The 54,727-nt window shown below is 66.1% G+C and carries 51 protein-coding genes and 1 tRNA gene; 23 read left to right on the forward strand and 29 right to left on the reverse strand.

Features of this window, described 5'->3' with window-relative positions; genetic code table 11:
* Positions 1 to 395 precede the first annotated feature (395 nt).
* Positions 396 to 800: a hypothetical protein gene (locus ACFE7D_RS02735; protein WP_375393895.1), complete on the reverse strand. Its 405-nt coding sequence runs from the start codon at positions 798 to 800 to the stop codon at positions 396 to 398.
* A 198-nt stretch (positions 801 to 998) separates the two neighbouring features.
* Here ACFE7D_RS02735 and ACFE7D_RS02740 point away from each other — a divergent pair, with 198 nt between their 5' ends.
* Positions 999 to 1,181 (forward strand): hypothetical protein, encoded by a 183-nt coding sequence (locus ACFE7D_RS02740; RefSeq protein WP_375393896.1) that lies wholly within the window; start codon positions 999 to 1,001, stop codon positions 1,179 to 1,181.
* Between the two features lie 46 nt (positions 1,182 to 1,227).
* On the opposite strand, the gene ACFE7D_RS02745 is transcribed toward ACFE7D_RS02740, so the two are convergent.
* The gene (locus tag ACFE7D_RS02745) at positions 1,228 to 1,962 is read right to left on the reverse strand and encodes a Crp/Fnr family transcriptional regulator (protein WP_375393897.1); all 735 of its coding nucleotides are present in this window, start codon (positions 1,960 to 1,962) and stop codon (positions 1,228 to 1,230) included.
* Between the two features lie 184 nt (positions 1,963 to 2,146).
* Between ACFE7D_RS02745 and ACFE7D_RS02750 the strand changes: the two genes are divergently transcribed.
* Positions 2,147 to 2,428, forward strand: a complete 282-nt coding sequence (locus ACFE7D_RS02750; RefSeq protein WP_375393898.1) for a hypothetical protein — start codon at positions 2,147 to 2,149, stop codon at positions 2,426 to 2,428.
* Between the two features lie 182 nt (positions 2,429 to 2,610).
* Here the strand turns inward: ACFE7D_RS02750 and ACFE7D_RS02755 are convergent.
* Positions 2,611 to 2,684, reverse strand: a tRNA-Gly gene (locus ACFE7D_RS02755).
* 443 nt (positions 2,685 to 3,127) lie between these two features.
* On the opposite strand from ACFE7D_RS02755, the gene ACFE7D_RS02760 reads away from it, so the two are divergent.
* Both ACFE7D_RS02760 and ACFE7D_RS02765 read left to right on the forward strand, forming a co-directional pair.
* Positions 3,128 to 4,246: a hypothetical protein gene (locus tag ACFE7D_RS02760; protein ID WP_375393899.1), complete on the forward strand. Its 1,119-nt coding sequence runs from the start codon at positions 3,128 to 3,130 to the stop codon at positions 4,244 to 4,246.
* 410 nt (positions 4,247 to 4,656) lie between these two features.
* Positions 4,657 to 5,946 (forward strand): methyltransferase family protein, encoded by a 1,290-nt coding sequence (locus tag ACFE7D_RS02765; RefSeq protein ID WP_375393900.1) that lies wholly within the window; start codon positions 4,657 to 4,659, stop codon positions 5,944 to 5,946.
* On the opposite strand, the gene ACFE7D_RS02770 is transcribed toward ACFE7D_RS02765, so the two are convergent.
* The 3 genes from ACFE7D_RS02770 to ACFE7D_RS02780 form a co-directional block, all read right to left on the reverse strand.
* Complete coding sequence (locus ACFE7D_RS02770; protein ID WP_375393901.1) at positions 5,943 to 7,304, reverse strand: glutamate--cysteine ligase; 1,362 nt, start codon at positions 7,302 to 7,304, stop codon at positions 5,943 to 5,945. The genes ACFE7D_RS02765 and ACFE7D_RS02770 overlap by 4 nt on opposite strands.
* 900 nt (positions 7,305 to 8,204) lie before the next feature.
* The gene (locus ACFE7D_RS02775) at positions 8,205 to 8,945 is read right to left on the reverse strand and encodes a 16S rRNA (uracil(1498)-N(3))-methyltransferase (protein ID WP_375393902.1); all 741 of its coding nucleotides are present in this window, start codon (positions 8,943 to 8,945) and stop codon (positions 8,205 to 8,207) included.
* A 254-nt stretch (positions 8,946 to 9,199) separates the two neighbouring features.
* On the reverse strand, positions 9,200 to 9,355 hold the full coding sequence (locus ACFE7D_RS02780) for a hypothetical protein (RefSeq protein ID WP_375393903.1): 156 nt from the start codon (positions 9,353 to 9,355) through the stop codon (positions 9,200 to 9,202).
* A 78-nt stretch (positions 9,356 to 9,433) separates the two neighbouring features.
* Between ACFE7D_RS02780 and ubiA the strand changes: the two genes are divergently transcribed.
* The 3 genes from ubiA (at position 9,434) to ACFE7D_RS02795 (ending at position 12,594) form a co-directional block, all read left to right on the forward strand.
* A complete protein-coding gene (gene ubiA / locus ACFE7D_RS02785) occupies positions 9,434 to 10,339 on the forward strand; it encodes a 4-hydroxybenzoate octaprenyltransferase (RefSeq protein WP_375393904.1) in 906 nt (301 codons plus the stop codon).
* 133 nt (positions 10,340 to 10,472) lie between these two features.
* Positions 10,473 to 11,819 carry a TldD/PmbA family protein gene (locus tag ACFE7D_RS02790; protein ID WP_375393905.1) on the forward strand — a complete coding sequence of 449 codons (1,347 nt, stop codon included), beginning with the start codon at positions 10,473 to 10,475 and terminating at the stop codon, positions 11,817 to 11,819.
* Complete coding sequence (locus ACFE7D_RS02795) at positions 11,812 to 12,594, forward strand: 3'(2'),5'-bisphosphate nucleotidase CysQ (RefSeq protein WP_375393906.1); 783 nt, start codon at positions 11,812 to 11,814, stop codon at positions 12,592 to 12,594. The genes ACFE7D_RS02790 and ACFE7D_RS02795 overlap by 8 nt, the downstream gene beginning before the upstream one ends.
* Positions 12,595 to 12,613: 19 nt before the next feature.
* Here the strand turns inward: ACFE7D_RS02795 and ACFE7D_RS02800 are convergent, their stop codons facing one another.
* From ACFE7D_RS02800 to ACFE7D_RS02815, 4 genes are read right to left on the reverse strand one after another with little or no spacing between them, the layout of a single operon-like run.
* A complete protein-coding gene (locus ACFE7D_RS02800; RefSeq protein ID WP_375393907.1) occupies positions 12,614 to 13,138 on the reverse strand; it encodes a hypothetical protein in 525 nt (174 codons plus the stop codon).
* 18 nt (positions 13,139 to 13,156) lie between these two features.
* On the reverse strand, positions 13,157 to 13,615 hold the full coding sequence (locus tag ACFE7D_RS02805; RefSeq protein WP_375393908.1) for a hypothetical protein: 459 nt from the start codon (positions 13,613 to 13,615) through the stop codon (positions 13,157 to 13,159).
* Entirely contained in the window at positions 13,612 to 14,334 is a 723-nt protein-coding gene (locus ACFE7D_RS02810) for a hypothetical protein (RefSeq protein WP_375393909.1), read from the reverse strand. Before ACFE7D_RS02810 ends, ACFE7D_RS02805 begins: the two co-directional genes overlap by 4 nt.
* Positions 14,335 to 14,338: 4 nt before the next feature.
* The gene (locus ACFE7D_RS02815) at positions 14,339 to 15,547 is read right to left on the reverse strand and encodes a toxic anion resistance protein (protein WP_375393910.1); all 1,209 of its coding nucleotides are present in this window, start codon (positions 15,545 to 15,547) and stop codon (positions 14,339 to 14,341) included.
* Between the two features lie 240 nt (positions 15,548 to 15,787).
* On the opposite strand from ACFE7D_RS02815, the gene ACFE7D_RS02820 reads away from it, so the two are divergent.
* The 8 genes from ACFE7D_RS02820 to ACFE7D_RS02855 all read left to right on the forward strand — a co-directional run bounded on the left by ACFE7D_RS02820 (position 15,788) and on the right by ACFE7D_RS02855 (position 21,662).
* A complete protein-coding gene (locus tag ACFE7D_RS02820) occupies positions 15,788 to 16,363 on the forward strand; it encodes a hypothetical protein (protein ID WP_375393911.1) in 576 nt (191 codons plus the stop codon).
* 23 nt (positions 16,364 to 16,386) lie between these two features.
* Complete coding sequence (locus ACFE7D_RS02825; RefSeq protein WP_375393912.1) at positions 16,387 to 16,893, forward strand: hypothetical protein; 507 nt, start codon at positions 16,387 to 16,389, stop codon at positions 16,891 to 16,893.
* An 83-nt stretch (positions 16,894 to 16,976) separates the two neighbouring features.
* Positions 16,977 to 18,821, forward strand: coding sequence for a translational GTPase TypA (gene typA / locus ACFE7D_RS02830; RefSeq protein WP_375393913.1), 1,845 nt, complete (start codon positions 16,977 to 16,979; stop codon positions 18,819 to 18,821).
* A gap of 144 nt (positions 18,822 to 18,965) precedes the next feature.
* A complete protein-coding gene (locus tag ACFE7D_RS02835) occupies positions 18,966 to 19,205 on the forward strand; it encodes a type II toxin-antitoxin system Phd/YefM family antitoxin (RefSeq protein WP_375393914.1) in 240 nt (79 codons plus the stop codon).
* Positions 19,202 to 19,588: a type II toxin-antitoxin system VapC family toxin gene (locus tag ACFE7D_RS02840; RefSeq protein ID WP_375393915.1), complete on the forward strand. Its 387-nt coding sequence runs from the start codon at positions 19,202 to 19,204 to the stop codon at positions 19,586 to 19,588. The genes ACFE7D_RS02835 and ACFE7D_RS02840 overlap by 4 nt, the downstream gene beginning before the upstream one ends.
* A gap of 490 nt (positions 19,589 to 20,078) precedes the next feature.
* On the forward strand, positions 20,079 to 20,459 hold the full coding sequence (locus tag ACFE7D_RS02845; RefSeq protein WP_375393916.1) for a hypothetical protein: 381 nt from the start codon (positions 20,079 to 20,081) through the stop codon (positions 20,457 to 20,459).
* 93 nt (positions 20,460 to 20,552) lie between these two features.
* Positions 20,553 to 20,843 carry a DUF3297 family protein gene (locus ACFE7D_RS02850; RefSeq protein ID WP_375393917.1) on the forward strand — a complete coding sequence of 97 codons (291 nt, stop codon included), beginning with the start codon at positions 20,553 to 20,555 and terminating at the stop codon, positions 20,841 to 20,843.
* A 198-nt stretch (positions 20,844 to 21,041) separates the two neighbouring features.
* Complete coding sequence (locus ACFE7D_RS02855) at positions 21,042 to 21,662, forward strand: GIY-YIG nuclease family protein (RefSeq protein WP_375393918.1); 621 nt, start codon at positions 21,042 to 21,044, stop codon at positions 21,660 to 21,662.
* A 10-nt stretch (positions 21,663 to 21,672) separates the two neighbouring features.
* Here ACFE7D_RS02855 and ACFE7D_RS02860 read toward each other — a convergent pair whose 3' ends face one another.
* Positions 21,673 to 23,544 (reverse strand): ABC-F family ATP-binding cassette domain-containing protein, encoded by a 1,872-nt coding sequence (locus ACFE7D_RS02860; RefSeq protein ID WP_375393945.1) that lies wholly within the window; start codon positions 23,542 to 23,544, stop codon positions 21,673 to 21,675.
* 89 nt (positions 23,545 to 23,633) lie between these two features.
* Between ACFE7D_RS02860 and ACFE7D_RS02865 the strand changes: the two genes are divergently transcribed.
* A complete protein-coding gene (locus tag ACFE7D_RS02865) occupies positions 23,634 to 24,002 on the forward strand; it encodes a TonB-dependent receptor domain-containing protein (RefSeq protein ID WP_375393919.1) in 369 nt (122 codons plus the stop codon).
* A gap of 222 nt (positions 24,003 to 24,224) precedes the next feature.
* On the opposite strand, the gene ACFE7D_RS02870 is transcribed toward ACFE7D_RS02865, so the two are convergent.
* From ACFE7D_RS02870 to ACFE7D_RS02925, 12 genes are all read right to left on the reverse strand, one after another.
* Positions 24,225 to 25,040: a LytR/AlgR family response regulator transcription factor gene (locus ACFE7D_RS02870; protein ID WP_375393920.1), complete on the reverse strand. Its 816-nt coding sequence runs from the start codon at positions 25,038 to 25,040 to the stop codon at positions 24,225 to 24,227.
* The gene (locus ACFE7D_RS02875; protein ID WP_375393921.1) at positions 25,037 to 26,155 is read right to left on the reverse strand and encodes a sensor histidine kinase; all 1,119 of its coding nucleotides are present in this window, start codon (positions 26,153 to 26,155) and stop codon (positions 25,037 to 25,039) included. The genes ACFE7D_RS02870 and ACFE7D_RS02875 overlap by 4 nt, the downstream gene beginning before the upstream one ends.
* A 122-nt stretch (positions 26,156 to 26,277) precedes the next feature.
* The gene (locus ACFE7D_RS02880; protein ID WP_375393922.1) at positions 26,278 to 29,724 is read right to left on the reverse strand and encodes a carboxypeptidase regulatory-like domain-containing protein; all 3,447 of its coding nucleotides are present in this window, start codon (positions 29,722 to 29,724) and stop codon (positions 26,278 to 26,280) included.
* A 22-nt stretch (positions 29,725 to 29,746) separates the two neighbouring features.
* Positions 29,747 to 31,873 carry an NAD-dependent DNA ligase LigA gene (gene ligA, locus ACFE7D_RS02885; RefSeq protein WP_375393923.1) on the reverse strand — a complete coding sequence of 709 codons (2,127 nt, stop codon included), beginning with the start codon at positions 31,871 to 31,873 and terminating at the stop codon, positions 29,747 to 29,749.
* 149 nt (positions 31,874 to 32,022) lie between these two features.
* On the reverse strand, positions 32,023 to 33,696 hold the full coding sequence (locus tag ACFE7D_RS02890) for a thiamine pyrophosphate-binding protein (RefSeq protein ID WP_375393924.1): 1,674 nt from the start codon (positions 33,694 to 33,696) through the stop codon (positions 32,023 to 32,025).
* Between the two features lie 88 nt (positions 33,697 to 33,784).
* Positions 33,785 to 35,332, reverse strand: coding sequence for a hypothetical protein (locus ACFE7D_RS02895; RefSeq protein ID WP_375393925.1), 1,548 nt, complete (start codon positions 35,330 to 35,332; stop codon positions 33,785 to 33,787).
* A gap of 22 nt (positions 35,333 to 35,354) precedes the next feature.
* A complete protein-coding gene (locus ACFE7D_RS02900) occupies positions 35,355 to 37,805 on the reverse strand; it encodes a TonB-dependent receptor domain-containing protein (protein WP_375393926.1) in 2,451 nt (816 codons plus the stop codon).
* On the reverse strand, positions 37,762 to 38,706 hold the full coding sequence (locus ACFE7D_RS02905; protein WP_375393927.1) for a FecR domain-containing protein: 945 nt from the start codon (positions 38,704 to 38,706) through the stop codon (positions 37,762 to 37,764). Before ACFE7D_RS02905 ends, ACFE7D_RS02900 begins: the two co-directional genes overlap by 44 nt.
* Positions 38,707 to 38,729: 23 nt before the next feature.
* Positions 38,730 to 39,284: an RNA polymerase sigma factor gene (locus tag ACFE7D_RS02910; protein WP_375393928.1), complete on the reverse strand. Its 555-nt coding sequence runs from the start codon at positions 39,282 to 39,284 to the stop codon at positions 38,730 to 38,732.
* Positions 39,285 to 39,306: 22 nt separating this feature from the next.
* A complete protein-coding gene (locus tag ACFE7D_RS02915) occupies positions 39,307 to 40,110 on the reverse strand; it encodes a ChbG/HpnK family deacetylase (RefSeq protein ID WP_375393929.1) in 804 nt (267 codons plus the stop codon).
* Complete coding sequence (locus ACFE7D_RS02920) at positions 40,082 to 41,002, reverse strand: glycosyltransferase family 2 protein (RefSeq protein WP_375393930.1); 921 nt, start codon at positions 41,000 to 41,002, stop codon at positions 40,082 to 40,084. Before ACFE7D_RS02920 ends, ACFE7D_RS02915 begins: the two co-directional genes overlap by 29 nt.
* A gap of 183 nt (positions 41,003 to 41,185) precedes the next feature.
* Positions 41,186 to 42,121, reverse strand: coding sequence for a hypothetical protein (locus ACFE7D_RS02925; protein ID WP_375393931.1), 936 nt, complete (start codon positions 42,119 to 42,121; stop codon positions 41,186 to 41,188).
* Between the two features lie 157 nt (positions 42,122 to 42,278).
* On the opposite strand from ACFE7D_RS02925, the gene ACFE7D_RS02930 reads away from it, so the two are divergent.
* From ACFE7D_RS02930 to ACFE7D_RS02940, 3 genes are all read left to right on the forward strand, one after another.
* The gene (locus tag ACFE7D_RS02930) at positions 42,279 to 43,736 is read left to right on the forward strand and encodes an ArnT family glycosyltransferase (protein WP_375393932.1); all 1,458 of its coding nucleotides are present in this window, start codon (positions 42,279 to 42,281) and stop codon (positions 43,734 to 43,736) included.
* 57 nt (positions 43,737 to 43,793) lie between these two features.
* A complete protein-coding gene (locus tag ACFE7D_RS02935; RefSeq protein WP_375393933.1) occupies positions 43,794 to 44,432 on the forward strand; it encodes a TetR/AcrR family transcriptional regulator in 639 nt (212 codons plus the stop codon).
* A gap of 197 nt (positions 44,433 to 44,629) precedes the next feature.
* Positions 44,630 to 45,019, forward strand: a complete 390-nt coding sequence (locus ACFE7D_RS02940; protein ID WP_375393934.1) for a hypothetical protein — start codon at positions 44,630 to 44,632, stop codon at positions 45,017 to 45,019.
* A 34-nt stretch (positions 45,020 to 45,053) separates the two neighbouring features.
* Here the strand turns inward: ACFE7D_RS02940 and ACFE7D_RS02945 are convergent, their stop codons facing one another.
* Positions 45,054 to 46,250, reverse strand: a complete 1,197-nt coding sequence (locus ACFE7D_RS02945) for an acetyl-CoA C-acyltransferase (protein WP_375393935.1) — start codon at positions 46,248 to 46,250, stop codon at positions 45,054 to 45,056.
* 296 nt (positions 46,251 to 46,546) lie between these two features.
* Here ACFE7D_RS02945 and ACFE7D_RS02950 point away from each other — a divergent pair, with 296 nt between their 5' ends.
* Positions 46,547 to 47,320 (forward strand): enoyl-CoA hydratase/isomerase family protein, encoded by a 774-nt coding sequence (locus ACFE7D_RS02950; RefSeq protein WP_375393936.1) that lies wholly within the window; start codon positions 46,547 to 46,549, stop codon positions 47,318 to 47,320.
* Positions 47,321 to 47,397: 77 nt separating this feature from the next.
* On the opposite strand, the gene ACFE7D_RS02955 is transcribed toward ACFE7D_RS02950, so the two are convergent.
* The 5 genes from ACFE7D_RS02955 to pgi all read right to left on the reverse strand — a co-directional run bounded on the left by ACFE7D_RS02955 (position 47,398) and on the right by pgi (position 52,060).
* Positions 47,398 to 48,399, reverse strand: a complete 1,002-nt coding sequence (locus ACFE7D_RS02955; protein ID WP_375393937.1) for a DUF4274 domain-containing protein — start codon at positions 48,397 to 48,399, stop codon at positions 47,398 to 47,400.
* A gap of 146 nt (positions 48,400 to 48,545) precedes the next feature.
* Positions 48,546 to 49,895 carry a glutathione-disulfide reductase gene (gorA, locus tag ACFE7D_RS02960; protein ID WP_375393938.1) on the reverse strand — a complete coding sequence of 450 codons (1,350 nt, stop codon included), beginning with the start codon at positions 49,893 to 49,895 and terminating at the stop codon, positions 48,546 to 48,548.
* A complete protein-coding gene (locus ACFE7D_RS02965) occupies positions 49,896 to 50,096 on the reverse strand; it encodes a type II toxin-antitoxin system VapB family antitoxin (RefSeq protein WP_375393939.1) in 201 nt (66 codons plus the stop codon). It lies immediately after the preceding gene.
* 44 nt (positions 50,097 to 50,140) lie between these two features.
* Entirely contained in the window at positions 50,141 to 50,521 is a 381-nt protein-coding gene (locus ACFE7D_RS02970; protein WP_375393940.1) for a DUF4174 domain-containing protein, read from the reverse strand.
* Positions 50,522 to 50,566: 45 nt separating this feature from the next.
* Positions 50,567 to 52,060, reverse strand: a complete 1,494-nt coding sequence (gene pgi / locus ACFE7D_RS02975; protein ID WP_375393941.1) for a glucose-6-phosphate isomerase — start codon at positions 52,058 to 52,060, stop codon at positions 50,567 to 50,569.
* 114 nt (positions 52,061 to 52,174) lie between these two features.
* On the opposite strand from pgi, the gene lepB reads away from it, so the two are divergent.
* The 3 genes from lepB to era are packed head-to-tail and all read left to right on the forward strand — an operon-like array spanning position 52,175 to position 54,536.
* Entirely contained in the window at positions 52,175 to 52,966 is a 792-nt protein-coding gene (lepB, locus tag ACFE7D_RS02980) for a signal peptidase I (RefSeq protein ID WP_375393942.1), read from the forward strand.
* Positions 52,963 to 53,646, forward strand: a complete 684-nt coding sequence (gene rnc, locus ACFE7D_RS02985) for a ribonuclease III (protein ID WP_375393943.1) — start codon at positions 52,963 to 52,965, stop codon at positions 53,644 to 53,646. The genes lepB and rnc overlap by 4 nt, the downstream gene beginning before the upstream one ends.
* Positions 53,643 to 54,536 (forward strand): GTPase Era, encoded by an 894-nt coding sequence (gene era / locus ACFE7D_RS02990; protein ID WP_375393944.1) that lies wholly within the window; start codon positions 53,643 to 53,645, stop codon positions 54,534 to 54,536. Before rnc ends, era begins: the two co-directional genes overlap by 4 nt.
* The last annotated feature ends 191 nt before the right edge of the window (positions 54,537 to 54,727 follow it).

Genomic DNA, 54,727 nt, shown 5'->3' on the forward strand with positions numbered 1-54,727 from the left:
GGAGATCGCCGTGATCACACCGGCGAAGCTACACCACGCCGTGGGGCACGATCGGACATTCGGCAAAACCATGTGAAACGAAGGGCTTATAGTATTGGTTCGATACAGCCCTGCAAACCTCCGGATATCGCAGCGCGCTCGCTTGCTGAAAGGTGAATACGCGCATGGAGGCAGATGCCACCGGCGCCATCCCGTCTGTGCGGGCACCCCGGCCGCTTTGCGGCCTGGGGCGCACGGGGCATCCTCTGGGTGCCGATATGACATCGTGCCAGGTCGGCCGATGATCAAATGTTAACGGGGCCGGGCATCGCACACACCTCGGCTTTCGCCACGTGCGAACGCGTCATCTGTTAAGACGATCATTGGCGGGCGATCGAGCGACCGCCCGCCCAGCATCAATAGCATAGCGGCAGATAGCGGCGGTAGCGCGGGTTCCATACCAGGCCGCAGCCATCTTCGGCGTAATAGCCGTTGTACCCATAGCCGCCATACCCGATCCCGTACGGGTAGCCATAATGGCCGCCATAGCCACCGCGGTAATGGGATCCGCCACGGTAGCCGCCACGAGAGCCTTGCGCGAACGCGCCACCGCCGCGGAACCCGCCGTTGAAATTGCCGCCGCCGCCACGCGCGAAACCGCCGCCGCCGCCATGGAAGCCGCCGCCACCGCCGTGAAAACCACCACCGCCGCCGTGACCGCCGCCGCCATGGCCACCGCCGCCACGCTGCGCCATGGCCGGTGTCGCGGCCAACAGCGCGATGCCGAAAGCCGAGACCAGAATGCCGTTGTGCTTTTTCATGATACGTCCTTGGGCCAGAGCCCCCGCATCGTTAATATAGTGTCGCTGTGCAGCGATTATGAGGGGTAGGCCGGCGACCGGATCGACAGTCATCCGGCTGCACCGAAAAGACTCGAGCGTCAGTCGCCGTCGATAGACAATGATCAACAAGCCCTGGTGCGCATGCCGTATCCACGACTCGTCGGCTGGAGATTGATCATGCGGAACAACGATGACACCGAATTTTATCGCGATCGGCAGCGCGCGGCGATCGCGATGTCGGAGGCGGCAGCAGAACCGGCCATTCGCGGAATCCACCTTGCGATGGCGCGACGCTATGCCGATCTGGCGGGCGAACTGCGTCTGCGCGCAAATGTCGCTGGCGCCGCGCGCGAGGCGTAAGCCAATGCGTGTTGGCCCGCAGCCGGATAGTCTTTCCTCGACCCGCCTATCCGTTTGCGGCGATACGCGGCCGCAACCGGCGATGCAGGTAATTGTCGTCGAACCCCGCGATCTGCGCGAGCAGCATGATGTCGGCGACGATGAGCGTCCCGACACCGAGATCGAGCGCGCCGAGCGACCGGAGCTTGCGGACCACCCGGTTCACGTGGACGGGCGTCAGCCCCACGGCGTCTGCAAGCACGATCTGGGTGAAGGGCATCACGAAGCTCTTGTCCGTCGCGATGCCGATGTTGCGCATGCGGAAACACAGTTCGCACAGCAAGTGGGCGACCCGTTCGAGACTGGTCCGTCGACCCATGCTGACGATCGTCGCGCGCAGCACGCCTTCATCGACCAGTTGCGTCCACCAGAATGCCCGGACGAGATCGGGGCGTTCGTCGGGCAGCGCCTCCATCTTGCTGCCCGCGATCGTTACCACCTGCGCGCCGGTCAGCGTCGCGATGCTATGATCCATCTCGGCCAGGACCGCCACGTGCATGTCGCAGAAATCGCCCGGCATCAGGAACGAGATGATCTGGCGGCTGCCACCGGGCAGGATCTTGTAGCGGCATGCCCATCCGGACAGGACGACGAACACCGGACCCGGCAAGTCCCCTTCGAGAATCAGGTCGTAATGCGCGGGGAATTTGCGTGGCCTGCGGCACAGATCCTCGAGATACGCCTCGTCCATGCCGGAAATGGGCGCGTAGCCCCGAAGCTTCTCGACGAAGGCGTTTGCCATGCGCGGCCTTTCCGATGCTGAGGCGGCACCTATCCTGACTGATCCATGTTCAGGCCGACATAGACCGTTGTTGTGGTCGCTTGTCGGGATAAGGTCCAGTGCAGCCCGGTCGTCGGTGCCGATTTCGCGCGCTTTCGGCCGATAAATGCAATCCTTCCACCAAACTCGAGGCAGGCGGATCATCATGCCACATCGCGCCAACGACAATTTTGCGATCGACCCGCCCGCGCGGGCGGGGGAGCCCGACGCACATGGCCAGGCTGCGCTGATCCTGGCGGAAAGCATCCTGCACGCCCTCGTCGAGGCCGGGGAATTGACGACGCAGCAGGCGCTGGACGTCGTCCACTCCGCCGAGGAGATCAAGACCGAGGTCGCCGCGCTGTCTGGTGAGTCGAAGACGCGGATGCACGAATCGCTCGAGCTGCTGAAGCGGATCGGGATCAGCATAGAGAAGGACGCCGATTAGCCCTCAAAAAGGCGTCCCGTTCCGGGGAAGGGGGATGAACGGGACGCCAGTTCAAAGTGCTCGGGGGGAACGTATGCATCAAGGATAGCAAGTTCGTCGCGACGCCCATTTACTAAATGATAAGACGGCGTCGGGACCGGATCGGTCGCCTTCGCCGCGTGCCGGGACTGGGCCGATGCCGGTGGAGCGGGTAGCGGGAATCGAACCCGCGTATTCAGCTTGGAAGGCTGCTGTACTACCATTGTACTATACCCGCTAGCCGTTGTCATCGCACGGTTCTAGCGTTGGCTGCCGGATTGTCTCGCGGCGATGCGTCCGCTCAGTGGCACGACGACACGCATATGGTCAACATAGACCTGCTGGATATGCACCACGGTCGTGCGAGCAGCCCTTGCACACCATCGGCGAGCACCGTCACGATGCCTGGAGGCCGCTCTTCGAAGCGCGAACTGCTTTAGCGTGGCGACGACTTCGCATTGACTGCCATTGCCGTTGTGACCTGAGCTATCGGGCGTAGGGAAGAATAGGAACGCTAACGGGATCCATTACCATGTCGGACGGTGCTTCTCGACCAATCGCGTTCCTGCAGGCGAGCACCGGGCAAGCTTCGTGCTTTGTCTGTCAGTGCTCGTCGCGAGCTGCGGCGGCGACGGAACGTCGGGATCCCCGACATCGACGACCTTTGCAGTGGGCGGGACCGTGTCCGGTCTGTCGGGTACCGGCCTTACGCTGAGGAACGGTGCCGACACCCTGTCGGTCGCGGCCAACGGGAGCTTCGTTCTGCCCGCGCAGCTCGCAAGCGGGGCAAGCTACAGCATCACCATTGGAACGCAGCCCAGCGCTCCAAGCCAGACATGTGGCGTCCAGAATGGTGCAGGAGTCGTCGGGAACGCGGACGTACTCACAATCATCGTAGTCTGCACGACATCGGCCTCGACGTTCGCCTATGCCGCAGTTCCTCACACGGCCGCCGATGCTGGCGTCGGCCGGCTGGAATATTTCGCGTTCGATGCCGCCACCGGCCGCCAGTCGCTGCAAGGCGGGCTTTCCGCGGCCGCGGACACGTACGTCTTCTATGTCAAGGCGAGGCCGTCGGGACACCAGTTGCTTGTGTCGATGTCCACCCTGCTCGATCAGGTCCAGAATATCTCTCGTGCCGACCTGACGCTCTACGACCTGTCGACCACCACAGGTGCGCCGACGCCCTCAAGGCTGATAGCGTCTCCCGGAGGTGGCGACCTGATTTTTCATCCGAACGGGTCCGACCTTTACGCACCCGGTTCGACGGTCAGCCATTTCAGCCTTGCACCGGGCGCGGCGCAGGGCCAGTCGCTCGGCATCAACGTGCAGGCCGGCTTCACCTCCGCGATCACGCCCGATGGCAAGTTCCCGTTCGTGCCGAACACGGGCCAGGGCAGCGACGCTGTTCCTTCCATCGCGGTCATTTCCTTGGCAGATCCGCAACGTCCGCAGCTTTCGTCGAAGGTAGCGACACCGATACGGCCGTTGAGCACGACCCTCAGCCTCGATGGAAAGCTACTCTACGTTGCGCCAGTTGACGCCAAGGACCTTGGCTGCGTCTACCGCGTCGCCGCATTGGGGGGCCTGACGCCAGCAGGCACCTTTGCGACGCCCGGCTATGCCCGGTCTGGTGTGATCACGCCTTCAGGCAACTTCCTCTATCTCGCGAGCAGCGATGACAACAAGGTCCAGGGCTATCGACTGGACGGCACGGGCGGCATCACGGCGTCAGGCAGCGGCACCGCTGTTCCTTCCGCGTTCCGCCTCGCGCTCAGTCCCGGCGGCCAATATCTTTAGCCATCTCCAACCCCGTCGATGGCAAACCGGGTGCGATCTATGGCTTCGCTATCGCGATGGATGGTGCCCTTACCGCCGTTCCGGGCCCGCCCTTCACAACCGGCGAGCGCGAGTACGATCTGACCTTCGCACCCGCCAACCATAGTGATCGTTAGAAAGCGGCTTGCCATGGTCGCGAGAGACCGGGGTAGGTGTTCTGCAAGCAAAAGCCAGGTCATTACTTGGCTGGCGACAAAGCGTCGGCGCTTGGCGCAGGGAGCCTCGCATTTGTCGCATTCGCGATAACCTAGAGGGCGGCTGCACTACCATTGCGCCATACCCGTATCCGTCGTGGCAGCGCGGAGGGGGGGCGGATCGCAAGCCGGGATGGTTCACGGCTTCCTTACCAATTTCGCGCTAGACCCTGGCTTATGTATCACGATCTCGCTTTGGCATCGCAATCGAAGACCGACCCGCGGCCCGCGTCCGCGGTCACTACCGGTGCCGGGCTGGCGGGGCTGACCGGCTTGCTGGGCTGGCTCGGCATCGCCTGCTGGTACGGGCTGGATGGTCCCTATTCGGCGCTGGTCGATCTGGCGGCCTGCGCGGTCGTCATGGCCGGCTGGTCGCTGCTGGTGGACAAGGTGCATCGCAGTCCGACGACCGGAATCGACTGGTCCGCCCCGCGCGGCTGGCGGGCGTCGCTCGACACCAGCCTGACGAAGCTCGCCGGTTACTGGGCGACCTGGGCGGGGATGGCGCTGATCTACGGGACGTTCCGATTCTACTGGACCGGCAATTTCCAGTTCGCGATGTCGTGCTTCACGGTCGCCGCGCCGGTCCTGTTCGTCGCCTCGATCCCCTATGTGCTGTGGCTCGACCGTCATCTGGTGGAGCCGCGCGACGGGGCCTGGGCGTTGGGCGCGTGGCTGACGGGGCAGCCGGGGATCGAACCCGGCGCGGTCTCGGCGCATCTGCGGACCTGGGCGGTCAAGACCTTCTTCCTGGCCTTCATGCTGGCGGGGGTGCCCGGCGGTTACGGCGCGTTCGTCCGCGGGATCGGGCCGGCGGTGCTGCGCAATCCGGTCGCGCTCGCCAATCTGGCGATCGCGTTCATGTTCGTGATCGACATGATCTTCGCGACGGTCGGCTATATCCTGACCTTCCGCCCGCTCGATTCGCATATCCGCAGCGCGAACCCGTTCGCGGCGGCGTGGATGGCGGCGCTGATCTGCTATCCGCCTACAGCCATGATGGGGAACGGCCTGCCGCTGGATTATTCGATCGGCGCGCGCGACTGGGTTTTCTGGTTCCAGCGGCATCCCGTGCTGTTGTACGCGGTCGGCGTGGTGCTGGTCGTGCTGGCAGGTCTCTATGCCTGGGCGACGGTCGCGTTCGGGCCGCGTTTCTCGAACCTCACCAATCGCGGCATCCTGACGCACGGGCCGTATCGTTTCACGCGGCATCCGGCGTATCTCGCGAAGAATTGCCTGTGGTGGCTGACGACGGTGCCGGTGCTGACGATGGGCAGCGGCTTCGACGCGGTGCGCGCGACGCTGATGATGGCGGCGGTCAGCGGGGTCTATTACTGGCGCGCGAAGACCGAGGAGGCGCATCTGTCGCTCGATCCGGCATACCGCGACTATAGCGACTGGATGGAGCGCAATGCCCCGGTGCCGCGGGCGTTTGCATGGGCGAAGCGGGCGGTGGTGCGGTTCTAGAAACTCTCTTCCGCGTAAACCTTCGACAGGTCTTCGCCCCAGACGCCGTAATACCGGTCGAGCAGCGTCTCCGCCGGCACCTTTCCCGATCGCACGATATCGCGCAACGGCTCCAGGAACCCGGTCTCGTCGTCGCCAGCACCATTGGTCCGCGCCCGCGCCGCCAGTCCCGCACCGGCGATGTCGAGCACCGCGCCCGCGATGTCGCGCAACCGTCCGCCCCCCGGCAAAGGCGCGTCGAGCGCCAGCTTCGGCACCGCATCGCGCAAACGTTGGCGGTCGTCGATCTCCCAGTCCTTGACGAGGTCCCACGCCGCATCGAGCGCGCCCTGATCGTAGAGCAGCCCGACCCAGAGCGCGGGCAGCGCGCAGATCTTGTTCCAGGGGCCGCCATCCGCACCGCGCATTTCGAGGAAGGTCTTCAGACGCACCTCGGGAAAAGCGGTCGACAGATGGTCGGTCCAGTCGTCCATCGTCGGCTTCTCGCCGGGCAGGACCGCCAATTCCCCCTTCAGGAAATCGCGGAAACTGTGTCCGGCGGCATCGATATACCGCCCTTCGCGGCAGACGAAGTACATCGGCACATCGAGCGCATATTCGGCATAGCGTTCGTACCCGAACCCGTCCTCGAACACGAAGGGCAACATACCGGTGCGTGCGGGGTCGGTGTCCGACCAGATATGGCTTCGGTACGACAGATATCCGTTGGGTTTCCCTTCCAGGAACGGCGAATTCGCGAACAAGGCGGTCGCGAGCGGCTGCAGCGCGAGGCCGACGCGGAACTTCTTCACCATGTCCGCTTCGGACGCATAGTCCAGGTTCACCTGGATCGTGCAGGTGCGCAGCATCATGTCGAGGCCCATCGTTCCCACCCGCGGCATGTGCGCGCGCATGATCGCGTAGCGGCCCTTGGGCATCACCGGCAGCTCCGCGCGGGTCTTGTCGGGCCACATGCCGAGGCCCAGGAACCCGATGCCGAGCTTCTCGCCCGCCGCCTTCACCTGTTCCAGGTGGCGGCCCGTCTCGGCGCAGGTCTGGTGCAGATTGTCGAGCGGCGCGCCCGACAGTTCGAACTGGCCTGCGGGTTCCAGGCTGATGCTGCCGTCCGCGCCCGACATCGCGATGACGTTGTCGCCCTCGTATACCGGTTTCCAGCCATGCGGTTCCAGCTCGGTCAGCAGGTCGCGGATGCCGCCCGGCTCGTCATAGGACGGCGCATGATGATCCGAGAGGGCGTAGACGAACTTCTCGTGCTCGGTGCCAATCCGCCAGCGATCCTTCGGCTTCTCGCCGCGCGCGAAGCTCTCGATCAGCTGGTCGCGGGTTTCGATGATCGGCTTTGGCGCGGCGGTCGTCATGGCGCGCGCCTTACGCTGCGATGAACGGGGGCGCTAGGGGTGGCGATCGGGTCCTCGAGACGGTTTACCCGGACTGTGGGAAAACAGGGACTTACGCCGCGGAAGTGGAGGAAGTGGAGGACTGCCATCGCATCCTCCACATCGCGCGCCGAGGGTCGGCGGGGAGAGCGTTCGGGGGTGGAGTCGAAGCGGGTCGAAGGCATCGGGCGACCTTCTTATCGGCTGCGGATGTAGGACAGGGAATTCGTGCGTGCGGTCGTGCGGTCGTGCGGGTGTAGCGAAGCGATCCGGTGCGCAGGACGAAAGCTGGGTTGCTTCGCCGCTAGGCTGCTCGCAACGACGGGTTTCGCCAATTGCGGGCTACCCACGATCTGCTAGCTTTGTCGAATGGGTAACGAGGATCCTTGGTTCGTCATTGGGTTGGGTATCTTAGCGCTCCTGATGATCGCAATCGCGATCTTTATCCCGATTAAGTTCGTTCAACTATTCTTCCGTGAATGGCGACGCAGAAGAAATTATAGAAGCCGCTAACGCTAATTGTAGACATCCCCACACCTGATAGATTGACCTTTTCGCGATTGCTCATAGCGTGCGCAAGCTCTCATTATAAAGGATTACAGGTTGGCGGATGAACGAACGGCGACCTCCACCCGTCGTAAATGGTGGATTTTGAGTACCCTCGGTTGGGGACTTTTCGTTGTCTTCGGCTTGATCACCGGTACTTTGCCCGCGAAGCATGGGTCAATTCATCGGTCCGATGATCCGCGATGGTTCTGGCTTTTCCTCTGTATTTACGCTGCGTTCTGCTCTTTCAGTTTGAAGTCTGCGATTACATCGAATGACAACGTTTAGCTGGTTGAGACCCAAGGAAACTACGTCTGGTTTCCACCAAATTCCGTCCTACCAGTCCCCCACCGCCGCCATCCAAAGCGCGACCGCCGCCGCCGCCGCGGTATCGGCGCGCAGGATGCGGGGGCCGAGGGTGATGCCGGTCGCGGCGGGCAGTGCGCGGATCAGATCGCGTTCCTCGTCGTCGAAGCCGCCTTCGGGGCCGATCAGGATCGCGCCGGGGCCGGGGCGGTCGCGCATCGCCGCCAGCGCGGGCGCGCCGCCGGTCTCGTCGGCGAAGAACAGCGCGCGTTCGGGCAGCCAGTCGCGCAGCATGGCGGCGAGCTTCACCGGTTCGTCGACCGCGGGCAGCGCGGTGCGGCCGCATTGTTCCGCGGCCTCGATCATGTGCGCGCGCAGCCGGTCGGTGTTGGTCTTGTCGACGATCGTCCGCCGCGTGACGACGGGGACGAAGCGCGCCACGCCCAGCTCGCACGCCTTTTCCGCCACCCAGTCGATCCGGCCCTTCTTGATGGGCGCGGCGCACAGCCACAGATCGGGGACGGGTTCGCGCGCGGCGAGGTGATCGGTTACGTCCAGCGACACGTGCCGCCGCCCGACATCGCGGGCGATGGCGAGCCATTCGCCGGTCGCGTCGTCGAACAGCTTGAGCGGATCGCCGACCTTCATCCGCATGACGCCGACGAGGTAATGCGCCTGGGGGCCGTCGATGGTTAAGGGACCGGGGGCGAGCGGGGTCTCGACGAACAGCCGCGCGGTGGAGCGCGGGGGCCAGGCGGGGATGGCGGTCATGGGGCGGTGGTAGCGTGGGTTCGGTGCCGCGTCATGCGGAACGCGGGCTTGGGTCCCCGGCGCGATTACGGAATGAACGCGCATAATCCCCACCCCGGCGGAGGCCGGGGCCCAGTTGTCGAGGTTGATGTGAGCGAGGGTATCGCTGCGCCACGATCGTCTCGCAACTGGGCCCCGGCCTTCGCCGGGGTGGGTATCTGCTATTGACTTATGAGTCGGTGAAAGGCGTTGCGACCATGGTCGCAACGCGCCGATCACCGCCGTCGCCATACCCCGCGCAGCACCAGCCCCACCACCACCAGCACCGCGAGGCCGCCCAGCACCGCAAGGCCGACCACGCCGCCCGCGCGCAGGATGGCCCAGAACAGCGCCTCCACGAAGCGGCCGACGGCGACGGAAAGTCCGATCATGCGTGCGCTCTCGCACGACTTGAAGGCGGGACGAAGGCGGAGCTTGTTCGGATGGCCCCTGCCGGGGCAAGGGACGACATGGTCGATATCGTCCCCGACAGCGAACATCGCAGCCTCGTCGGCCGCCTGCCGCCAGGGATGCGGGGCCTCGCCCTGCTCGCCCGCTTCGATCGGCCGATCGGATGGTGGCTGCTGTTCTGGCCGGGCGCATGGGGCGTCGCGCTGGCGGGCGGGATCGCCGAGCATTGGCGATTGATCCTCTGGCTGCTGCTCGGCAGCATCGCGATGCGCGGCGCGGGGTGCGTCTACAACGACATCGTCGACCGCGATCTCGACGCGCAGGTCGCGCGGACGCGGGCGCGGCCGATCCCGAGCGGGCTGGTGTCGATGCGGCTCGCCTGGGGTTGGCTGGCGGTGCTGTGCCTGGTCGGGCTGGTCGTGCTGCTCCAGCTGCACCCGCTCGCGGCGATCGTCGCCCTGGCCAGCCTCGCGCCCGTTGCGGCCTATCCGTTCATGAAGCGGATCACGTGGTGGCCGCAGGCATGGCTCGGGATCGTGTTCTCCTGGGCGCTGCTGGTCGGCTGGAGCGAGGTGGCGCGCGATCTGTCGGCACCGATGTGGCTGCTGTACGGGGGGTCGATCGCATGGGTGATCGGCTATGATACGATCTATGCGCTGCAGGACCGGGAGGACGATGCGCTGATCGGCGTGCGATCGTCCGCGCTGCGGATGGGGGGGCACGTGCGCGGCGGGGTCGCCGGGTTCTACGCAGCGGCGGTGGTGCTGTGGGCGGCGGCGGTCTGGCTGGTGCGGCCCGATCCGTTCGCGTTGCTGGCGCTGGTGCCGGCGGCTGCGCATCTTGGCTGGCAGGTCGTGACGCTGGTCCCGGGGGATGGCGCGAATGCGCTGGCGCGGTTCCGGTCGAACCGGGTGGCGGGGCTGCTGGTGTTCGCCGCGTGCGTGGTGGTGGGGAGCGCGGGGTAACCTATCCGTCATGCCGGGCTCGTCCCGGCATCCCGAGTGACGAGCGATGGCGCTTCTGGTCCTGGATCCCGGGACGAGCCCGGCATGGACGAGACCGCTAGCGCTCCGCGCCTCGCGTCCCTAGATCGCCTCCATGCTCGAACCCGATACCGCGCGTCAGCGCGCCACCGATATCGTCGACCGCGCCCGCAGGGCCGGCGCGGATGCCGCGGACGCGGCCGTTGCCGCCGATTCCTCGCTCGACGTGTCCGTGCGCCTCGGCAAGCTGGAGGATGTCGGTCGGTCGGAAAGCGCCGAACTGGGCTTGCGCGTGTTCGTAGGTCGCCGGAACGCCAGCGTCTCGACGTCGGATCTGTCGGACGCCTCGCTCACGCAGCTCGTCGAGCGCGCAGTGGCGATGGCGCGCGAGGCACCCGAGGACGAGTGGGCGGGGCTCGCGCCGCAGGAACGGCTGCTGCACGGCGATCCGCCGCTGCTCGACCTGGACGACGGCGCGGATGTCTCGCCGGAGACGCTGCGCGATGCCGCGCTGGCGGCGGAGGATGCGGCGCGTGCGGTACCGGGCGTGACCAACAGCGAAGGCGGCGGGGCGAGTGCGTCGCGCGGCGTCTGGGCGGTCGCGACGAGCCACGGGTTCGCGGGTGCCTATGCGACGACCTCGCACGGCTTGTCGGCGAGCGTGCTGGCGGGGGAGGGCGGCGCGATGCAGCGCGATTACGCGCACACCGCCGCCCGCCGCCGCGCGCATCTCGACGCACCCGACGCGATCGGCCGGCGCGCGGGCGAGCGCGCGGTGGCGCGCATCAATCCGGGGCGGCTCGCGAGCGGACCGATGACCGTGATCTACGACCCGCGTGTCGGTTCGTCGCTGCTCGGGCATATGATCGGCGCGATCGGCGGGCAGGCGATCACGCGCAAGACCAGTTTCCTGCTGGATGCGCTCGGCACGCGGGTGTTCGCCGAGGGGATGACCATCGCCGACGATCCGCATCGCCCGCACGGGCTCAGGTCGCGACCGTTCGATGGCGAGGGGCTGCCGGTATCGCCGACCGCGATCGTCGAGGACGGGATGCTGGAGACCTGGCTGCTCGATTCGGCCTCGGCGCGGCAATTGGGGCTGGAGCCGACCGGCCACGCCGCGCGCGGGATCGGCGGTGCGCCGGGGGTGATGACCAGCAATCTGTACATGGCCGCGGGCTACGTACCGCCCGATACGCTCATCGCGGACATCGCGTCTGGCGTTTACGTGACCGAACTGATCGGGATGGGCGTCAACGGCGTGACGGGCGATTACAGCCGCGGCGCGGCGGGCTTCCGGATCGAGAACGGGCAGATCGCCGGGCCGGTCGCCGAGTTCACGATCGCGGGCAATCTGAAGGACATGTTCCTGGCGCTGACGCCCGCGAACGATCTGGAATTCCGCTACGGGGTCAACGTGCCGACGATCCGGATCGACGGGATGACGGTGGCGAGTGGCTGATACGCCTGCGCTGGCGCAGGCGATCGCCGCCGCGGCGGCGGAGGCCGGGCAGATGGCGCTCGCGCGTTGGCGCACCGAGTTCCGCATGTGGGAGAAGGACGAGGGCAGCCCGGTGTGCGAGGTCGATCTCGACGTCGACCGGATGCTGCGCGCGCGGCTTGGCGCGCTGATCCCGGATGCGGGCTGGTTGTCGGAGGAGACCGCGGACGACCCTTCGCGGCTGGCGTGCGACCGGGTGTGGGTGGTCGATCCGATCGACGGGACCCGCGACTATATCCGCGGGCGGCGCGGCTGGTGCGTGTCGGTGGCGCTGGTCGAAGATGGCCGACCGGTGGTCGCGGTGCTCGACGCGCCCGCGCGGCGCGAACGCTGGATCGCGGTGGCGGGCGCGGGGGCATCGCGCAACGGCGTGGCGCTGGCGGCGGGATCGCTCGGGGTTTTAGCTGGTGCGCGGGTGCCCGCGGACGCCTTGCCCAAGGCGGACCGCGATTTCGTGCTGGTCGAAAAACCCAATTCGATCGCGCTGCGCATCGCGATGGTGGCGGCGGACGAGGCGGACCTGGTCGCGACGCTTCGCTGGGGCCATGAATGGGACATCGCCGCGGCGGTGCTGGTGGCGGGCGAGGCGGGGGCATCGGTCAGCGATGCGCTGGGCGGGGCGCTCGGCTTCAACAAACCCGACCCGCAGGCCTTCGGGGTGCTTGCCTGTGCGCCCGGGATCCACGGCGCGGCGGTGTCGCGGCTGGCCGGACGGGCGGCGGCGGCATTGGGGTAAACCTTAGTCGCGATACGGGTTAAATCGTCACCCCGACCCCCCGCTTGGCACGCCAGTCGCGGCGCACGGCGATGATGGCTGCGGTCCACAAGCCGAGCGCTGATGTCAGACCCGCCAATGCGCCACCCAACGGCGCGGGCGCGATCAAACCGACGATCGCCGACAGAATGAGCGCTGCACCCAAAACGCAGAACGGGCGGAACGTCGCGGCGAAGGCGATCGGCAGGAAATGCAGTCCGACGACCAGCGCCATTGCGGGCAGCAGCAGATCGGGCCGGTGCAGATTGATGACGATATTCGCCGCGAGAAACAAGCCGATCCCCTCGGCGATACTGCTCCACATGATGGCGCGCCTGGCTCGTTCGGACGGGACGATGCCGGTGCCCGGCAGACGGATCACATGAGCCGCGGCAAGGGCGATCGCCGCGAAAACGGTGAAGGGGATCGTTAGCGGCAGCCCGGCCGCATGCCACTGCCAATGCATCGTGAGCGCCGCGAACACCGCCCCGAAGAAACCCATGATGATCGCGCCCCACGCCCCCATGATCGCGTTTTCCGATATCTAAAGCAGCAGCAGCACCGGCACCACGACCCCAGCGGCAATCAGCACCAAGGATATCCGCCGGGTCGATGGCGTCGCGACCGCGATGACGAGACCGAGTGCGGTCGTCACGAACAGCGCGAGGGCCAGCAGGACCACGAAGGGCTTTTCGGCGACGAAGCCTTCGTCGTGGTCGCCGCCGCCGCGCGCCGTCGGGGCAGGTGCGCCCGCGTCGTGGGGCTTGCCGCCACCGGGGCCAGCCGCCGCGCCATCCGGGCGCTTGTGACCGCCGATCGTCTGGTGCTTGTGCAGATCGGCGATCGCGACGATCCAGCGCGGCGGCGCGGTGTCGCCATGTCGTTCGTGCAATTCCGCGGTCTGCAACCCGCCGGTGAAGGCGAAGAACAGGATCGCGGGTGCGAAGAACACCGCGAGATAATTGTGGAACAAGCGGACCTTGCGCAGTGTCTGTGCCTTCATTTCGTCTCCCCGGCGACGTCGCCGTCATCCTGATATTTCATCTCGAGAAACCGTCCGCGCGTCGAGAGGCTGTCGAGGTCATGCTCCGCCAGCCGCTGCGTCATCTGGCCGATCTCGTGCTCGATCAGCTTCAGCCCGTCGACCAGTTCGCCGTCCGGGGTGCGGCCGTTGCGCTCGACCTGGCGCAGCGTCGCGGGAACGCGCGCGTAATCGGCGACGAAGGCGGGCAGCTGCTCGCCGATCAGGCGGCGCAGTTCCAGCGCATCCTCGGTATCGCCGTCCACTCGCGCCAGTTGCGGCGACAGTGCATCGAGCCGGGTACCGATCCGGTCCACCATCGCGCGCGCGGGCGGGGGCAGGGCGGGACGCTGCGCATCCAGCCAGCGTTCGGTCTGCGCGGGCAGCGCGCGGATATCGACCGTGCGCAGCTTCTCGGGCGGCGGCGCGCGGTCCTGCGGCCAGACCGCGAGCAGCAGCGTGGCGGCGAGCAGCGCCGCCATCACCAGCACCGCGCCCATGATCCCGATCGGCATGATGAGGCCCACCACGAACGCCGCTACCAGGATCGCGGCATCGGCGGCGGCGATCCGCGTGAGCCGCCGCCCGATCGCGCGACCCTGGCCGCGGCGGGGGCGGGGCAAGGCCGGTCCGTCATGCCCCTCGCTGATCCGCGACCAGGAGGCGCGCGCGCTTGCAATGGCGTCGTCGACATCGCTCACGGGATTACATCGCCTCCAGTCGGTACGTGTCCGTCGGACCCTTCAGCGCACTCTGCTGTGCGCCCTCGGCGCGCGCGATATAGCCCTTCGACTTCTCGACCTCGTTGCCGAGCGCGTCGACCGTCGTCTTCATGCTGTCGAGCGCCTTCAGCTTGAACGTGTCGATCGCGTCCATCGTGTCGTAGATATTCTGGAACGCGCGCTGCAGCGTCTCGAGCGGGATCGTCGCGGCGGCGGCCTGTTCGTGGATCTGCGCGGTGTTCGACGCGAGCAGCTTGCCGGTCGATTCGATGATGTTCGCGGTCGTCGTGTTCAGCTGCGTGATCTGTTCCAGCACGAGCCGCTGGTTGGTCAGCGCCTGCGCGACCGTCACTGCGGTACGAAGCGCGGAGACGGTGGTGGTCGACGCGCGATCGACCCCCTTCACCAGCTCGACATTGTTCTTCTTCACGAGGTCGAGCGCGAGATAGCCCTGCACCGTCACCGCCATCTGCGTCAGCAGGTCCTGGCTGCGCTGGCGGGTGTAGAACAAGGCGGTCTCGCGCAGCGCCTTCGCCTTGGCGGGGTCGGTCGCGTCCAGCTCGTCGGCCTTCTCCTCCAGCTTCGCGTCCATCGTGCGGGTCAGATGGATCATCTGTTCCAGCCGCCCCATCGCGGTCCACAGGTTCGCGCGTTCGGTGTCGATCGCGGCATTGTCCATCAGCAGCTCGTCCTTGCCCGAGGCCAGGCTCTTCAGGATGCCGGAGATATGCGTCTGCGAGGATTCGTAGCTGTCGAAATAGGTATTCAGCTTGCCGCCGAACGGGATGATGCCGAGGATCTTGCGCGGGCCCGACAGCTTGCCCTGCTTGCCGGGATCGAGCTTCTCGATCGTGCGGCGCAGTTCGGCCAGGTCGGCACCGACCCCCGTTTCCTTGTCCATCGCGCGGACCGGGCGATCGAGGAAGCGGTTCGACTGGCCCGCCGCGGCGCGAATTTCCTTCGCGCCCATCGCGGTGATCGCATCGACGCGCTTGCCGAATTCGGGCGAGTTGACGTCCTGCGCGACCAGATCGGTCACGAAGCCGTCGACCCGCGCGTCGAGTTCGGATTTCTTCGCATCGTCGACCGGCACCAGGCCCGACGCCCGGGCGGCCGCGACCACGGGAACCGGATCGGGTGGCGTCAGCACCAGAGCGGGTTCGGCGGTTATCGTGTCTGCCGTCGTCGCCATCACATTCCTCCTTGCGGATGTATCACCCTGACGCGAACCGCGGCTTCATTCAAGTGTGTCATGTAAATAGTACACCCAGTGCGCGCAAGCGGCACGACCTTGGCGTGTGCGCGAATGAATGGCCCGAAACGGATCGAGCCGCCCGAGATGCGCGCGCCAGGCACCGCCATTCCGGATGCGCCCCGGCTTTACCGGCACCCCGCGCCTGCCGAGCATCGCGCATCAACGGGAGAGCCCATCATGATCCGCACCGTCGGCGCCGCCGCCATCCTTCCAATCGTCCTGCTCGCGGGATGCGCGCCGCAACCGCATCCCAGCGCTCCGGCCGCGCCCGTCGCCGAGCATATGCTGCAAGCCCCGGTCGCGCCGGTTGCGCTGCCGCCCGCGCCGGTCCCGGGCACGGTCTACATCTATCGCGGCTTGCCGGCCGACGCGAATAGCGGTCATGTCGACTGGAGCGCCGGCAATTTCGGTATCTCCGGCGGGACGCTGTCGTTCGGCAGCGTGACCGACAACTCGCGCGCGTGCTGGCTGAAGCTGGAGGTGAACGCACCGAACGTACCCGTGCCGGTCAATGGTGGGGGTACGATCCCGGTCACATTGCCCCAGGGCGTCCAGCAGCCCGCGTCGGCAAGCCCCTGGCCCGCGGTATTCGACAATGATCCGGCGGGCCACTGGTCGATCACCAGAGTCACGCTCGGACCGAGCAACAGCAAGGCGCAGGCGAATGCCGCGCTCGTCTTCAAATATAATGCCGATAATTTCCCGGCCGTCGCGTCCATCGTCAACGGGTCGCTCCAAAATTGCCAGAAGTGAGCGCGGCGCGGTAGTCGTCGGCGATGGGCGTCGTCTATCACGGCTTTAACTGGTCGCCGACCGAGCGGGACCTCGCGGGCGTCGGCACGGTGATCGCAGCGGCGCAAGCACGCGATGGCGGCGCGTTGCGCGCGCTGGGCGTGTCGGCCCTGCAGCGGGCGGACGAGGTCGGCGATCGATTGGCGGCGTTCGGGCTCGGGGACCATGCCTATGTCGACGGCTGGCTGTCGGTCGATGTCGTCCACCCGGCGCTCGTCGCGTTGTTGGTCCTTGCGCCCGTGCTCGATCCGCTGACGGGGCCGGCGGCCGCGGCGTTGGGGCGGCGGGCGCGGTCGGCGCTCACGGGCGATATCGCTTCGGCAGGATTTGCGCGTTTTTCGTCGGTCTTCGTCGGCTGGAGCGGTGCGACGATGTTCGATCACCGGGCGTTGCCCGTGGAACTGGGGCTGTGGCGCGGCGACGCCGGGGAAGCGACGGGCGGAATGCCGCGGGTGGGGGACAGGTGGCAGGCCTCGACCGCGATCTGGTGATGCGCCGCGCCCGACCCTTCCCGCAACGCACCATTTGCGCTATGGGCGCGCCCGACCGACATCCAAGACAATCAGGAATTCCCATGAGCCTCCGTAACGTGGCGATCATTGCGCACGTCGATCACGGCAAGACGACCCTGGTCGATCAGCTGTTCCGCCAGTCCGGCACCTTCCGCGACAATCAGCGGATCGAGGAAAGGGCGATGGATTCCAACGACCTGGAGAAAGAGCGCGGGATCACGATCCTTGCGAAGCCGACGTCGGTCGACTGGACTCCGCCGGGCGCATCCGAAAGCATCCGCATCAACATCGTCGATACGCCCGGCCACGCCGATTTCGGCGGCGAAGTGGAGCGCATCCTCAGCATGGTTGACGGCGTCGTCCTGCTGGTCGATTCGTCCGAAGGCGCGATGCCGCAGACCAAATTCGTCACCGGCAAGGCGCTCGCGCTCGGCCTGAAGCCGATCGTCGTCGTCAACAAGGTCGACCGCAACGACGCGCGCATCCAGGAAGTGCTCGACGAGGTGTTCGACCTGTTCGTCTCGCTCGACGCCAACGACGATCAGCTCGATTTTCCCGTGCTCTACGCGTCGGGCCGCAACGGCTACGCCTCGACCGACATGGACGCGCGCGAAGGCACGCTGATCCCGATGTTCGAGACGATCGTGTCCCATGTGCCCGCGCCCAAGGTCGAGGTCGAGGACGTGCCGTTCACCTTCCTCGTCACGCTGCTCGACCGCGATCCGTTCCTGGGCCGCATCCTGACCGGGCGGGTCAATTCGGGCACGGTGAGGATCAACCAGCCGATCCACGCGCTGGATAACGACGGCAAGATCGTCGAGACCGGCCGTGCGTCGAAGATCCTGTCCTTCCACGGCCTGGACCGCGTGCCCGTCGAGGAGGCGAAGGCGGGCGACATCATCAGCCTGGCCGGGCTGTCGATCGCGACCGTCGCCAACACCATCGCCGATCCGCAGGTGACCGAGCCGCTGCACGCGCAGCCGATCGATCCGCCGACGCTGTCGATGCGCTTCGCGGTGAACGACAGCCCGATGGCGGGGCGCGAGGGCACGAAGGTCACGAGCCGGATGATCCGCGACCGCCTGTTCCGCGAGGCGGAATCGAACGTCGCGGTGAAGGTGACCGAAGCGTCCGACCGCGACAGCTACGAAGTCGCCGGCCGCGGCGAATTGCAGCTCGGCGTCCTGATCGAGACGATGCGCCGCGAAGGCTTCGAACTCGGCATCAGCCGCCCGCGCGTGCTGTTCGGCGAGGACGAGAACGGCCAGAAGACCGAGCCGTACGAGACCGTCATCATCGACGTGGACGACGAACATTCGGGCACGGTCGTCGAGAAGATGAACCTGCGCAAGGGCGAGATGACCGACATGCGCCCGTCGACCGGCGGCAAGACGCGGATCACCTTCTCCGCGCCGAGCCGCGGCATGATCGGCTACCACGGCGAGTTCCTGTCCGACACGCGCGGCACCGGCATCATGAACCGGTTGTTCGAGAAATACGGCCCCCACAAGGGCAAGATCGAGGGCCGCAAGAACGGCGTGCTGATCTCGAACGGATCGGGCGAGGCGAACAGCTATGCGCTCGGCCCGCTGGAGGAGCGCGGCATCCTGTTCATCGGCCATGGCGAGACGCTGTACGAGGGCATGATCGTCGGCGAGAACGCGAAGCCCGACGATCTCGAGGTCAACCCGATGAAGACGAAGGCGCTGACCAACTTCCGCGCATCGGGCGGCAAGGACGACCAGGTCCGCCTGTCCCCGCCCAAGCGCGCGACGCTGGAACAGGCGATCGCCTATATCGACGACGACGAGATGGTCGAGGTGACGCCGAAGTCGATCCGGCTGCGCAAGCGGCATCTGGACGCGAACGAGCGGAAGAAGGCGAGCCGCGCGAAGGTCACGGCATAAGGCGGGCCGCACCAAGCCGCTGCGGCACGGCCTCGCCGCGGCCTGCCCGCCCGCCCGACTTCGCTTGGGCGAGGACCGACGACGCGGCTTTGCCGCGGCGGGTGCCGCTTGCCCTTAGTCAGCCTATAGACTAACCTGGCATCTATGACAGCAACCGTCAGCGTCCATGAAGCCAAGACTCACCTGTCCCGCCTGATCGAGCGCGTGCTCGCGGGCGAGGAGGTGGTGATCGCGCGGAACAAGGAGCCGGTGGTGCGACTGGTCCGCGAGGCGCCAGCGGCAAAGAAGCCGCTGCTGGGCGCGTTCGAGGGCCAGTTCGATATCGACGACTCAGTGTTCGCGCCGCTGTCTGACGACGAACTCAAGGACTGGGGCCTCACTTGAGGCTGTTGCTCGACACCCACGCGTTGCTGTGGGCGCTCGGCGATAACCCGCGACTGTCGATGCGCGCACGCGCTGCGATCGCCGACGCCACGAACGAGAAGATCGTCAGCGCTGCGTCCGCGTTCGAGATCACGACCAGGCACCGCATCGGCAAGCTGCCGGAAGCCGTCGTCCTGATCCCCGATTTCGAGGCCGCGCTCGCGCCGTTCGGCTTCACGTTTTTGTCGATCACGGTCGAACACGCGGCGCGGGCGGGAAGGCTGCCTTACCCGCACGGCGACCCGTTTGACCGACTGCTGATCGCGCAGGCCAACAGCGAGGGGGTAGCGCTCGTCTCGAACGAGAAGCTGTTCGACGGGTTTGGCGTCGAGCGCGTTTGGTAAGATGGATTGCGTTAGGTTCGGAGTGTGTCCGTCTCAGGCTCCTAAACGTTCCGCGCTAGAGCAGACAATCGTTCATACCGAGGACGATAATAGATCAAGGTGACGGCGAAACCGATCCGGCTGCGGAAGCGATATCTGGACGCGAACGAGCGGAAGGAGGCTAACTGGCTAAGGTCGCCGCACAGGCTGCGACGCCGCCCCGCCGCGGCGGGAGTCAGATGCGACCAACTCGAGGCCGTTGCGGCGGTATGGCGCTGGACCAAGCGGGCGACCCGCCGTCCTGCGACCCCCCGTGCCCGCTTCCGCGGCACAGCTTCGCATCCGTGGAGCCGCGGCCACCGCGTACCGGACGCCGCGCTTCCCCCAGCATAAACCTCAACTTAACGACGCATTCCGGGTCGGTTCAGGCCGACTCGCCTATTCGCTGAAACACGGTCGCACCTAGTGCGTTATATCCGATGCGGACCGGGCGAAATTGAGGAGGCTCGAAATGAACGGATTGTTGAAGAAGGCGGGTCTGGGCATCGCGTTGGCGGCAACCGCGCTGACGGCAGCGGCTCCGGCGGACGCACAGCGTTACGGCGGTGGCTATCGCGGCGGATATCATGGTGGCTATGGCTATCATGGTCGCGGCGGGATCGGTGCCGGCGGCGCAGCGGTACTCGGCGGGCTCGTCGGGCTGGGCGTCGGTGCGGCGATCGCCAGCAACCATAACGGCTATTACAATGGCGGCTATTATGGCCGCGGCTATTATGGTCCGGGACCCGGCTATTACGGTTATCCGCGCGGTTATTATGCGCCGCGTTGCTGGAACCAGTGGCATTGGGACCCGTATTACGGTCAGAACGTACCGGTCCGCGTCTGCAACTGAGCAGCGAGGACTGGGATCGCAAGGGGTGCGGGAGCATGTCTCCCGCGCCTTTTTTTGTGGCGGCGGCGGGGCGTTTTCTTCTAGGCGGGGCGGATGACCGATACCCCGCTCGCCGACATCCCACCGGATCGCCTGTCGACCAACCCGCGCAGTCCCTATTTCGACGAGGCGCTGCTCGCACGCGGGATCGGCATCCGGTTCAAGGGCGCCGAGCGCCGCGACGTCGAGGAATATTCGCGCTCCGAAGGGTGGATCAAGGTCGCGTTGGGGAAGAAGGTCGACCGCAAGGGCAACCCGCTGACGCTGAAACTGTCGGGCGAGGTCGAGGCCTGGTTCGAACGGCCGGCGGCGGGGGCGGATACCGCTGATACGGACGCCGGCTAGGTGCCGCTCGCGTTCGCCGATCTGTTGGCAACGCAAGGCATCGATGCTGGCTCTGTCCGGCTGCTGCGCCATCATAACGCGGTGGGACGAACGCCCTATGCCGCCTGGTTTGCCGATCGAGACGCTTTCGAAGCGTGGCAAACGGTTCAAAAGGCCAGCCAGCGTGCTCATTTCTCCAGCCCGATTTGGGCGAGTTTCGTGGCGAGCCCCGATGGGGGGACGATGTTCGTTGGGCTGTACCAAAATCTGCAGGTGTCGCCGGCCCCTTCGGTCATCCCCGACCATCTTCGTGGCGGCGTGATCGATGGAGCGCCTTACGATGTCTATACGCTCGACCGGTTGCCGGCGCTCGACGATCTTCGGGGGCGGCTGCATATCGATTGGCCGATCGGCCGCAACTGGCGTCGACTTGCGACGAAATCGGGATACGACGTCCGTGAGATCCGAACGTCGGGGCAGGAGCCGCCTTATCCGGGACATTCCGCATTTCTGGAACCCCTGTCCGCCATCGAGGCGCTGCCGCCGAGCTGGAAGGCTATTTTGCGTTGCGCGTACGGCATCTATTCGCTGACCTGTCCGCGCGATCGCGTGCATTATGTCGGAATGGCGGAGGGTGCCGACGGTTTCTTCGGCCGCTGGATGGCGCATGCAGCAGCCGGCGGAGACGCGATCGGTTTCCGCGATCGTCCGGCGTCGGATTACCTCGTCGGCATCCTGGAAGTCGCGGGTTCGTTTTCGACGACCCGCGATATCGCGGCCATGGAGGAGCGCTGGAAGCTCAAACTGCAGAGCCGATCATTCGGGATAAACCGCAACTAGCACCGGTCCCTCAAGCCCCGACCGTCTCCAGTGCCTCGCTCGCTTCCAGCCATTTCGCTTCGCTCGCGTCCAGCTTTGCCTGCACCTCGGCGCGGCGCTGCCCGAGTTCGCCCATCGACAGCCGCGCGAACCGGGGTTCGGCGCTGGATGGATCGAACATCGCGCGGTCGATCGCGGCGCGTTCCTTGGTGAACTTGGCGGTCTGTTCCTCCAGCTCACGGACCGTCTTGCGGAGTGAGGCGTCCTTCTCGCGCGCTTCGGCGGCGGCTTTCCTGTCCGCCTTGCGCGCTTCCTTCGACGCCGCGTCGCCCTTCCCGCCGCCGTCGCCCTTCAGGATCAGCGCGATATAGTCGTCGAGCGTGCCGTCATATTCGCGCGCGGTGCCGTCGTCGACGAGGACCAGTCGGTCGGCGGTGAGTTCCAGCATGTGGCGGTCGTGGCTGACCAGCACCACCGCGCCGGTATAGGCGTTCAGCGCCTGGACCAGCGCCTCGCGCGCGTCGACGTCGAGATGGTTGGTCGGTTCATCCAGGATCAGCAGATGCGGCGCGTCGCGGGTGATCAGCGCGAGTGCGAGCCGCGCGCGTTCGCCGCCCGACAGCCGTCCGACCTTGGTCGTCGCCTTGTCGCCCGAAAAGCCGAACCGGCCGAGCTGGCCACGGACGGCGGCGGGCGAGGCGCCCTTCATCGCATGCGCCATATGCTCGACGGGGGTGTCGTCGGTGTCGAGTTCCTCGACCTGATACTGGGTGAAATACCCGACCTTCATCTTGCCCGACGCCGCCATGTCGCCCTCCATCGGCGCGAGCTGCGCAGCGAGGAGGCGGGCGAGCGTGGTCTTGCCGTTGCCGTTGCGCCCCAGCAGCGCGATGCGGTCGTCGGGATCGAGCCGCAGGTTCAGCCGCTTCAGGATCGGCACCTCGCTATAACCGACCGCCGCCATGTCGAGCGTAATGAGCGGCGGGCGCAGCTCGGTCGGGTCGGGAAAGCCGAACGACAGCGTCGGATCGTTGTAGCTCTCCGCGATCGGCTGCATCTTCGCCAGCATCTTCTGGCGGCTCTGCGCCTGCTTGGCGGTGGAGGCACGCGCGGAGTTCTTGGCGATATAGGATTGCAGCTTCTCGCGCTGCACCGCCTGGTTGGCGCGCGCCGCCTCGATCTGCGCGAGCCGTTCGGCGCGCTGCCGCTCGAACGCGTCGTACCCGCCGGGGTAGAGCGTGATCTTGCCGCCCTGCAGATGCAGGATGTGATCGACGACGTTGTTCAGGAAATCACGTTCGTGGCTGACCACCACGATCGTCGCCTTGTAGCCTTTGAGGAAATCCTCGAGCCACATCACCGCTTCGAGATCGAGATGGTTCGAGGGCTCGTCGAGCAGCAGCAGGTCGGGCTGCGAGAAGAGCAGCGCGGCGAGCGCCACGCGCATCTTCCACCCGCCCGAGAAGCTGTCGAGCGACCGCGCCTGCATGTCCTCGTCGAAGCCGAGCCCCAGCAGGATCTGCGCGGCGCGCGCGGGCGCGGTATAGGCGTCGATCGCGATCAGCCGCTCGTACACATCGCCCAGCCGGTCGGGATCCTCGCTCGTCTCGCTTTCCAGCATCAGCGCGGCGCGTTCGGTATCCGCGGCCAGCACGGTCTCGAACGGGCTCGCATCGCCGTGCGGGGCTTCCTGCGCGATATAGCCGATCTTCGCACCGCGCGGCATGTCGGCGGAGCCGTCGTCTGGCTCCAGCAGCCCGGCGATCACGCGCACCATCGTCGATTTGCCCGCGCCGTTTCGTCCGATCAGCCCGACACGCGACCCCGGCGGCAACGCCGCGGTCGCGCCGTCCAGGATGACGCGCCCGCCGAGGCGCACGGTGATGGCGTTCAGATTGAGCATCGCCGCGCCCGTTAGCAGATGCAGCATGGTTGGGCGAGGGGCGGCGCGTGCCTGCCGGGTAGGATCGCGCGGCCCCGGGCCGCTCGGCGGTGTTCGCCACCGCCTACACGACCGCCGATTCGGAGACCAACACCAGCTACGAAGCGGGCGTGAAGACCGCGTTCTGGGACGGCCGCATCCACTTCAATGCCGCCGGCTTCTATTATGTCGTCGACAATATCCAGCTCGACGGCAACGACGCCAACGGCAACGGCGGGCTGTCCAACGCCAGCAAGGGCAAAGGGGTACGGCGCGGAGGCCGAACTGGACGCGCGCCCGATTCCCAATTTCCACATCGGCGTGGGCTGAGCCTGCTACACACCGAGATCGACGACAAGGGCGTCTGCGCGCAGGTCGGGGCGGCGAACGGCGTGCTGTCGGAGACCGTGCTCGACCCGACAGTGCGGATCGGCAAGTGATCGACACGTCGAACTACCGGGCGGGCATCTACAACGATCCGCGGGTGTTCGGTGTGATCCCGAGCGGGTCGTTCAAGTAGGTCGCTTATCCTCCGTCACCCCGGCCTTGCGCCGGGGTCCATCGTGCCGCGTATCAACGGCGTGAGAATGCGCTGCACGATGGATACCGGGTCAAGCCCGGCATGACGGGGAAGGGGCGGCGGGTAATGATCGCCCGCCCCCTCAGTGCACGAACCGCGCCACCACATCCCGATACGACCGCGAAACCTTCACGCTCGCGCCCGAGTTCAGCACCAGGAAGCACTCGCCGTTGGTGTGCGGCTTCACCTGCTTGACCAGGTCCAGATTCACGATCGTCGACCGGTGGATCCGCTGGAACCGGCGCGGATCCAGCCGTTTCTCCAGATCCTTCATCGTCTCGCGCAGCACCAGTGAATTGTCGCCGGTGTTGATGACCATGTAATCGCCCGCCGCCTCGATCAGTTCGATCGTGTCGACATCGACGCGGAAGATCTGGCCGCGATCCTTGATGTTGATCAGCTTCTCGAACCGGTTCGCCTGCACCGCATCGCCGCCGGCCTCGCTCTTCTCCGCCGCGATCTCCGCCGCCGTCTCGGGCGCGACATCGGCCAGCACCTCGCGCAGCTTCTCGACCTCCTCGACGCCGCGCTTCTCGGACAATCGCTGCCGGACGCGTTCGACCGTGTCGGCCAGCCGCGATTCGTCGACCGGCTTCATCAGATAATCCAGCGCATCCGCCTCGAACGCCTTCAGCGCATGGTCGCCATACGCCGTCACGAAGACGAACAGCGGCGGCTCGACCTCCATCAGCCCCTGCACGACCGAGAAGCCGTCGAAGCCCGGCATCTGGATGTCGAGGAAGACGAGATCGGGCTTGTGCGTCTTGATGCTGCGGATCGCCTCGCGGCCGTTCTGGCATTTGTCGATGATCTCGACATCGTCGAACGCGGCGAGGCGCAGTTCGAGGCCCTGGATCGCGAGCGGTTCGTCGTCGACGAGGATGGTGCGAATGGTCATGCGGTCTCTCTGTTCACGTCCTCGAGCTGATAGGGGATCTCGATCTCGACCCCGAACCCGCCGGTCGGCATGGCGCGTATCTCGAAACGGTGGTCCGGGCCGTACGCCTGGACCAGCCTTTCGCGTATATTGGCGATCCCGACGCCGGTTGAAAGGCTCGGCGATTGGCGAACGCCGTTCAAGCCCGGGCCGGTATCCGATACGCCGATCTGCACGCGTTCTCCGCTCAACTGCACCGCGACGCGGATTTCCGCGCCGTCCTCCTGCGGGGTGACGGCATATTTGATCGCATTCTCGACCAATGGCTGGAGCAGCAGCGACGGCAGCCGGGCACGTTCGGCGCGCGGATCGATATCGAATTTCGGCCGCAGCCGGTCCTCGAACCGCATCTTCTCGATCTCGAGATACAGTTTCAGCGTCTCCATCTCCTGCTGGATGGTGACGTGCGCGGTCGGTTCGTTGGCCAGCGTGTAGCGGAGGAACGACGCCAGCCGCGACAGCATCGCGTTCGCGCGCTCGGTCTGCTTCAGCAGCACCAGGGTGGAGATGGAATTGAGCGTGTTGAACAGGAAATGCGGGTTCAACTGATAGCGGAGCATCGCCAGTTGCGCGGAGCTGGCCTGCGTCTCCAGATCCTTCATCTGGTCGATCTGGTCCTCGACGATCAGGTAGAAGTTGATCCCGAAATACAGCGCCGACCACCCGGCCAATACGGTGAAAGCGACATAGGCCGCGCCGAGCATGCGAGTCAGCGTGATGCCCGGCTCGGTCGTCCGGATGAAGGAAAAGGTGAACGCGTCGAGCGTCGCATAGAGCAAGGTCGCCCCCGCGAGCGTCAGGACGGTCGCGAGGATGCCCGACACCCGGTGCAGCCCCCGATAATAGCCGTAGAGCGTGGAAAGCAGCAGCGTGATGCAATAGCCGACGATCGCCTCGATGATGACGGGGATGATCGATTCGAGCGACAGGTTCGACACCGACGAGGCACCGCGCAGTACCAGATACCCGCTCCACCCGACCGCCTGCAGCGTCCAGAAGGCGCGGCTCTTGTCCTCGAAGAAAGGGCGCGCCGTGATCGGCGGAGCAGGATGCCGCTGGGCGGGAAGCGTGGCCATCGTCATGATTGCCCTACACCGGGTGGCGGACGGGCGCAAAGCGGGGGTGGGGGGGCCGCAAACCGCCGCTTTTTCGGAGTCGAAAAAAGCGGCGGCTGCGGAGTTAGATTGTAATCAATGAACTAGAATTTGAAACGCGCGCCGATGCGAATGAGATAGAGCGATTGCGCCGTGTTGACCGTGTCGGTCGGCGCGCGGAAGCTGCTATACTGGTATTTCGCGCACCCGCCCGCCGGGTTCGTCGCAGAACCGACGACGCCGGTCAGCGCCGTGCCGGCCGCGCTGACGCAGGTCACGTTGACGACCGCCGACGTGTACGGGAAGCCGGTATAATATTGGCCGCCCCAATTTTTGTTCAGCAGGTTGGTAAGATTTTCGATATCGGCGAATACCGAGATCCTTGAGCCGTAGAGAAACGTCGGAATTTCCTGCTCGAGATGGAGGTCGATCCGCGTATTCGCGCGAGCACGCGCGATATTCTTGGGCGTGATCGTTCCCCGGTAATTCTTCAGGTTCGTCGTGTTGATCAGGTTGTCGAGCGCTGCTGCTGTCGTGGTGTCACCCGCGGCATAGGTGACCAACGGATCGTTGATGCTGGTCGGGACATACAACAGATAATGGTCGGTGTTGCCGGTCGTACCGAATACCGACGAGCGACCTGAGGATGTGTCCTGCATCGAATAGCTGTAATGCTGTCCCGCACGTGTTTCGCCGAACAGCTGGAAGATCGTGCGATAATCCCGGAAGAAGGCATGATCGAAACCGACATTGTACTTGAACTGCCACTTCGTCTCGTTGCTGCTGATCCCGTAGGCAGCATTATTCGGATCGATGGCCGCTTGGGCGTTGTACAGCGATGTCGCGACCGATGATGTAGCGTTGCTGACGTCCTTCACATCCTGCCAAGTGTAGCTGCCGCCGATCGACAGGCCCCAATCGAACGTCTTGTCGGCGCGCACCGTAAAGATGTGACTACGACCCCGGTCCGTGTTGCCGATTTGGATGTCGGTGTTGGTATCGGCCGTCTGCCCGACCGCGCCCGGCGTCGGCACGAAGGTGTATCGCGGACGACCGTCAGGCAGGACACCGACGACGCGGGAACGCAGGTCGGTAAAAGTCACGCCGTTATTGACCTTGGAGAAAACATAGTCGGCACCGAGGTCGACGCCGAAGAGCCGGTAATCGACCGACAGGGTTGCGCGCGTCTGAGACGGAATGCGAAAGCCCGGGACAACCGACGCGGTAGGTGCCGTGAGCAGCGACGCCGTATTGGTCGTCAGGAACGTGTTGACCGCGGCGGGGATCGTGGTCCCGGTGACCCCGTTGAGTGCCGCGGTACACACCGCCGCATTCGCTCCCGTGTAAGGGGCGGTGCAGGCCGTCGTCGCGCCAGCCGTCGCGGTGGAGCGGATGACGGAGGCGATGCGGTTCTGGATGAAGCCGCTGTTGCTGTAGGAGTTCGAGAAGTAGATATCCGGGGTGCCGCCGCTGAACACGCCCACGCCGCCACGCACGCTCAGACGCGGAGTGGGCTTGTAGTTGAAGCTGATACGCGGCTGAGTTGTTTCGAGCCCCTTGAACGACTGCGTATTCGAAAAGCCATAGCGATTATAGAAATTTGGATTGAAGATGACCGAGCTTTGCGACCCATAAAGATCCTCGCGCACCCCGTACGTCAGGCGCAGTTCCGGGGTGATTGCCCAGTCGTCCTGCAAGCCGAAGCTGTAGGTGCCATATTTGAAATTCGAGGTCGTACTGTTGGGGTCAAGCGTCAGCGCGTTCTGATAGTCGAACTGGCTGGCGTTGCGTGCTTGGAAATCCGCGAGCGAGTCGAAATAATAGGAACCGGCGCTGTACTGGAGAAAAGCGTTTGTCGTGCGGTTTTCCACATATTCGAACAACCCCTTCAGATCGTGATCGCCGGCTTTCAGGCGCATGAGGAAGGAGCCGTCATACGTATCGGTAAACAATGCGTTGGTCTGACGGCTGATGTCCGGACCAAGCGCGATGACCGGGTTGCCGGTGCCGCACGAGGTCGCCGTGTCCGTACCGCTGACAATGCTGGTCGGCGCGGTACACACGCGGAACTGTGCGAATCCACGGCCCATTTCAGGGTCCTGACCGCGGGTATAGGATTTGTAGACGAAGCGCGTCTCGGTCGAGAACCGGTCGGTCCAGTCCGAATTCAACTGCGCGATACCTGCCCGGAGCAACTCGGTCAGCTTATAGGCGTCCGAGGACAGGCCGATTGCCGGCGATGTCGTCGATCCGCTCGAGTTGTTGAGATTGTCGTTCGAGTCGAACGAGTTGATGTAACTCAACGAGAAACGTTGACCGTCAGTGATGTTCCAGTCGATCTTGCCGACAATCTTTTCGTCGAAATTGTTTGTGACCGCGAGGATTTGGCCTGCATCGTAATTATAGACGTTCTTCGAAATCGATTGAACCGAAGCGACCTGTGCATCGGTCAGGTTGGGGACCTGATTGACCGCGCCGGGCGAAAGCGGACGCGGATCGGTATTGCGCTCCCAGGAAACCATGAAGAACAGTTTGTCCTTGATGATCGGACCCGACGCCGTGACGCCGTATGTTTCGCTTTTGTACTTCGGCAGAACCACCGGCAGCGAGCCGATCTGGTTGCCTTGCAGGCCATCGGTGCTCTGCGAATAGAAGCCGTTGACATGATATTTGTTGGTGCCCGACAGCAACGTGGTGTCGATGACACCACCCTGGAAGTTGCTCTGTCGGATGTCGAACGGAGCGATCGAGACCGAAACCTGATCGATGGCATCGAACGGCACCGGGCCACGCCGCGTGGGGCTGGCATCCGGATTCAGGCCGAAGTTGTCGCCGATCTGCGCGCCCTGGATCGTGAAGCGGTTGAAGCGGGGATTGACGCCCGCGAACGAAACCGCACTTCCGCCCCCGCTGCTGCGATCGTAGGTCGCGAATGGGCTGCGCCGTTCGATATCGCGGATGTCGCGGTTCACGGAAGCAACCTTCGAAACGTCGCGCTGGTTCAGCACTGTCTGCGGTCCGTCAGATTGCGTACCAGCGCCGCGGATAGACGAAGCGGTAACCACAATATCCGCGGCGCTCGCGGCACCGAGATCGACCGGCAGATCGTAGGGCTGGCCGACAACCGTGAAGATATCCGTTACCTGGGTCGAACCCTGTGAGCTGGTGACTTCGACCGTATAAGGGCCGCCTGCGCGCAAGCCGCTCGCGTTGAAGGTGCCGCTCGCATCGGTCGAGGTATTCGAAATGGTGCCTGACGGGACATTGGTGATTTTTACCTGCGCGCCGGCGACCGGCGCGCCATTGGCGGTGACCGACCCGCGAATCGTCGCCGTGGTTTCCTGTGCCGACGCCATTGCCGGTGCCATGAGCGCGACCGCGGCCACGCCCCAGAATAGGTTGTTACGCATGATATTCCCCCGTTGAGCCTTCGTTCGTCGCCGTTGCGGCGGTGTTCGATGAAGGCTGCCCTGCACCGGGAATATTTCGGATCGATGACGTTGGCGAGTCGCTTGGGGGTTCGCTGACAACTCCTTCATGTGCCGTTGCAAAATGGCAACGCATCGATGGGGATCAGGCTGCCTCGATGATCGCCTGCCACTGCGCCTCGGTAATGACGCGCACGCCGAGGTCCGCCGCTTTCTTCAGCTTCGACCCCGCACCCGGTCCGGCGACGACGAGATCGGTCTTGGCGGAGACCGCGCCGGACACGCGTGCGCCGAGCGACTCGGCCTGCGCCTTCGCCTCGTCGCGCGACAGCGTTTCCAGGCTGCCGGTGAACACGATCGTCATCCCCGACACTTCGGACGCGCGGGTTTCATGGACGGTGTCGAGGATCGTCAGTTCGGCCGCCAGGTCCGCGACGACCGCGCGGTTGTGATCCTCGGCGAAGAAATCGAGCAGCGCCCCGGCGACTTCGGGGCCGATCTGCTGCGTGTCGACCGCGGCCACGATCGCGCGCTGGCGGCGGAGCGCGAACTTGCGGTCGGGTTCGGCGGGGACGGGCACCTGGTCCGCGCGGATCGCGAGCGCCTGCTCGATCATCGCCATGAACGCGGCGAAGCTGCGATAGCGGCGGGCGAGGTCGCGCGCGGGGACTTCGCCGACATGACGGATGCCGAGCGCGAACAGGAAACGGTCGAGCGGGATACGGCGCTTGTCCTCGATCGATGTCAGCAGATTGTCGACCGACAGCTCGGCGAGCCGCTCGCGCGCGACCAGCGTTTCGCGATGGTCGCGCAGCCGGAAGATATCGGCGGGGGAGGCGATGAGGCCGTCATGGAAGAATTCCTCCACCCGCTTCAGCCCCAGCCCGGCGATGTCGAACGCGCGGCGGGAGGCGAAGTGGATCAGCCGCTCGACGCGCTGCGCGGGGCAGATCAGCCCGCCCGAACAGCGCCAGTCGACCTCGTCCAGCTCGCGCTCGGCCAGCGATCGGCATTCGGGGCAGCGGTCGGGGAAGGGCCAGGTGCCGCGGGTCTCGTCAAGCGACAGATTCTCGGCGATCTGCGGAATGACGTCGCCTGCGCGCTGCACGACGACACGGTCGCCGGGCCAGGCATTCAGCCGTGCGATCTCGTCGGCATTGTGCAGCGTCGCGTTGGTGACGACGACGCCGCCGACGGTGACGGGTTTCAGGCGGGCGACGGGGGTCAGCTTGCCGGTGCGGCCGACCTGGATGTCGATCCGCTCCAGCGTGGTTTCCGCGCGCTCGGCGGGGAATTTGTGCGCGATCGCCCAGCGCGGCGCGCGCGCGACCTGACCGAGGCGTGCCTGCCAGTCGAGCCGGTCGACCTTGTAGACGACGCCATCGATGTCGAACGGCAGGTCCGCGCGTACCGCCTCGATCGCGCGGTATTGCGCCAGCGCATCGACTGCACCCTGGGCGCGCGCGAAACCGTCGGCGATCGCGAAGCCCCAGTGGCGGAGCAGCTCGACCAGGCTGGATTGCGTGTCGGCGGGCATGGCACTGACCTCGCCCCAGCCATGTGCGAAGAATTTGAGCGGACGCTGCGCGGTGACGCCGGCGTCCTTCTGGCGGAGCGATCCGGCGGCGGCGTTGCGCGGATTGGCGAACTGGCGCGCCTTGGCAGGGTCGTCTGCGTCGGCGAGCAGGCGGGCGTTGAGCGCCGCGAAATCGGCCTTCGCCATATACACCTCGCCGCGGACCTCGAAGATCGCGGGCGCATCGGCGGGGAGGTGCTGGGGGATATCGGCGATGGTGCGGACGTTCGGGGTCACGTCCTCGCCGACCTGCCCGTCGCCGCGGGTCAGCGCCTGGACGAGCGCGCCGTCTTCGTAGCGCAGCGAGCAGGACAGCCCGTCGATCTTCGCCTCCGCTGTCAGCGCGACGGGTTCGTCGTCGGACAGGCGCAGGAAGCGGCGGACGCGGGCGACGAAATCCTCGACCTCTTCGTCGCTGAACGCATTGTCGAGGCTCATCATCGCTCTGGCATGTGCGACCTTGGCGAGCGGCCCGGCGGGTGTCGCGCCGACGCGTCTGCCCGGGGAATCGGCGCGGACGAGATCGGGGAATGCCGCCTCGACCATTAGGTTGCGGCGGACGAGCGCGTCATAGGCGGCGTCGGTGAGTTCGGGATCATCATCATCGTGATAGCGCTGGTCCGCTTCGGCGATCTGCGCGGCGAGCATCGCGAGTTCGGCTGCGGCGGTTTCGGGGTCGGTCGGCGGCGCGGTCATGGGGGCGGGGGTAACGGAAGCGGGGCGGGGGCGGCAAGGTCCTTTCCTCGTCATGCCCGGCTCGTCCCGGCATCCACCGCGCCGCATATCTCACGCTTCTGGTTTCGCGGCACGATGGACCCCGGCGCAAGGCCGGGGGTGGCGGTGGGTTAAGCTCGCCCTTCCGCCGCCGCCCGCAGGGCCGACAGCGTCGCGGTCGGCGTGATCGCTTCGGGATCCAGCAGACAATGCACGATCGCCGGCCTGCCGCTCGCCAGCGCGCGCTCGAACGCGGGGGCGAAATCGGCGGTATCGACCACCGTCTCGCCATGCCCGCCATAAGCGCGCGCCAGTGCGGCAAAGTCGGGGCTGGTCAGCGCGGTCGCGGCGATGCGCCCCGGGAACGCCCGCTCCTGATGCATCCGGATCGTGCCGTACATGCCGTTGTCGATCACGACCGCGACGATGGGGATGCCGTGGTGCACCGCGGTCGCGAATTCCTGTCCGTTCATCAGGAAATCGCCGTCGCCTGCCAGCGCGACGACGATGCGGTCCGGATGCTGGCGTTTCGCCATCACCGCGGCGGGGATGCCGTACCCCATCGATCCGCTGGTCGGCGCGAGCTGCGTGCCGAAGCAGCGGAATCGGTAGTAGCGGTGCAGCCAGCCGGCATAATTGCCAGCACCGTTGCAGACGATGGCGTCGTCGGGCAGCCGGTCGCGCAACCACAGCATCACCGCGCCGTAATCGAAGCCGCCCGGTAGCGGGCCGGTGGTGTCGGACCAGGCGCGGTAGGATGCGTGGAGATCGGCGGTGCGCGGACGCGGCGGTCCGGCGGGGATGTCGGCAATCGCGGCGAGGAACGCGCCCGGCGTCGCCTCGACCGCCAGCACGGGCTGGTAGACGCGGCCGAGTTCCAGCGGATCGGGATGGACATGCACCAGCCGCTGGCGAGGAGTCGGCACGTCGATGAGCGTGTAGCCCGACGACGCGATCTCCGACATCCGGCCGCCGAGCAGGATCAGCATATCCGCCTCGCGCACCGCGGCGGCGAGCACGGGATTGGGGCCGATCCCCAGGTCGCCCGCATGATGCGGATCGGTCGCGGAGAACAGGTGCGCGCGGCGGAACGCGGTCGCGACCGGCATGTCGTGGCGCGCGGCAAAGGCGACCAGCGCGTCGGCGGCGGCTTGCGTCCAGCGCGATCCGCCGACGATGACGAGCGGGCGTTCGGCCTCCGCGATCATAGCCGCGACGGCGTTCGCGTCGTCCGCCGACACCGCGGGGTGCGATGGCGTGACGTACGGCGCATCGGCGACGGTCGCGATATCGTCCAGCATATCCTCGGGCAGCGCGACGACGACCGGCCCGGGGCGACCCTGCATCGCGATGCGGAAGGCGCGCGCGATCAGCTCGGGAATTCGCTCGGCGCGGTCGATCTCGACCACCCATTTTGCGACCGTGCCGAAGATCGCGCGGTAATCGAGCTCCTGGAACGCCTCGCGCCCGCGCATCTCGCGCGCGACCTGACCGACGAACAGGATCATCGGCGTCGAATCCTGCGCGGCGATGTGCAGCCCGGGCATCGCATTGGTCGCGCCCGGCCCGCGCGTCACGAAGCAGATACCGGGCCGGCCGGTCAGCTTGCCATACGCCTCCGCCATCATCGCCGCCCCGCCCTCCGCGCGGCAGGTCAACAGATCGATTCCGGTATCGGTCAGCGCGTCGAGGACCGACAGATAGCTTTCACCCGGTACGCACGTGGCACGATCGACGCGCTGGATCACGAACTGGTCGACCAGCAGGCGGGCGGCGGTGCGTGGGGGGTGAGGAGGCTGTCTCATGCTTGGCTCCGGTTGTGGCCTGTATCCGGCCGCTGCTTCCTGTCGTTTGCTGCTGCCCAGGGACGCGCGAGGCACACCCGAATGGCGATCATCGATGCGTTACGATGTACAGCTCGCTTATGTCGTCGTTCCATATGCGGCGGATGCGATCATCATGATAATTCGCCGGCAGACGCGTACCGATGATCCACAGATAATCCACCTTGTTGAGCGGCAATGAAGAAACCGCATTTAATGCGGTTTGGGCAGGGCGATACCCCGCATAAGGTTTCACCACCGGATCGACGCATTGTGCGGGAAACACCATTTGCGATGGGTCGTTGTAATAGGCCGCCGATGGCCGGTAATCGACCCGGAGCAATTGGATGCCGTCGATGCTCCAATGGGAATTGGTCCACGCGCCGCGAAAGACGGTGGCAAGATTGCCCAAATGCTCCAGCCGCGCCGATCGCCAGCCGTGACAATCGACCTCAGCAAGGTTGATGACCCGGGCTCCGTGCGGCACATGGTCCAGTGCGGTCACCTCCCTGCTGTACCGTTGATCATATTGTGCGAAGCTGATGATCGTCACGCCGAACCGCAATGCGAGAAGCGCAAAGCCGCCGAAAAGCACCGATCGTCGCCGATGCGGACCGACATCGCGCCAGTCGTGCATTGCAAAGGCCAGCATCGGAACCAGGGGCGCGAGACGCGTATCGATTTCATCGCTTCCGCTGATCAAGCTCGGCGTAGCAACGAATATCGCCGCGACAAGGATCACCGCGCCGGCGGCCCCGCCGCTGAGGCGGGCACCCCACCGCTGGCCCAATATCCAGACGACGGCGCAGCAGACGACGGATCCTATGTCCAGCGCCTTGTCCTGATCCCGCAGCATCTTCACGACAGCACCGAGTTTGCGGTTAAGGAGCCACAGCGTGGCACCGCCGTCGGACGATCCCGATGTCCTCCATATGGCTATGGTGACGACCGCGGCGAGTAGCGGCGGCCACAGGGGGGCAAGGGTTCGCAATCCCGCCGGACTCCATCGGCGTGGCGAATACAACGAAGCTTCCCATACGGCATGCCCCGCGATCATCCCGATCGCCACGACGCCGGCAACACCGTGTCCGATGAGCAGCATGGGTGTTCCCGCCAGGAACAACATCCCGCGCAATCGCCGTTTCCGCTCGAGCGCCAGCCACGCGGCGAACGCCATCAGGGCAAACGCTGCCGTCAGTGCGAAATTGAGGAAGCCCCAGAGAAACGAAGAGTTGAAAACGAACAGGAGCGACCACGGCAAGGCATATGCACCGCGCCGGTTCGTCACGCGGGCGATGGATAAGATCCCGATCACCGTCAATGCGGGGGTCGCCGCGCAGAGCAGCCATATCAGCGGTACGATGCCCAGAAGCGGATGCGCCGCCTGTACGATCAATTCACTCGCTAGGTTTAGCGTCAGAGTCCAGTGAAACGCGAAATAACGCAATACGCTGTCGCCCGCCGCCGCGGTCTGGACAGCAAACGCACCCATGTGCCCCGGTACGTCCGTCAGCGGCGGGATGGTCGTCAAAAGAAACGGCATCGCCGCAAGGAGCGTCAGCAGCACCGCGACCGGCGCGCGTAAAACGGCAATCGGGCGAGAGTCGTGGACTTTCATGAAAGCGCCCTGCACGACCGCTTCAGAACCGCACATTCGTTCCCAGCCGGACGTTGAACGGCTGAAGCGGCGTCGTCAGGTCGCGCGCGGACAAGGCGAAGGGATTGCCCGAGGCGAACCGGTTGCCGCGGACGTTGGTCAGGTTGTCGATCGACAGCGTCGTCTCGATCCGTCCGCGCCGCAGCCCGGCACGGACCGCGAAATCGGCATATTTGCCTTGGTCGACATCGAACAGGTCGCCGGTGCCGATCACGGATCGGCCCGTATAATTTCCCGATCCGCCGATGATCGCGGTCATGCCGCGGCCGATCGACCATTCGTAACTGGCGTCGATCTTCGCGGCGATCGGCGGCGTGTCCGGCAGGCGGCGATGCGCCGGGCTCGACAGGTCGGCGAGCGGGCCGGTGACGCTGTTCTGCGTATACAGGAACGCCGCGGTCGCACGCAGCCCGACGATCGGGACCCAGTCGGCGGTGCCCTCCACCGCCGTGATCCGCGCGTCGCCGATATTGCCGGTATAGGGCAGTCCGCGGCGGTTGACGAGGTCGGCCTGGATGTCGGTCCAGCGCGCATAGGAAACCGCCGCGGTCAGCGACACGCCGGTCGCGCCGCTTCGCAATCTGCGCACGCCGATCTCGCCGACACGGATCGAATCGGAACCGAAATCCGCGACCCGCCCGATGCCGCGCGCGACCGCGAGCCCGCCGGTGCGATAACCCGTCTGGAACCGGCCATAGAGCGCGAGGCCGGACGTCAGTTTCCACGAAAAGCCGGCGGTCGGATCGACGCGCCGGGTCGATCGACCCTTCACGAAATTGGTGTTGATGGTCTTGAAATCGGGCTCGCCATCGACTCGTGCGATCGTCAGACGCGCGCCAAGCGTGATCGCGAAGTTGCGCGTGACCGCCAGCGTCCCCTCGCCGAACGCCGATCCGCTCTGGGTGACGTTGGTCACGCCGTCGATCGACGGCACCGCGCCGACGATACCCAGCGCGCGCTGTTCGGCGTCGGTATTGCTGAGCAGCGTGAACCCGACGACCCAGGAACTGCCCGTGGTCAGCGATCGCGACAGCCGCATCTCCTCGGTCAGCAACCGCTTCGCGGTATCGACATCATAGGCGGTCGCCGGTCGCCCGCCGCCCGGCCCGCCGCGCGCCGGGGACAATGCAGTGGCGTCGAACATCTCGGCCGAATGATTGTCGGTCATCGCGGTCGCCGACAGCAATTCCAGTCCGCTCGCCCAGGTCTTGCGGATCGACAGGCTGCCGAGCGCGACCTGATTGTGGAACGGCTGCGGCAGGGAGGACCGGTGTGCCAGCGGGCCGCTGCCGGCCTCGGCATATTGTGCGTCCGCGCCGTCGATCCGCTGGATCAGTCCGGTCGCATCGATCATCCAGCCGCCGCCGGGATCATATTTCACCGCCAGTCGTCCACCCCGGGTGTCGATCCGGTTGGTATGATCAAGCCTGCGTGCCGGGTCGTCGATATAGCCGCCCTGCCGCTCGTCATACGCGACCGCGCGAAAGCCCAGCCGGTCGTCGATCACGGGCAGGTCGACCATGCCGGCGACGTCGTAGCCAGGTCCACCGCCCGCGGTGAACGTCGCCCCGGCGGACACCGCCCCGCTGGCCCGGTCCAGCGCGACGGGGTTGGGCAGCAGGCGGACGATACCGCCGATCGATCCGGAGCCGTATAGCGTGCCCTGCGGCCCCTCCATCACCTGCACGCCTTGCATGTCGTACAGTTTCAGGCTGGGGTCCGCGCCGGCGTAGCCCAGTTGCACGTCGCCGACATAGATGCTCGCGGTCGATTGGGTTGCCCCGTCGAAGCTGCTGTCGGCGATGCCGCGAATGAAGATCTTGTTCCGACCGGGTCCGAATTCGGTGTTCTGCAGGACCGGGGTCGCGCGGGCGACATCGGTCATGTCGGGCAACGACGGGATATCGGGCGATCCGTTCGGCGAAATCGTCGTGAGGGTGCCCGGATAGCGAAGCAGCGGGATATGCTGCTTGCTGGCGGTGACGACAATATCGCCGTTCGGGGTTTCGGGGGGCGGCGGCGCTGCCGCGCGGCGGGTGGGCGGCGGCGGGGACGGTAGTGAAGGGCGGACGGCGGCGTCGCGAACGATGCGCCAGCTGCGCGAATCGATCGCCACCGCGTGATAGCCGCTGCCACCGAGCAGCCGGGCCAGCGCCGCTGCGACCGGGACATCGCCCGACAGCGCGCGAGTGCGCACCGCACGTAGCGCGGGCTCGGTGCTGATGATGTCCTGCCCGCTCTGCCGGGCGAGCGTGGTCAGCGCGACGTCCAGCGTCGTCGCCGGGATGGCGATGCGCGCGGCGGGGGCTGCGGCGGCGTTGGCGGAGGCGGCGAGGATTACGGTCGCGAGAACCGCGACCAGGCCGCGGGGGCGTCCGGCCCCCGTCGGATCAGTTCGTCGGTGCCGCCCCCGGCGTGATGATCCATCGCTCACCGTCACGCCGCCACGTCGCCCCGATCAATGCAGCGAGATGCGGTATGTCGCGACCCGCCCCCCCAGACAGCGCGATCATGCCGGTAAAGGGACGGTCGGACAAGCCCGGTGCGAGGCGGACATCCGTTGCATAACGACGCCCTATCGCGGCGAAGACGCTCGACAGCGGTTCGCCGGCAAACGCCATGCGTCCGTCACGCCAGCCGCCGACCGCAGCCGGTTCGACGGCAGCCAAGGTTACGCTGCCCAGACCTTCGTCGGCGGACAGACGCCTGCCCGCAACAAGCGTCAGCGCGTCGCGACCCGGCTGGAACATCACCGATCCTTCGGCGACCGCGATGTCGAGCCGCTTGCCCGCCCGCGTCACGTCGAAGACGGTGCCGATATCACGCAAAGTCAAAGCACCCGAGCGTACGGTGAACGGATCGGCGGCGTCATGGCGGACGTGGAACACCGCCTCGCCCGCGGCCAGGCTGACGCTGCGCGGCTTGGTCCTGTCGAGGTCCAGGCGAGTCGCCCCGTCCAGATCGATGCGCGTACCGTCGGCGAGCGCGATCGTCCGCTGTTCGCCGGGGCGGGTCACGACCGAATAGGGCATGGCCGCCCGGGGCAGCATCGCGGGCACGAGCAAGGCGACCAGGCCAGCCGCGATCGCGGTGCCGCCGACGCCGAATGCCCAGCGGCGCGGCAGCAGCGGACGTGCAGCCGGCGGTGCCAGCGGCGCGGCGATGGCGGGCATCGCACGGTCGTCCGCCGCGACACGGTCATAGGCGCGCGCGTTCGCCGGATCGGCCTCGAGCCAATCGACGAAGGCGACCCATTCGGCCTCGCCCATCTCGCCTGAACGGATATGCCAGTCGATCGCCTGCGCCATGATGTGGTCGGCGATCGGCCCGGACATGGGCGCGTTTAATGTGATGTCTGTCACGTGGACGGACCCCTTTCACCCACAAGACGATTCCGATCGGCGGCACCCGCATCGAAATCCGCGGTCGCATCCGAAATTTGTTTGTACGCTCGCCGCAGCAGCTTCTCGACACCGCTGACGGTGATGCCCAGTTCGGCGGCGATGTCGCGTTGCGGCCGTTCCTCGAACCGGAACAGGCGCAGCGCGGATCGCATCCGTTCGGGCATCTCGGCGATCACCGCCTCGACCGCGGCGAGCTTTTCCCGGCCCATCAATACGCGTTCGGCATCGGGCAAATCCTCCGCCGCGACCTGAACGTCCACCCAGCCGGTGTCGCGCGCCATCCGACGCTGTCCCGAAATGCGACGGTCGGTCGCGATATTGGTCGCGATCCGGTAGAGGAAGGCACTGGGCTGGCCGATCGGCCCTGCGACCACCAGCTGGTCGATGCGGAACCACATGTCCTGCAGCGCATCCTCCGCCTCGTCGCGGTCGCCCAGTCGCGCGACGAGCAGGCGGAGCAATTGCGGGCGCATTTCCAGGAAGACGGCCTTCAGCCCGCTTTCGGTCATGCGAATCTCTCGACCCCGGGAATCAGCCGGGAAAGGCCAGGCCGTTTGCCCCAGCCATGGCGGCGATCGGGAGGCGGCGCAATGCCGTCGCTTCGCGCACGCGCGCCGCCGCGATCGCATCGCCCGCACGGGCCCCGGTGCCCGGGTGGCACATCACCAGATGGCGCTCGCCGGGTCGATGGAGGAATGCCGGGAAGATCGTGTCGTAATCGCGCGCGAAATCGTAATGGCCCGCAAAACCGTCGTTGCAGGCAATGCCCCGCGCGGCGGCGGCGCGGCGCAGGCCCAGCGAATGCACCGCGCTGGCCAGCGCCTTGCCGCGGAACGGGCGGGCGAGCAGTGCCGCGGGCGTGTCGGCGCAGGTCCGTACCCAGGCGCGGGGGGCGCGGCGAGCGATCGCGTCCAGCACGATCTCGCGCACGCCCTTCAGCGCATGCGCATGCTGGTGGCCGTCGACGAAGGCGGGGGCCCGGCCGCGGGCCGATTCGAACCGGTCGAACTGCGCGGCGATCTCGGCTGCGATCTCCGCGAGCGGCAGCGTACCGCGTGCGGCGGCGCGTTGCAGGTGATCGACGGTAGGCAGGATGCCTGTCGGCGCGAGGGTCGGCGCGGCGGTGGCCGGCGCTTCCAGGGTCAGCACGAGGTGCAGCCCGACCTCAAGCGTGTCGGGCGCGGTGTCGAGCAGCCGGGCGTCGCTGGTCCAGTTGGGCAGGACCGCCATGCAACCGGTTGCGGTCAGCCGGCGGTCGGCGGCAAGTTCGGCGATGACGTGGCTGGTGTCGGTCGAAAAGGCGAAATCATCCGCACACAGGATAAGCCGCGGCACCGATCGTCCTTTCCGGACCAGCGCGTTCCGGAACGTGGAACCGGCGTTCGCGGATCGACTGGCTCGACAGGCAACGCGCGTCAAGCCGGCGGCTGAGGAAGCGGTAGAAGAACCAGTCCCCCGCAACCGGCGCGAGGGCGGCGTAGAGCAGCCGTTCGGCCAGCGTCCAGCGGATCGACGGGCGATCCCGGTCGCGCACCGAAGGCACGCACCACAGGTCGGTCGCATAGCCCATCGTGCCGTGTTTCAGCACTTGGTGGACGATCTCGTGATCCTCCAGCACATAGGACCAGCGCGCGGCGTCGAACCCGCCTGCGCGGCGCAGCACGTCGGTGCGAAACGCCTGGCCCGCGCCGCCGGCATGACATTGCCCGCGCAGCAGCGCGGCGGCCTTCACGATCCGGCGACCTGCCTTCTCATGCGCGTCCGCGCTTGCGCCGGGTTGCACGAAATAAGCACCGACGACGACATGACCCTCGGCGAGTACGCGGCTTGCATTCACCAGATAATCGGCCGGATACCAGGTGTCCGCATCGCAGGTCGCGACGTAGATCGTACGGACGAGGCGCAGGCCGGCGGCGAGCGCGGCGACCTTGCCCGGGCGAGCCTCGGTAACGACGACGAAATCGAGACCAAGGCGGCGGCAGGTCGCGGTGGCGACGCCCGCGCTACCGTCGGTCGAGCCGTTGTCCACAAGGATGAACCGCGCGCGCACCCGCTGCGCGGCCAGGCTTTCCAGCGTCAGCGGCAACAATCCGCGTTCGTTGAAAAAGGGGACGACGACGCTCCAGTCGGGCGTGCCCCGGTCGAATATCGCGGGGCGTGTCCAGCCGGAGGCCCGGATATCGTTGCCGAACGGATCGGCGCTACGCGTCTCGAAATCAAACAGCATGCAGTGTCCCCGCCCGCTACACCGTTTCCGATGCCGCGACTTCCCCGTCACATGCAGGACGATACCGGGCCCGCGGACCCGCACCCGAAGGTGACAATTTTTTAATCATCTTGCCGGCTGCGCGGATCGGCGCGCGCCTGGACAGATTGCGCCGATCAGGCTGCGCTTTGGCCCGTTACGCGATCAGGCCGCGCTGGGGCTGAGCACGCCACGCGTGCGCCTGGTGGCAGCCTCGATCGCGTCGCCGATCGACAGGCCGATCCCGGCGAGCACGTGCGTCGCCGCCACGAGCGCCGCCATCATCGTCATCAGTTGCGCCACGTCCGATCCGCGACCCAGCAGCGCCGCGGTGGTGCCGGCGAAGACCAGCTCGCGGTTCGAGATCAGCGGCAGCCGCGACAGGACGAGCTTCAGCGCGGCGAAGGCGAGCCAGTAGACGACGGCGATATCGGGTAGCGCGATATGCCAGAGCACCGCGGTCAGCAGCACGGTCAGCGCGGCGCGAATGCCATGGATCGTTACGATCCGCGCCAGCACCGCCTGCGGCAGGCTGAACAATCGCTTGCCGAACACCAGGGCGAAGATCGGCGGGGCAAGGATGACCGCGATCGACGGCAGTATCGCCCAATAAGGGATGGCGAGGTGCAGCTTGCCCGCGACGGGCACCACCGCCAGCGCCGCGGCCAGCGTCACTATGCTGCCGACCGCGGACGACAGGATCGCGACATCGCGCACCGCCCGGAACGCGTCGGCACCGACCTCGCCCGACCGCCTCGCCCAGGTGTACAGATACGCCTCGCCGATATAGCCGAACACCAGTTCGTTGCCGATCGTCTTGCGAAGCAGATGCTGCATCCCGGACACCGGCATCCGCCAGATCCGGCTGTAGATCGACCAGTCGGCGACGACCGGCGTCATGTACATGACCGCGAACACCGCCCAGAATATTGGCGCATGCGGCACCATCGCGGCGATCGCGTGCCAATCCATCATGTGAAGTTCGAACAACGCACCGCCGAGCACCGCGACGGAGATCGCCCGACCGCCGATGCGGGCGACCAGCGGATCGGCCAGCAGACGGCGGGTCCGGTCGAAGGCGGTGCGCAGCGGATCGTTCATGACAGCCCTTCGCGATGCGTCACGCATCGCTCACATTGCATGGACGATGCGGTGCGACCGATTCCGCACCGGGACATTCGTCGTGGCACCCGCTTCACCACCGTGCGACGGCGTTCGACGAAGCGATTGCGACGAGGCGAGGGTAAGGCGGGACCGGATGCGCGAGCGAATGTCGCCATGGCAGCGCGGCCGGGTGCCGCTGATCCTCCTCGCGTTGGCCGTAGCGACGCGGGTCTGGGACGTCGGCAACCCGATCGTCCATGTCGACGAACAATATTATCTGCTCGTCGGCGACCGGATGCTCCGCGGCGCGCTGCCCTATGTCGACATCTGGGACCGCAAGCCGATCGGGCTGTTCGCGATCTATGCCGCGATCCGCTTGCTTCCCGGCAACGGCATCGTCGCGTACCAGCTCGTCGCGCTGTTGTTCGCGGCGGCAACGGCGTGGGTCGTCGAGCGGATGGCGCGCAAGGTCGGCGGATCGCGCGGCGCGGCGCTGGCGGCGGGTGCGGCCTATCTGGTCTGGCTGCCGCTGCTGAGCGGCCGGGCCGGCCAGTCGCCGGTCTTCTACGACCTGTTCGTGACGCTCTCGGCTTTGTTGTCGCTGCGGCTGCCGGAACTTGCGGGCGAGCGGCGGGTCGGGGCGATCGTCGGCAACGGCGCTATTGTGTGTCTGCTCGCCGGGCTGGCGATCCAGACCAAATACACCCCGGCGGTGGAGGGGGCGTATTTCGGCGTCGTCCATCTGGTCTACTTGCGCCGCGCCCGCGCGCGCTGGCGGGTTACGGGCGCAGCGGCGATGGCATGGATCGTACTGGGCCTCGCGCCGACCGCGCTGGTCGTTGCGATCTACTGGGCGAAGGGGCCCGCCGTCTTCGCCGCCTTCTGGTTTGCGAACTTCTCGTCCATCCTGCTGCGCCATGGCTATCCGGCCAGCAAGATCGCGATGCGGCTGCTCGGTACCTGGGCGCAATTGTCGCCGCTCGCCATTGCAGCGGGCGTGGCGCTGTACGCCGGGCCACGCGGGGGCGTGCGCGGGATCGCGTTCGGCTGGCTGGCGGCGGCGCTGGTGGGGTACGCGATGATCGGCGCGTTCTTCGATCATTACGCGCTGCCGCTCGCCGCCCCGCTGTGCGTGGCGGCGGCACCGACCTTCAGCCGGTACCGGCGCGCGATGATCGTCGCGCTGGCAGCGGGATGTGCGGTGTTCGCGGTGAAGCTTGCGCTGCGTACCGACGACCGCGCCGCGATCCATGCGGTCGCGCGGACGATGGCGGCGAACGATCATGGTCGCTGCCCCTATGTCTTCGCGGGCGATTCGATCCTGTACCATCTGGCGCAGGCCTGCCTGCCGACGGCCTATGCCTTCCCCTCGACGCTGGCCTATGCCCCCGAACAGGGCGCGACGGGGATCGACGAGGCGGGCGAGGTCGCGCGGATCATGACTGCCGCGCCGCCCGTCGTCGTGACGCTGGATCACCCGCTTGCCGACTGGAATGTGCGGAGCCTGACGGTGATGCGCGCCGCGCTTGCCCGCGATTATCGGCTGGTGCAGATCGCGCCGCGCGAGGGCGGGCATATGCTGGTCTATCGGCGACGTACGCACCCCGGCTGATCGACTGGCCAACGTCTCGCTGGACTCGGATGACGGCTGCACTATATACCGTTTGGTATGAAACTCTGCTGTTCCCAGGCACCCGCCAAGGGTCGTCCGCGCGAGTTCGATTTCGACGAGGCGTTGACCGCGGCGCTGCGCGTGTTCTGGACCAATGGGTACGAAGCGGCGTCGATGGCGGAATTGACCGCTGCGATGGGGATTACGAAGCCCAGCCTGTATGCCGCGTTCGGCAATAAGGAAGCGTTGTTCGGCAAGGCGCTCGATCTCTACGAGCGCGAGAAGCTGGCGTATATGAAGACCGCACTCGACGCCCCGACCGCGCGTGGGGTCGCCGAGCGGCTGTTGCGCGGCGGCCTCGAGATGCACGCGTCCAGCTGCAACCCCAAAGGCTGCCTCAGCGTCATCAGCACCATGGCATGCGGTGGCGAAACGGAATCCATCAAGGATGCGGTGATCGCGCGGCGTGCCTCTTCGGAGGCCGCGATGGTCGCCCGGTTCGAACGCGCGCAGGCCGCAGGCGAACTGCCCGACGGCATGACCCCCGCCGCGCTCGTCCGCTATCTCCTCGCGTTGATGCAGGGGCTGGCGATACAGGCGGGGTCGGGCGCATCGGTCGGGCAGCTGGAGCAATTGGTGGAGACCAGTCTGTCGATCTGGCCGACCGCTCAGAAAATTAATTCTACCGAACGGTAAAGAAAGCGGTTGACGACGATCCGTCAGCTTTTATATACCGCCTGGTATCGAAGACGGGCGTTCCTACGATCCGTCTTCGGGTCGCGACGGGTTTTCGCCGTTGCACTGTTAAACATCAATGCCGGTGGAACGGCGCGCGCGACCCCGGTTGCGCGCGGTGATCGGCCGACGTCGCTCGCCAAAAGGGGTGTTCGATCATGGCCTATCTCGATCTCGACAACGCCTTCGCCAGCCCGGTCGGCGCGACCTGCCCCGCGCCCATCGCCGAGGCGGTCGCCGGGCTGCCCGGATTCACCGCACTGGAATGGAGCGTGATCGCGCTCGCCAAGCGCGATCCGCTGCGCAGCCTGTCGCAGCCCGGCCGCGTGTCGCGTGCGATGGGCGGGTTGTTCGGACGCGGCGCGCGGTCGCGGCTGGCGGACGATCGGCTCGAGGCGCTGCGGCGGCTGGCGGTCCATGCCTGGCACCACGGCTTCGCGCTGCCGATGCGCGAGATCGAGGCGTTCGTCGCCGCGGGTTTCCTGGCGGCGCAGGTCGAGACGCTGGTGGCGAGCATCACCGGCGTGCGGATCGGGCGCCGCGCATAATCTCGTTCTCCTGCGAACGCAGGAACACAAAACGTCAAACGATCTCGAACAACCCCGCCGCGCCCATCCCGCCCGCGGTGCACATCGACACGACGACATAGCGCACGCCCCGTTTGCGCCCCTCGATCAGCGCATGCCCCAGCAGCCGCGACCCGGTCATCCCGAACGGATGCCCGACCGCGATCGCGCCGCCGTTGACGTTGTACTTGGCCGGATCGATGCCGAGATGGTCGCGGCAATACAGGCATTGCGACGCGAACGCCTCGTTCAGCTCCCACAGCCCGATATCGCCGACCGACAGCCCCGCCCGGTCGAGCAGCTTGGGGATCGCGAAGATGGGGCCGATCCCCATTTCGTCCGGCGCGCAGCCCGCCGCCTGGAAGCCGCGATAGAGGCCCAGCACTTCCTTGCCCTCGGCATGCGCGGTCGCGCGCTCCATCAGGATCTGCGCGGACGCACCGTCGGACAATTGGCTCGCATTGCCCGCGGTGACGTTGCTGCCGGGGCCGGTGAAGTCGCCGCCGGCCCATACGGTCTTGAGCCCCGCCAGTGCCTCCACCGTCGTCCCGGCGCGGATGCCCTCGTCCTGCGCGATCGTCACCGTCTCGGTGCCCGTCCGGTTGCCCTGCTTGTCGAACAGCGCCTTTTCGACCGTGATGGGCGCGATCTCCTCGACGAACGCCCCCGCCTCGACGCCCGCCGCGGCGCGCTGCTGGCTCTGCGCGGCATAGTCGTCCTGGCGCGCGCGGCTGATGCCGTAGCGATCCGCGACGATCTCCGCGGTCTCGATCATCGGGATATACGCGGCGGCGACCCTGTCGGTGACGCTTGTGTTGATGGTGCGCGGCGCGTCCTTGGTGACGGTGAGGCTGATCGACTCCATCCCGCCCGCCAGCGCGACGTCGATATCCCCCGCGATGATCGACCGTGCGGCGAGCGCGACCGCGGTCAGGCCGGAGCCGCATTTGCGATCGAGCGTGAAGGCGGGGACGCTGTCGGGCAGGCCGCCGGCGAAGATCGCCATCCGCCCGGCATTGCCCCCTTGCGTCCCCCATTGGTTGCCGACGCCCCAGAACACGTCGTCGATCCGCGCGGGGTCGATCCCGGCGCGTTCCACCGCCGCGTTCATGACATGCCCCGCCAGCACCGGCGCCTCGGTCGCGTTGAACGCGCCGCGATACGCCTTGCCGATCGCGGTCCGGGCGGTGGAGACGATCGCGGCTTCGCGCATGGGCTGGGTCTTTCGTTGGATGGGTATGGGCTACTCCCTAAGCGGCACCGACCAGGTTTGAAAGTCCGGCGTGGCAGTTCGGGCAGTCGTCAAGCACCCTTGCCGTCACCCCGGGCTTGACACGGGGCCCCGCTTCTTCGGCCGAGAAGTGAGAAGCGGGACCCCGGGTCGAGCCCGGGGTGACGAGGGGGGAGGGCAGCGTGACCGCACCCTCCCCCCACCGTTCGTGCCGAGCTTGTCGAAGCACATGCCACGGGATACGTCCTTCGACGGGCTCAGGACGAACGGCAGACTAGATGGCAAACGAAACCGGCGTCACCACCACGCGCGACGGCCATGTCGCCATCATCCGCTTCACCCGCCCGCCCTACAATTTCGCCGACCTCGCGATGATCGAAGCCATCGGCGCGGCGTTCGACGAAGCGGACACGGACCGCCAAGTCCGCGCGATCGTGCTGGCGTCCGGGGGGCGGACGTTCTGCGCCGGTGCCGATCTGGTCAACGCCAACCCCGTCGCGAAGGACCTGGCCCCCGGCGCGCGCAACCCCTTCTACATCGCTGCGGCGAAGCTGTTCGGGGTGAAGACGCCTGTCGTCGCGGCGGTGCAGGGGGCCGCGGTCGGCGCGGGGCTGGGCCTGTCGCTCGTCGCCGATTTCCGCGTGGCCGGACCGGACGCGAAGTTCGTCGCCAATTTCGTGGCGCTGGGGTTCCATCCCGGCTTCGGCATCTCCGCGGTGCTGGAACGCGTGATCGGCCGCCAGCGCGCGCTGCTGATGGCGCTGACCGCGCGACGTATCCGCGCCGAACAGGCGTTCGACTGGGGGCTGGCGGATGTGCTGGCCGACGATCCGTATGAGGCGGCGCTGGCGCTGGCGCACGAGATCGCGGCAGGGGCACCGCTGGCGGTGGGTTCGACGCGGGCGACGATGCGGGGGGATTTGCGCGCGCTGGTCGAGGCGCAGACGGATCATGAGCTGGCGGAGCAGGCCTGGTTGCAGAAGACCGCGGACTTTGCCGAAGGGGTGCGGGCGGTGGCGGAGCGGCGGGCGGGAAATTTCCGGGGGGAGTAGGACACTGAGATTGCTGGTAATGGGTCTTGCGGTTGTCCAACTAAAAGATTGATTGATATTCCCTCAGGATGACGCAGCTAAGTACGTAAAAATAGGGGAAAGCCCTCGTCCAGGGTTTCGGTCTCAGCCATTCTCCCGGGGATCGATAGTCGCATAGCGGGCGGTATACGGTCCATGTCGGTGATGCGAGCAACCCAGGAGGGCGTATCGAAGCGAATTCCCGAAACTAGAAAGCCAGCGTTGCTCCAGCGTTCTCGGATAGCGGCTATAAGCTGACCTTCTTCGCTATCGACCAGTTGGTCGGCGGGCTCGCCATTGTAAAAGATCGTCAGCGCAGTTGCAGCGTCGCAGTTCGGACGGCTTGCAATCCATCGTAGTGGTATTAACCCGTTATCCCAGTTCCAAGACGTTACAACTGAATGCCATCGCAAGGGATCTCCAGCGCGCAACCATTCAGCATAACGTGACAGGTCAGGACCGCCATCGCCCCAGACGCGATCATGCCGAGACCAATAATCTAGCAATTCATCGGGATCGGTGAGATTGCGCAAATATTCATGCACACTGCGCAACCTTTCGCGCTCGGCAGATCGTCGGCCAGCACTAGCGATTGCCTCGGCCTTATCACGGTCTTGCTTCGCCGCTAAGTTCTCCATGTCGGCGTACCCCGCTGGCATACGCTCTTGAAAAAGGCCCAACCGTTCGAGGATGATGTGATACACGCCACGTCGAGCATCAGCCTCGACAATCATCTCCCACCCAGAATTCGCATCGACCAAGTAAGAGCCGGTGACTTCAGTTGCAGATCGCAGGCCGGGGATTAAGCGGCGGCCGAGTGGGTGCTGGCTAAGTGCTTTTATTGACATGCCAATATTAACGCCATGAACCGCGACCTCGGCGGCAAAGCTCGCGCGTATGTCGATAATATCAATCATTTTCCGATCGGAACTCACGCGAACCGCCCAACTGTCATTGGCCGATGCTGGCAAGCCGGCTTTCGCTAGACAAATAGCCGCTTCTGAAGCGGGCATTCCGGGTCGGAGGGTCGCAATAATGCGACAAGCGTCAATGGTCGGCATGGTCCTTATTTAGCGATATTATCTTACTGCTAAGTAAATTTTGACACTTTGCGATGACTTAGCAAGATCTTGCCTGTTTAGGGCTCGATGCATTCCGTGCGAAATTGACGGCGGCGAACGGGCCGATTGATCCCGCCCGCACAGCCTCAGCGCAACAGCACCAGCTCCTCCGCCATCGTCGGATGCAGCGCCACCGTCGCGTCGAACTGCGCCTTGGTCAGCCCCGCCTTCACCGCCACCGCCGCCGCCTGGATGATCTCGGGCACGTCGGGGCCGATCATGTGGATGCCGACCACGCGGTCGGTCTCGCCGTCGCACACCATCTTGTACAGCGCGCGCTCGTCGCGGTTGGCCAGCACGTTCTTCATCGGGCGGAAGTCGGAGGAATAGACCTTCACCGATCCCAGCTTCTGCCGCGCCTGTGCCTCGGTCATGCCGACGCCCGCGAGCGGCGGGTGGCTGAAGACCGCGGAGGGGACGTTCTCGTAATCGATGCGGACATTGCCGCTGCCGTACATATTCTCCGCGAACGCCTGGCCTTCCCGAATGGCGATGGGGGTCAGCTGGATGCGATCGGTGACGTCGCCGACCGCGTAGATGCTGTCGCAGGTCGACTTGTTGTCCGCGTCCACCACGACCGCGCCCTTGTCGTTCAGTGTCACCCCCGCGCTGTCGAGACCCAGTCCCCTGGTATTGGGAATGCGGCCGGTCGCGAACATCACCAGATCGACCGTCACCGGATCATGCCCGGCCAGCGACACCGTGAAGCAGCCGTCCGCGGTCTTCTCGATCCCCTCGAAACCGGCGTCGAACTTGAACTCCAGCCCCTTCATCAGCGAGATCTGGAGCAGCCGGTCGCGGATCGACAGGTCGTAGCCGCGCAATATGTCCTTGGTCCGGTTGATGAGCGTCACGTGCGCGCCGAACTGGTGGAAGATGCCCGCGAATTCGTTGGCGATATAGCCCGCGCCCGCGATCAGGATGCGCTTGGGGATCGCGCCCAGGTGGAACGCCTCGTTCGAGGTGATGCCATGTTCGTGTCCCGGGCAGGACGGCACCTGCGGATGCGCGCCGACCGCGATCAGGATGGTCCTGACGGTCTTCATCTCGCCGGTGGACAGCTGGACGCTATTTGGCCCGATGACGGTCGCGCGCGCATGGATGATGTGCGCGCCCGCGGTCTCCAGCGTCTGCGTGTAGGCCTGGTTGATCCGGTCGACCTCCTCCATGACGTTGTCGCGCAGCACCTGCCAGTCGAAGTCGCATTGCGCGGGCACGTTCCAGCCGAAGCGGCCGGCATCCTTCAGGTCCTCGGCGAAATGCGCGCCGTAGACGAGCAGCTTCTTGGGCACGCAGCCGCGGATGACGCAGGTCCCGCCGACCCGGTATTCCTCCGCCACCGCCACCTTCGCCCCGTGCGCGGCGGCCACCCGCGCGGCGCGCGTGCCCCCGGACCCGGCACCGATGACGAAGAGGTCGTAGTCGTATTCGGGCATTCAAATCTCCGACGCGTTTGGAACATCGCCATCGGCGACGGCTGTTGTTTGAGCGCAGCGTTCTTTCCAAGCCACCTCTGCTCGCCGTGCGGCGAGCATCCGTCTCAGCGCGACATCGACGGTAGCTCGTTTCGTTTTGCAGCCTGTAGCTTCCATAGCATCCTTCCACAGCTGCTCATCGATGTCCAAGCTAACCCTCATCACCGTTCTCCATATCGCGTGATGATTTCCATGATACTTTACCTTCAGCGCTGTCCTGCACGCCGCATCGGCATCGCGTCGATCGTCCGGGTAAGGCCGTCCGCGGCGAACGGTTTGTCGGTGCGGAACGCCTCGTGCCCGTCCTTGCCGATGAGGATCGCGGTGAAATGGTCGCGCCGGAGGGCCCATCGTTGCCGCAACGCGGCTGCCGCGTCGGTCGCGCCGGATGCGCGGTCACCGACGACCTCGACGATCGTCACGTCGCGGTCCTCGCCCTCCTTGCGCCACGATGCCAATGCGCGCCTTTGCTCCGTGAACGACGGATCGGTCGCGGCCGGTGCGGCGAGGATCAGCACGCGGCGGTGCCGCTTCATCCCCGCCACCGAGGTCGGAGCTTCGGCGATCGCGGCGGGGGGAAGCAGCATCGGCATGCTTCCCCCAAAGTTCCACCGCCCCCGATTATCCCGCGATCAATCCAGCCCCGCCCGCTTGATCAGGTCCGTCGTCGACGGATCGAAATCGCCGCCGCCCTTGGCCGCTTCCTTCGCCATTTCCTTGCCCAGCTCGACGCCGAACTGGTCGAAGGAATTGATGTCGAGCAGCACACCGTTGACGAACACCCGGTGCTCGTAGAACGCGATCAGCGCGCCCAGCGTCCGCGGATCGAGCGTGTCGAGCAGCAGGGTCGAGGACGGCCGGTCGCCCGAATAGCTGCGCGCGGGGTCGTCCACCTGCTTGCCCTTCATCAGCGCCGCCCCTTGCGCGAAGGCGTTCAGCAGCAATTGTCGGTGATGGTCGGCGTCCAGCATGTCGCCCGCCTCAATCACCGCGAGGAATTCGACCGGCACCAGATGCGTGCCCTGGTGCAGGAGCTGGAACACCGCATGCTGCGCCTCGGTGCCGACCCCGCCCCAGGTGATCGCCGCGGTCGGGCGGCCGACGGGCTTGCCTTCCTTGGTCACGCCCTTGCCGTTCGATTCCATCTCCAGCTGCTGGAGATAGCTCGGCAGCAGCCGCAGCCGCTCGTCATAGGCGAAGGGCGCACGCGTCTCGGCATGGCGGACCTGCGTGTAATAGAGGTCGGCGAAGGCGGCGAGCGCGGGCGCATTCTCGCCGAGCGCGGTCAGGCGGAAATGACGGTCCATCTCGGCCGCACCGTCGAGCAGTTCCTGGAAACAGTCCCAGCCCAGCGCCAGCGCGGCGGGGAAGCCAATCGACGACCACAGCGAATAGCGGCCGCCAACGCCTTCGGAAAACGGCAGGATGCGCGTTTCGTCGATGCCCCATTCGACCGCCTTGTCGGGCGACGCGGTCAGCGCGATCGCCTTGCCATAGGGATCCTCGACGCCGTTCGCGGTCATCCACTGGATCACCGAATTGGCGTTCAGCAATGTTTCCGTCGTGGTGAAGGTCTTCGATGCGATGACCAGCAACGTCGTCGCCGGATCGAACTTCTCGAACACATCCTCCAGCGCCATGCCATCGACGTTGGAGACGATCGCGACCTCGTACCGATCGAAATCGCGGCCCAGCGCGTCGACCAGCAGATGCGGCCCCAGCGCGGAGCCGCCGATGCCGACATGCAGGACGTAGCGGATCGGCCCCAGCGCATCCGCCTCGATCGCGTCGATCAGGGTGCGCATGCGGGCGTGGTACTGCGCGGCGCGGGCGACGCTTTCCTCATTGCCTTCGCCGCGTTCGGCGGTGTGCCCGACCGGGCGATCCTCGGTCGTATTGACGTGCTTGCCCGCGAACATCGCCTCGCGCTTGGCCGCCAGGTCCATCTGCCTGGCCAGCGCCTCGAACGCGGTCAGCGCGTCGGCGGTCAGGTGCGTCTTCGACCAGTCGAAATGGATACCTGCGACATCCAGGCTGAACTTGGCCAGACGGCCGTCGTCCTGGGCGAACAGGTCGGTGAGCTTGGGCGAGGGCAGGGCCTCGATGGCGGACCAGTCGGCGGGCATCGGTCACTCCGTGTCGATAATGGCAGGGTGCACCTGATACGTCCGGCGCGATCAATCGATCCGTACTCGACGCCCGTGCTTGACGTGGGCGTGGCGGTACGCGAACCCCGCGCCATGGCAAAGCCGAAACCCGCCCGTTCCGAAACCGTCGAGACGTTGATCTTCCTCGTGAAGCTGATCGTCATCGTCGCGATCTTCCGCAGCTTCGTGCTGTCGGCGTTCAGCATCCCGAGCGAGTCGATGCTGCCGCGGCTGTATGTCGGCGACTATCTGTTCGTATCGAAATGGAATTACGGCTATTCGCGCTGGTCGCTGCCCTGGGGCGCGCCGCTGATCCCCGGCCGCATCCTGCCGCACACGCCGGCGCGCGGCGACGTGGTGGTGTTCGAAGGACCCAAGGGCGACGAGGTCGCCGTCATCAAGCGGGTGATCGGCCTGCCCGGCGATACCGTGCAGATGAAGCACGGCGTGCTGTGGCTGGACGGCAAGGCGGTGTCCAAGGTGCGCCTGCCCGACTTCACGATCCCGATCACGCCCAACTATACCTGTGATGCACAGTTTCGGGATAATGCAGGCGGCGTGCCGATCTGTCGCTATCAGCGGTTCCGCGAGACGCTTCCGGACGGCAAGAGCTACGATGTGCTCGACCGCGGCTATTATGCCGACCGCGACGATACCGGCGTCTACACCGTCGCGCCCGACACCGTGTTCCTGATGGGCGACAACCGGGACGACAGCGCGGACAGTCGCTTCGCGCCGCCGATGGGGATGGGGCTGATCCCGATGGACCGGCTGGAGGGGCGTGCTGTGGTGTCCTTCTTCTCGACCGACGGCACGGCCTGGTGGATCAAGCCCTGGACCTGGTTCACTGCCGCACGCTGGCGGCGGATCGGGGAGGGCTTTTGAGCGATCTCGTCGGTTGGCTGACCGGCGTCCTGGGGCAGGCACCGGGCGACCTCGGCGAATATGAGCGCGCGCTGACGCATGGCAGCCATGCGACCGCGACCTATGAGCGGCTCGAATTCCTTGGCGACCGTGTACTCGGGCTGGTGATGGCGGAGTGGCTGTTCGAGCTGTATCCGGCCGAGCCCGAGGGGCAATTGTCGAAGCGGCTGAACGCGCTGGTGACGGGGGCGGTCTGCGCCGACGTCGCGCGCGGGCTCGCGGTGCGCGATCATCTCCGGCTGGGCAAGCAGGCGCGCGACGACGGCGCGTCGGACAGCGACAATGTGCTTGGCGACGTGATGGAGGCGCTGATCGGCGCGTTCTACCGGGAGGCGGGGCTCGACGCCGCGCGCGTCCTGGTGCGCCGCTTGTGGGGCGACCGCCCACGCCGTGACGCCCGCGCGCCGCAACATCCCAAGTCGGCGCTCCAGGAATGGGCCGCCGCCAACCAGCGCCGCCCCCCGGAATACACCGTCGCCGCCCGCGCCGGCCCGCATCACGCCCCGCGCTTCACCGTCACCGTATCGGTCGGCAAGGCGGGCGAGGCGAGCGCGGAGGGCGCGAACAAGCACGAGGCGGAGACGGCGGCGGCGGCGGCGTTGCTGATGCGGCTGACGGCACCTGAAGGAATGAAGACATGACCAAATCCTGCGGTCTCGTCGCAGTCGTCGGGGCGCCCAATGCGGGTAAGTCCACGCTCGTCAACATGCTGGTCGGACAGAAGGTCGCGATCGTCAGCCCAAAGGCGCAGACGACGCGGACCAAGTTGATGGGGGTCGCGATCGAAGGGGACACGCAAATCCTGCTCGTCGATACGCCGGGTATCTTCGAACCCAAGCGCCGTTTCGACCGCGCGATGATCGCGGCCGCCTGGAGCGGGGCGGAGGGGTCGGACATCATCCTGCTGGTCGTCGATGCGAAGGGCGGGCTGGGCAGGAAGGTGACCGACATCGCCGAAGCGCTGGTCGGACGCAGCGAGCCGATCCATCTCGTGCTGAACAAGGTCGATCTGGCGGACAAGGCGAAATTGCTGTTGCATACCGAGCGGCTCAACGCATTGATTTCTTTCAACGAAACATGGTTCGTGAGTGCCGCGACGGGGGACGGGGTGCCCGAACTGAAGGCCGCGCTGGCGGCGGCGATGCCAGAGGGACCGTGGCATTATCCCGAAGACCAGGTGTCCGACGCGACCGAACGATCGCTGGCCGCGGAAGTCACGCGGGAGCAATTGTACCTGCAGCTGCATTCCGAGCTGCCCTATGCAAGCGCGGTTGAGACGGAGCAATACAGGGAACGCGAGGACGGGTCGGTCGAGATCCATCAGCAGATCCTGGTCGAACGCCCGACGCAGCGCGCGATCGTGCTCGGCAAGGGCGGCGTCCGGATCAAGGAAATCGGCGCGCGCGCGCGGGCGGCACTGTCGGGGATCATGGGGCGGCCGGTACATCTGTATCTGCACGTGAAGGTGAAGCCGGGTTGGGACGAGGATCGGGGGGTTTATCGGGATATCGGGTTGGATTGGGTGGAGTAGTTGCTCCCCCGTCATGCCGGGCTCGTCCCGGCATCCAGAGCCGCGGGCGGTCCGCTTGTGGCCCTGAACCCCGGCAAAAGGCCGGGGTAACGAAGGATATGGCCACATTCGCGCCCAGTGCCCCTCCCGGCAACGCGGTAGTGTGCGGGAGGTTCTGCAAAATCCGTTGAGGATCTGAGCGGCCATGGCAG

Origin of the sequence: uncultured Sphingomonas sp. (genome assembly GCF_964244235.1) — a bacterium.
Lineage (GTDB): Bacteria > Pseudomonadota > Alphaproteobacteria > Sphingomonadales > Sphingomonadaceae > Sphingomonas.

Bases quoted from the DNA above. Each gene is read 5' to 3' on its own strand.
- ACFE7D_RS02735 (WP_375393895.1), bottom strand. From the start codon at position 800: ATGAAAAAGCACAACGGCATTCTGGTCTCGGCTTTCGGCATCGCGCTG.
- ACFE7D_RS02845 (WP_375393916.1), top strand. From the start codon at position 20,079: ATGAACGGATTGTTGAAGAAGGCGGGTCTGGGCATCGCGTTGGCGGCA.
- ACFE7D_RS02850 (WP_375393917.1), top strand. From the start codon at position 20,553: ATGACCGATACCCCGCTCGCCGACATCCCACCGGATCGCCTGTCGACC.
- ACFE7D_RS02890 (WP_375393924.1), bottom strand. From the start codon at position 33,696: ATGAGACAGCCTCCTCACCCCCCACGCACCGCCGCCCGCCTGCTGGTC.
- ACFE7D_RS02870 (WP_375393920.1), bottom strand. From the start codon at position 25,040: ATGACCATTCGCACCATCCTCGTCGACGACGAACCGCTCGCGATCCAG.
- pgi (WP_375393941.1), bottom strand. From the start codon at position 52,060: ATGCCCGCCGACTGGTCCGCCATCGAGGCCCTGCCCTCGCCCAAGCTC.
- ACFE7D_RS02895 (WP_375393925.1), bottom strand. From the start codon at position 35,332: ATGAAAGTCCACGACTCTCGCCCGATTGCCGTTTTACGCGCGCCGGTC.
- ligA (WP_375393923.1), bottom strand. From the start codon at position 31,873: ATGACCGCGCCGCCGACCGACCCCGAAACCGCCGCAGCCGAACTCGCG.
- ACFE7D_RS02935 (WP_375393933.1), top strand. From the start codon at position 43,794: ATGAAACTCTGCTGTTCCCAGGCACCCGCCAAGGGTCGTCCGCGCGAG.
- ACFE7D_RS02745 (WP_375393897.1), bottom strand. From the start codon at position 1,962: ATGGCAAACGCCTTCGTCGAGAAGCTTCGGGGCTACGCGCCCATTTCC.
- ACFE7D_RS02970 (WP_375393940.1), bottom strand. From the start codon at position 50,521: ATGCTGCTTCCCCCCGCCGCGATCGCCGAAGCTCCGACCTCGGTGGCG.
- ACFE7D_RS02825 (WP_375393912.1), top strand. From the start codon at position 16,387: ATGGGCGTCGTCTATCACGGCTTTAACTGGTCGCCGACCGAGCGGGAC.
- ACFE7D_RS02925 (WP_375393931.1), bottom strand. From the start codon at position 42,121: ATGAACGATCCGCTGCGCACCGCCTTCGACCGGACCCGCCGTCTGCTG.
- ACFE7D_RS02815 (WP_375393910.1), bottom strand. From the start codon at position 15,547: ATGGCGACGACGGCAGACACGATAACCGCCGAACCCGCTCTGGTGCTG.
- ACFE7D_RS02820 (WP_375393911.1), top strand. From the start codon at position 15,788: ATGATCCGCACCGTCGGCGCCGCCGCCATCCTTCCAATCGTCCTGCTC.
- typA (WP_375393913.1), top strand. From the start codon at position 16,977: ATGAGCCTCCGTAACGTGGCGATCATTGCGCACGTCGATCACGGCAAG.
- ACFE7D_RS02805 (WP_375393908.1), bottom strand. From the start codon at position 13,615: ATGAAGGCACAGACACTGCGCAAGGTCCGCTTGTTCCACAATTATCTC.
- ACFE7D_RS02750 (WP_375393898.1), top strand. From the start codon at position 2,147: ATGCCACATCGCGCCAACGACAATTTTGCGATCGACCCGCCCGCGCGG.
- ACFE7D_RS02940 (WP_375393934.1), top strand. From the start codon at position 44,630: ATGGCCTATCTCGATCTCGACAACGCCTTCGCCAGCCCGGTCGGCGCG.
- ACFE7D_RS02790 (WP_375393905.1), top strand. From the start codon at position 10,473: ATGCTCGAACCCGATACCGCGCGTCAGCGCGCCACCGATATCGTCGAC.
- ACFE7D_RS02945 (WP_375393935.1), bottom strand. From the start codon at position 46,250: ATGCGCGAAGCCGCGATCGTCTCCACCGCCCGGACCGCGATCGGCAAG.
- ACFE7D_RS02965 (WP_375393939.1), bottom strand. From the start codon at position 50,096: ATGAGGGTTAGCTTGGACATCGATGAGCAGCTGTGGAAGGATGCTATG.
- ACFE7D_RS02930 (WP_375393932.1), top strand. From the start codon at position 42,279: ATGCGCGAGCGAATGTCGCCATGGCAGCGCGGCCGGGTGCCGCTGATC.
- ACFE7D_RS02905 (WP_375393927.1), bottom strand. From the start codon at position 38,706: ATGTCCGGGCCGATCGCCGACCACATCATGGCGCAGGCGATCGACTGG.
- ACFE7D_RS02780 (WP_375393903.1), bottom strand. From the start codon at position 9,355: ATGATCGGACTTTCCGTCGCCGTCGGCCGCTTCGTGGAGGCGCTGTTC.
- ubiA (WP_375393904.1), top strand. From the start codon at position 9,434: ATGGTCGATATCGTCCCCGACAGCGAACATCGCAGCCTCGTCGGCCGC.
- ACFE7D_RS02775 (WP_375393902.1), bottom strand. From the start codon at position 8,945: ATGACCGCCATCCCCGCCTGGCCCCCGCGCTCCACCGCGCGGCTGTTC.
- ACFE7D_RS02955 (WP_375393937.1), bottom strand. From the start codon at position 48,399: ATGCCGACCATTGACGCTTGTCGCATTATTGCGACCCTCCGACCCGGA.
- ACFE7D_RS02875 (WP_375393921.1), bottom strand. From the start codon at position 26,155: ATGGCCACGCTTCCCGCCCAGCGGCATCCTGCTCCGCCGATCACGGCG.
- ACFE7D_RS02740 (WP_375393896.1), top strand. From the start codon at position 999: ATGCGGAACAACGATGACACCGAATTTTATCGCGATCGGCAGCGCGCG.
- ACFE7D_RS02920 (WP_375393930.1), bottom strand. From the start codon at position 41,002: ATGCTGTTTGATTTCGAGACGCGTAGCGCCGATCCGTTCGGCAACGAT.
- ACFE7D_RS02835 (WP_375393914.1), top strand. From the start codon at position 18,966: ATGACAGCAACCGTCAGCGTCCATGAAGCCAAGACTCACCTGTCCCGC.
- ACFE7D_RS02770 (WP_375393901.1), bottom strand. From the start codon at position 7,304: ATGACGACCGCCGCGCCAAAGCCGATCATCGAAACCCGCGACCAGCTG.
- ACFE7D_RS02765 (WP_375393900.1), top strand. From the start codon at position 4,657: ATGTATCACGATCTCGCTTTGGCATCGCAATCGAAGACCGACCCGCGG.
- gorA (WP_375393938.1), bottom strand. From the start codon at position 49,895: ATGCCCGAATACGACTACGACCTCTTCGTCATCGGTGCCGGGTCCGGG.
- era (WP_375393944.1), top strand. From the start codon at position 53,643: ATGACCAAATCCTGCGGTCTCGTCGCAGTCGTCGGGGCGCCCAATGCG.
- ACFE7D_RS02800 (WP_375393907.1), bottom strand. From the start codon at position 13,138: ATGGGGGCGTGGGGCGCGATCATCATGGGTTTCTTCGGGGCGGTGTTC.
- ACFE7D_RS02950 (WP_375393936.1), top strand. From the start codon at position 46,547: ATGGCAAACGAAACCGGCGTCACCACCACGCGCGACGGCCATGTCGCC.
- ACFE7D_RS02860 (WP_375393945.1), bottom strand. From the start codon at position 23,544: ATGCTCAATCTGAACGCCATCACCGTGCGCCTCGGCGGGCGCGTCATC.
- ACFE7D_RS02910 (WP_375393928.1), bottom strand. From the start codon at position 39,284: ATGACCGAAAGCGGGCTGAAGGCCGTCTTCCTGGAAATGCGCCCGCAA.
- lepB (WP_375393942.1), top strand. From the start codon at position 52,175: ATGGCAAAGCCGAAACCCGCCCGTTCCGAAACCGTCGAGACGTTGATC.